This window comes from Candidatus Melainabacteria bacterium, assembly GCA_003963305.1.
Taxonomy (GTDB): Bacteria; Cyanobacteriota; Vampirovibrionia; order Obscuribacterales; family Obscuribacteraceae; genus PALSA-1081.
Map to the genome: position 1 here is coordinate 57,672 of RXJR01000012.1, position 50,027 is coordinate 107,698.

The 50,027-nt window shown below is 49.6% G+C and carries 31 protein-coding genes (1 of these 31 only partly in view); 15 read left to right on the top strand and 16 right to left on the bottom strand.

Features of this window, described 5'->3' with window-relative positions:
* The 3 genes from EKK48_14630 to EKK48_14640 all read right to left on the bottom strand — a co-directional run.
* Nucleotides 1-1,165 carry the 5' portion of a thioredoxin gene (locus EKK48_14630; protein RTL41170.1) on the bottom strand. The gene continues 761 nt to the left of window position 1, outside the view, so 1,165 of the gene's 1,926 nt are visible here — the first part of the coding sequence; the start codon lies at nucleotides 1,163-1,165; its stop codon lies off the left edge, out of view.
* A gap of 206 nt (nucleotides 1,166-1,371) precedes the next feature.
* Nucleotides 1,372-3,270: a hypothetical protein gene (locus tag EKK48_14635; GenBank protein RTL41171.1), complete on the bottom strand. Its 1,899-nt coding sequence runs from the start codon at nucleotides 3,268-3,270 to the stop codon at nucleotides 1,372-1,374.
* A gap of 123 nt (nucleotides 3,271-3,393) precedes the next feature.
* Nucleotides 3,394-4,236, bottom strand: a complete 843-nt coding sequence (locus EKK48_14640; GenBank protein RTL41172.1) for a ComF family protein — start codon at nucleotides 4,234-4,236, stop codon at nucleotides 3,394-3,396.
* A 157-nt stretch (nucleotides 4,237-4,393) separates the two neighbouring features.
* Between EKK48_14640 and EKK48_14645 the strand changes: the two genes are divergently transcribed.
* The 4 genes from EKK48_14645 (at nucleotide 4,394) to EKK48_14660 (ending at nucleotide 9,925) form a co-directional block, all read left to right on the top strand.
* Entirely contained in the window at nucleotides 4,394-5,662 is a 1,269-nt protein-coding gene (locus EKK48_14645; protein ID RTL41173.1) for an aluminum resistance family protein, read from the top strand.
* Between the two features lie 92 nt (nucleotides 5,663-5,754).
* Nucleotides 5,755-6,729, top strand: coding sequence for a ribose-phosphate pyrophosphokinase (locus tag EKK48_14650; protein ID RTL41202.1), 975 nt, complete (start codon nucleotides 5,755-5,757; stop codon nucleotides 6,727-6,729).
* Between the two features lie 17 nt (nucleotides 6,730-6,746).
* A complete protein-coding gene (locus EKK48_14655) occupies nucleotides 6,747-7,376 on the top strand; it encodes an MBL fold metallo-hydrolase (protein RTL41174.1) in 630 nt (209 codons plus the stop codon).
* A 161-nt stretch (nucleotides 7,377-7,537) separates the two neighbouring features.
* Nucleotides 7,538-9,925 carry a PAS domain-containing hybrid sensor histidine kinase/response regulator gene (locus tag EKK48_14660; protein RTL41175.1) on the top strand — a complete coding sequence of 796 codons (2,388 nt, stop codon included), beginning with the start codon at nucleotides 7,538-7,540 and terminating at the stop codon, nucleotides 9,923-9,925.
* 118 nt (nucleotides 9,926-10,043) lie between these two features.
* Here EKK48_14660 and EKK48_14665 read toward each other — a convergent pair whose 3' ends face one another.
* From EKK48_14665 to EKK48_14675, 3 genes are all read right to left on the bottom strand, one after another.
* Nucleotides 10,044-10,682: a hypothetical protein gene (locus tag EKK48_14665; protein ID RTL41176.1), complete on the bottom strand. Its 639-nt coding sequence runs from the start codon at nucleotides 10,680-10,682 to the stop codon at nucleotides 10,044-10,046.
* 75 nt (nucleotides 10,683-10,757) lie between these two features.
* Nucleotides 10,758-11,168, bottom strand: a complete 411-nt coding sequence (locus EKK48_14670) for a nuclear transport factor 2 family protein (protein ID RTL41177.1) — start codon at nucleotides 11,166-11,168, stop codon at nucleotides 10,758-10,760.
* A 131-nt stretch (nucleotides 11,169-11,299) separates the two neighbouring features.
* Nucleotides 11,300-12,883, bottom strand: a complete 1,584-nt coding sequence (locus tag EKK48_14675; GenBank protein ID RTL41178.1) for a CPBP family intramembrane metalloprotease — start codon at nucleotides 12,881-12,883, stop codon at nucleotides 11,300-11,302.
* Nucleotides 12,884-13,237: 354 nt separating this feature from the next.
* On the opposite strand from EKK48_14675, the gene EKK48_14680 reads away from it, so the two are divergent.
* From EKK48_14680 to EKK48_14695, 4 genes are all read left to right on the top strand, one after another.
* The gene (locus tag EKK48_14680) at nucleotides 13,238-19,612 is read left to right on the top strand and encodes a response regulator (protein RTL41179.1); all 6,375 of its coding nucleotides are present in this window, start codon (nucleotides 13,238-13,240) and stop codon (nucleotides 19,610-19,612) included.
* A 230-nt stretch (nucleotides 19,613-19,842) separates the two neighbouring features.
* On the top strand, nucleotides 19,843-20,697 hold the full coding sequence (locus tag EKK48_14685) for a protein-glutamate O-methyltransferase CheR (protein ID RTL41180.1): 855 nt from the start codon (nucleotides 19,843-19,845) through the stop codon (nucleotides 20,695-20,697).
* On the top strand, nucleotides 20,697-21,305 hold the full coding sequence (locus EKK48_14690; GenBank protein RTL41181.1) for a chemotaxis protein CheB: 609 nt from the start codon (nucleotides 20,697-20,699) through the stop codon (nucleotides 21,303-21,305). Before EKK48_14685 ends, EKK48_14690 begins: the two co-directional genes overlap by 1 nt.
* Entirely contained in the window at nucleotides 21,232-23,766 is a 2,535-nt protein-coding gene (locus EKK48_14695) for a response regulator (GenBank protein RTL41182.1), read from the top strand. Before EKK48_14690 ends, EKK48_14695 begins: the two co-directional genes overlap by 74 nt.
* Here the strand turns inward: EKK48_14695 and EKK48_14700 are convergent.
* The 4 genes from EKK48_14700 to mfd form a co-directional block, all read right to left on the bottom strand.
* Complete coding sequence (locus EKK48_14700) at nucleotides 23,763-24,140, bottom strand: hypothetical protein (GenBank protein RTL41183.1); 378 nt, start codon at nucleotides 24,138-24,140, stop codon at nucleotides 23,763-23,765. The genes EKK48_14695 and EKK48_14700 overlap by 4 nt on opposite strands.
* Nucleotides 24,141-24,183: 43 nt before the next feature.
* On the bottom strand, nucleotides 24,184-25,080 hold the full coding sequence (locus tag EKK48_14705) for a tetratricopeptide repeat protein (protein RTL41184.1): 897 nt from the start codon (nucleotides 25,078-25,080) through the stop codon (nucleotides 24,184-24,186).
* Nucleotides 25,081-25,161: 81 nt separating this feature from the next.
* On the bottom strand, nucleotides 25,162-26,619 hold the full coding sequence (locus tag EKK48_14710) for a hypothetical protein (protein ID RTL41185.1): 1,458 nt from the start codon (nucleotides 26,617-26,619) through the stop codon (nucleotides 25,162-25,164).
* A 37-nt stretch (nucleotides 26,620-26,656) separates the two neighbouring features.
* Nucleotides 26,657-30,322 carry a transcription-repair coupling factor gene (gene mfd / locus EKK48_14715; GenBank protein RTL41186.1) on the bottom strand — a complete coding sequence of 1,222 codons (3,666 nt, stop codon included), beginning with the start codon at nucleotides 30,320-30,322 and terminating at the stop codon, nucleotides 26,657-26,659.
* Between the two features lie 243 nt (nucleotides 30,323-30,565).
* Here mfd and EKK48_14720 point away from each other — a divergent pair, with 243 nt between their 5' ends.
* The 4 genes from EKK48_14720 to EKK48_14735 all read left to right on the top strand — a co-directional run bounded on the left by EKK48_14720 (nucleotide 30,566) and on the right by EKK48_14735 (nucleotide 36,799).
* Complete coding sequence (locus EKK48_14720) at nucleotides 30,566-32,089, top strand: tetratricopeptide repeat protein (GenBank protein ID RTL41187.1); 1,524 nt, start codon at nucleotides 30,566-30,568, stop codon at nucleotides 32,087-32,089.
* Between the two features lie 168 nt (nucleotides 32,090-32,257).
* Nucleotides 32,258-33,442 carry a tRNA 2-thiouridine(34) synthase MnmA gene (gene mnmA, locus EKK48_14725; GenBank protein RTL41188.1) on the top strand — a complete coding sequence of 395 codons (1,185 nt, stop codon included), beginning with the start codon at nucleotides 32,258-32,260 and terminating at the stop codon, nucleotides 33,440-33,442.
* A 289-nt stretch (nucleotides 33,443-33,731) separates the two neighbouring features.
* A complete protein-coding gene (locus EKK48_14730) occupies nucleotides 33,732-35,504 on the top strand; it encodes a hypothetical protein (protein ID RTL41189.1) in 1,773 nt (590 codons plus the stop codon).
* Between the two features lie 197 nt (nucleotides 35,505-35,701).
* Entirely contained in the window at nucleotides 35,702-36,799 is a 1,098-nt protein-coding gene (locus tag EKK48_14735) for a hypothetical protein (GenBank protein RTL41190.1), read from the top strand.
* Nucleotides 36,800-36,940: 141 nt separating this feature from the next.
* Here EKK48_14735 and EKK48_14740 read toward each other — a convergent pair whose 3' ends face one another.
* From EKK48_14740 to EKK48_14765, 6 genes are all read right to left on the bottom strand, one after another.
* On the bottom strand, nucleotides 36,941-37,255 hold the full coding sequence (locus EKK48_14740; protein RTL41191.1) for a hypothetical protein: 315 nt from the start codon (nucleotides 37,253-37,255) through the stop codon (nucleotides 36,941-36,943).
* A 499-nt stretch (nucleotides 37,256-37,754) separates the two neighbouring features.
* The gene (locus tag EKK48_14745) at nucleotides 37,755-38,204 is read right to left on the bottom strand and encodes a response regulator (protein ID RTL41192.1); all 450 of its coding nucleotides are present in this window, start codon (nucleotides 38,202-38,204) and stop codon (nucleotides 37,755-37,757) included.
* Nucleotides 38,205-38,331: 127 nt separating this feature from the next.
* Complete coding sequence (thpR, locus tag EKK48_14750; GenBank protein ID RTL41193.1) at nucleotides 38,332-38,970, bottom strand: RNA 2',3'-cyclic phosphodiesterase; 639 nt, start codon at nucleotides 38,968-38,970, stop codon at nucleotides 38,332-38,334.
* Between the two features lie 3 nt (nucleotides 38,971-38,973).
* Nucleotides 38,974-40,983: a hypothetical protein gene (locus EKK48_14755; GenBank protein ID RTL41194.1), complete on the bottom strand. Its 2,010-nt coding sequence runs from the start codon at nucleotides 40,981-40,983 to the stop codon at nucleotides 38,974-38,976.
* Nucleotides 40,980-41,540, bottom strand: a complete 561-nt coding sequence (locus EKK48_14760) for a hypothetical protein (GenBank protein ID RTL41195.1) — start codon at nucleotides 41,538-41,540, stop codon at nucleotides 40,980-40,982. Before EKK48_14760 ends, EKK48_14755 begins: the two co-directional genes overlap by 4 nt.
* 38 nt (nucleotides 41,541-41,578) lie before the next feature.
* Nucleotides 41,579-43,279 carry an NAD+ synthase gene (locus EKK48_14765; GenBank protein RTL41196.1) on the bottom strand — a complete coding sequence of 567 codons (1,701 nt, stop codon included), beginning with the start codon at nucleotides 43,277-43,279 and terminating at the stop codon, nucleotides 41,579-41,581.
* 214 nt (nucleotides 43,280-43,493) lie between these two features.
* Here EKK48_14765 and EKK48_14770 point away from each other — a divergent pair, with 214 nt between their 5' ends.
* From EKK48_14770 to EKK48_14780, 3 genes are all read left to right on the top strand, one after another.
* The gene (locus tag EKK48_14770) at nucleotides 43,494-44,855 is read left to right on the top strand and encodes a hypothetical protein (GenBank protein ID RTL41197.1); all 1,362 of its coding nucleotides are present in this window, start codon (nucleotides 43,494-43,496) and stop codon (nucleotides 44,853-44,855) included.
* Between the two features lie 414 nt (nucleotides 44,856-45,269).
* Entirely contained in the window at nucleotides 45,270-45,869 is a 600-nt protein-coding gene (gene raiA, locus EKK48_14775; protein RTL41203.1) for a ribosome-associated translation inhibitor RaiA, read from the top strand.
* A gap of 216 nt (nucleotides 45,870-46,085) precedes the next feature.
* Entirely contained in the window at nucleotides 46,086-49,790 is a 3,705-nt protein-coding gene (locus tag EKK48_14780) for a tetratricopeptide repeat protein (GenBank protein ID RTL41198.1), read from the top strand.
* The last annotated feature ends 237 nt before the right edge of the window (nucleotides 49,791-50,027 follow it).

Consider the following 50,027-nt stretch of genomic DNA (forward strand, 5'->3'; position numbering starts at 1 on the left):
CACCACCGTACTGGAAGAGATCTCGTGGAGGTTTGGCTTGACCGAGTTTGGGCAACAAGCTCTCTATCTGATCTGCTGGAATTCCGGTTGCTTCGATCCTCTTTATCAATGCTGGATTTTGATAGAGTGATGGGTCTCTCAACGCCGCTGAATCGATCCAGCGACTGCCGATCTCGCGGAATTTCTGTTGGCGCTCGGGGTTCGTCTCGGTTTGTCCCCATTCTAAGCATGCAACACCGAGAGCGGCTCTTGATGCTGCTTTGGCGTTCTTCACGAAGGTCAGATTAGCCTGATCTTGTGCTAGTTTCTGGAACTCGGGTGAATCCTGCGGTGTTGTCGCCAGCGCCTTTGCAATGCGGTCCTGCTCGGCCTGAATAACCTTTGGAGTAAATCTGTCGGCGGCATCTATAGCTCCGTGGAAATGCCGTTCCGCATCGTGCCAGTCTTTCGATTCGCTTGCTGCTTTCAGTTCTTTCGCGATGGTCGCACGTGCACTTTCGAACGTCGGAAGCTTTTTGTCGGTGCCGTCTCCCGTTTCCGATTTCTCCGCTTTCTCGACCAGGGCTTCGGGATTGAATTTCCCTGTGTACGATTCTTGCTTGCCCTTTGCTTCTGATATAGCCTGGTTGAACGATGCGATCATGGAACGATCGGCGCCTTGCCACCGGAAATTAGGTGACTCGGGCTGGATAGAACCGTCTGCTCCAGGCTTGACAGAGAACACAAGCGACACTGCAGCGTTGTGACCACCGGCAAGTTGGCCGTCGGCGAATTTGGCCAGCGCTGGATCTTTCGTTTTAGCTCGGTCGATGTAGACGTATACAGCATCTTTCGCTGCGCCATTCTTGGCGTCGGGCAAAGAATTTTCTATTAACTGTCTTGAGTTGTTATTCTCGAATCCACCAAAGATTGCCACAACTGGTTTACCAGTACGAGCGGCTTCTTTGTAGGCTTCCTGGTAATTGTCCTGAGTGTATTTGAAGTTACTTTTGATCATGCGATCGTAGTCAGCACGAGATTGCCCGTCGACTGCGATCACCGTTCCCTGGGAACCGTCGGCAATGCTGAAGCCATCGTTGAGCGGCTGATAGTTGCGCCTGTTGTTGAAAAAGGCTTGCTGTCTCTGCTGCTCTTGAAAGTCTTGATGATAAATATTTGGACGCACAAACTGTGAGTCAGGTCTATCGTACCGGGGTTGAACCCGGACTGGATAGCATACTTCGCCGCCTCAAGCCATGTCTAATCACCTGTTGTCCACACTGCTACGAGTTTGAGCCTAAAGCAACTTTGTTGCTAAATTGTGCCTTTTTGTGGAATCTGTGCCTGGGCGATTGGCTCAGCTATTTTGCTTACTGCTGTGGGCGGTTTGAGTCAGGCGTTCGGATACCTTTCTTTTAACTGTTGACTTTCCTCTTCTGTCTTTTCGGATTCTTTATTTCTGCCCATGGCTTTTAGCAAGGCTGCATAATCTGATTTCATCTGCCAACTTTCCAATGGCACGTCGTCTTTTGCAAAGCCCTTGTTCTTATATTGCTGAATCAGTTCAGCATGCTTGACCATCCCTTGCTTTAAGTGCTCTTCTGCTTCTTCGTATCGACCGTTGTCTCTGAGAAAGCAGCCGTATTTGTGATGAATTCGACTCATTGAGCTAACTTCAGATTTTGCTTCTTCCAGATCTCTTGCGTCAGTTAAAGCGCGGAGGAAAGTTCTTTCAGCGACTTTCGCATCGCCTTTCATGGAGTGTGCTTCTGCCAGGCTTACCAGTAAATCGCAGCGACGATTGATATCGTGCAGTTCATTCCCGAGCAGCCGGAGGGCTTTCTCAAACTCTTCGCAGGCGCTGACCGGGTCGGATTTTTTGAGCGCCGCTTGTGCTTTGAGCGAGTGCCTGGCAATTTCAGCTGATTTGTTCGCCGCTGTGTTGATGCTTTTAAAAGCTTCTCCAAAGCCTGGGATTAGTTTATTCATCCGATCCATTCTTTCGGCTTGCGATTTTTGTATTTCCTCAAGCTTTTCGTCTAGTGCCTTTAACCTCTCTTCCGGTGAGGCATTTCTATCTATCATTGGTGTTTGCCTGGCAGCTTCCCTTTCACTCTGCAAGAGATCGCGGTAGCCTTCTGGAAGAGCGTCGTAGAGAAGCTTTTCTGACTCCGCTGTGTATCTGTTGTAGTTCTCGTTGTCTTTCATGCTCAAGTAAACTTGGGCTTTGGAACTGAGCAGGATATAGTGCTCTCTTTTAAAATATTGATTGTCTTGCCATCGTCCCAGTGCATGGTCGATAACAATCATTGCTTCTTCCGAGTTCGCATGTTTGGTTACGGTACGCATGAAAGACGGTGTTAACGCTCTGGCCAGCGCTGCTATATCTTGCAGGCAAAAGTAATCAAAATCACAATCAAACGCCATGGACAGGTCATCTTGATTGTAGGCCGGAATAATTCCTAATTGCACCATCCGCTCTCGCCATCTTGAAATCGGCACCATCTTCGGATTTTGTTTTAGTTTCAGTACTTGTTGCTCAATGTCACTATCTGTAATGGCATATTTTGTTCTGTGTTTTTCCGGCAGGGGCTCTTCATCATTGATGCGCCTGGCAGCAATTTCCCAGACTAATATGTTTCGCAACAATGATGCGTCGAATCGAGTCGTGTCCGGCACCGGATCTTCTTCGCTGGGTTCCGGCACTTCCGTCGCCGTACCGGTGCAGAAGCGGCAGCGTTCGTCATCATCTTTGATTACTGGCTCTGCACAGTGGCTGCATTTTTTACCCTTCTGAATTTCATTGACTCGCATCTCGTACTCGGCGATAATTTCGCCCACTGTAAGTTCCAGAAGTTGCAAGCGCTCGTCAGCGCAAATTTTTGCCAGTGGTATCTGCTCTCCATGTAGACTCAATAAAACATCCCATACCAACCCGAGTTCAGCCATGGTCGGAGGATTAGGTTGACAGTTGCTACTGCTCCTGTCGTTCCTGCGAAATTCGTCAGGGGTTACGTCTGGTTTAAGTCCGATGTGTGGTGCTGGGGTGTCTTCATCGGCGAACTGTATACGCTTTCGGAATGGTTCCGGCATCTGGTCGAGAATGGCATAGAAATTCGGCAGCCAGTGAGCTGCGTTTGTAATCAAGACGCTGACGTTTCTAGGACGTTTTGCTGCCAGGAGCTTGCTGCCGACAGGTTTTCGGCAATATTTGCAATAGTACGCATCCTTACGGATGTTTCCGTTGCATTCCGGGCACCATTTGTATTCATGGTCTGAGAACGTAAACATTGATCAGTTACTCTCCGGTTGCATTCGAAACCGTGCTGCCGATTAACTGTTTTTCTACCCATATTTCGACCTGGTACCGCTCCTGGACGGTTGGATTTTGTTAGCTCTACAACAAATTGTCCATTAACTTTTCGATTCGCTGCCCTGAGATCTATCGTTGCCATTTATCTGTTTTGTACGCAACATCGCTCGTGCCACCGTGAGTGCTACCACGTTGACTGCACCACATCGAAGTGCTTCGCGAGCACATTCAGAGAGCGTGGCTCCTGAGGTGCATACGTCGTCTATTAAGACGACTGAACGTCCAATCAGTTTGGACGGATTGCCGACAAAGGCATTTTCAAGATTTTTGAATCGCTCAGCTTTTTCCAGGCTTTGTTGTGGCGTGGTAGCTCGTCGTCTTTTAAGAGCACCGCGCAGAACCGGCAGGTCGAGAACGCTGGATACTTCTTTAGCCAGTAAATCTGCCTGGTTGAATCCCCGCTCGAATTCTTTTCGCCAGTGCAGCGGAACTGCTACCAGCACTGCATTTTCTCGCTTCAGTAGTATTGATGCCATGCGCCAGCCGCTCAGCATGACGGCGGCTAGATCAGGCGCAATCAATCGATCGCCTTCATACTTAAGTGCGTGAATCAAGCTGCGGATTTCACCGACGTAAGGCGCACCACTGACGATGGCGAACGATTTGTCGCCTTCGTGTTCGTAAAAACCCATCAAAGGTGTTTCGCTTGAAATGCCTTGCCAGCATTCTGCACATAGGGCGCGTGAATACTTTGGAATATTGTCGATCCATCGATGAAGAGTGGCGGGTCGAGCTTCATTGCGGAAGTCTTGCAAATCTTGCAGAAGTTGCCCTCTGGCCAGCATTACGCGTTCGCAGATGCGGCAGTTCTCTTCACTGAGGAATGAATAGAAGAAATCCACAAATTGGTCAATCACTGATGTTATAAGAAATTTTGTTGTCACGGCATGCCTCCTTTGAACGCGCTACTTCCTTTCGAACTCTCTACTTTATGTACGTTTGAAAGGCAAAATTAGTTCAATTTGGCTGCAAAAAAGTGAACCTGCTAGACTCGTGTCTCCACCCCTTCCCTAACTGTGAAATACGCGATAGTAATAACCAATGCTTAAACAACTAGATGCTCCTGGGTTAATTAAGAACGCCGAAAGGAAATTGCGTGATCTCTTCGATTCTGTCGATGAAGTTGCCACGATCAATCAAAAAAGAGTGCTCAACGCATTTCGTGAGCATCGGTTGACTGAAGAATATTTTGCTGAGCGCACGGGGTACGGTCGTAATGATCCTGGTCGCGAGACGATAGACAAGATATTTGCATCGATTTTTGAGTGCGATTCTGCCGCAGTGCGCATGCAGTTCGTCTCCGGAACCCATGCTATCGCCTGCGCATTGCTAGGTAATTTGCACGCAGGCGACACGATTCTCTCTTTGACCGGGCAGCCGTATGACACGTTGAAAGAAGTAATTGGTTTGGAGGGGGATGAGCCGGGCAACTTGCTCTCTCTGGGAGTCAAATACTCTGAGATCGACCTTGACCCCGCCGACGAAAGCGATGCCGGCTTGACTGAGAAGATTCGTCAGGCGGCGCCTGCTGGCAGATGCATGTTCTACATCCAGAAGTCTTGCGGCTACAGCATTGCCAGGCGCAGTTTCAATAATGAAGATATTGCCAGATTGAGCAAAGCCGCAAAGTCTATCCATCAGGACTGTATCGTCTTTGTCGACAATTGCTACGGGGAGTTTGTCGAAGCCAGTGAGCCTACGGCAGTCGGTGCGAATCTTCTAGCCGGGTCCTTAATCAAGAATCCAGGTGGCGGGCTGGCCATCACGGGTGGTTATGTGGCAGGCGACGCAGTTTTAGTTGAGAGAGCATTAAACCGGCTGACTTCACCTGGCATCGGCGGACATCTGGGCTTGACTTACAACCAGAACCGGCTTGTCCTGCAGGGGTTGTTTATGGCTCCGGCAGTGGTTTCAAACGCGGTCAAGGGAGCCATGCTCTTTGCTTCGGTATTGGCCGAATTAGGTTGCGAAGTGAAGCCAGACGCGCTGACCAGGCGGTCAGACATAATCCAGGCGATAAAGTTTGCCAATCCGGACCAGCTTGTCAATTTCTGCCGTGCCATACAGAAAGGCTCACCAGTTAACTCACACGTGGTTCCTGAGCCATCGCTTATGCCTGGATATCAGGACCCTGTGATCATGGCCGCCGGCACTTTCGTGGAGGGCGCCACAATCGAGCTGTCTGCAGATGGGCCACTTCGCCCTCCTTTTGCCGTGTTTGTGCAAGGTGGCCTTACATATCTGCATGTTAAGTGTGTGCTCGAAGAGGCTATAACCCTGAGTGCTAGGGGCGAAATGCCGTTTTTCTAGAACTAAAGCTTTGCTCATTGGCTTTAAGCGGCGCCAGTTCTTCTTTACAATAGTGGGGCACCACTGTGGGGGATACGCTCTTGGTAGCCGAGATGCCAGCCGCCAGGCAAATAGTAATTCCGGGCTCGAAATCGAATTTGTTGATTTTGTCCGGTACTTCAAATCCAGAACTAGCGAAGGAAGTTGCTGATTATCTGGAGTTGACCGTTGCACCGGTCAAAATTTCACCGTTTTCAGACGGCGAAATCTATGTGCAAGTTCAAGAGAGTGTCAGGGGGCAAGACTGTTTTGTAGTGCAGCCCACATGCACGCCGGTCAATGAGAACCTGATGGAATTGCTGATTCTGCTTGATGCCTTAAAAAGAGCATCGGCTGGTCGAATCACAGTAGTGATGCCTTATTACGGCTACGGAAGACAAGACAGAAAAGCTGCCGGTCGTGAAGCGATTACAGCCAAATTGATCGCTGACTTGTTAACCACTGCTGGTGCGCAAAGGGTAGTCACCCTCGACCTGCATGCACCGCAAATCATGGGCTTCTTCAATATTCTCGTCGACCATCTCTATGCCAGCCCGGTGCTGCTCGAATATGTTCGTTCTCTTAATCAGACCGACCTCGTCCTCGTCAGCCCTGACGTCGGCGGCGTGTCGCGCGCCCGAGCCTTTGCGAAGAAGCTCGACGACGCTCCAATCGCTATCATCGACAAGCGCCGCAGCGCTCATAACGTGGCAGAAGTCTACAACGTCATCGGCGACGTGAAGAACAAAGTTGTTCTCATGGTCGACGACATGGTCGACACCGCCGGAACACTCGTGAAAGGTGCGGAACTCCTCAAGAGAGAAGGGGCACGTGCTATTTACGCATGCGCGACACACGCTGTTTTGTCGGGACCAGCAAACAAAAGAATTGATGATTCGCCAATCGAAAAATTGATTGTCACCAATTCAATTCCGCACGAAGCGAAGAACATCTCCAAGAAGATCGTCATGCTCAGCGTCGCCAAGCTGCTTGGTGAAGCGATTGCTCGTATTCACGACGACACTTCTGTCAGTGAGTTGTTCCTTTAATTCGAGTGCGCATCTAAATGATTATCGAGAGTTTTCCAGTTGGTCAGCTGCAGTGCAACTGTTCGATCATTGGTTGTCCGGAAACTGGTGAAGCTGCCGTTATCGATCCAGGCGGCGACCCGGAGAAAATTCTGGCGTTTGCCAGAGACAACAACTTGAAGATCAAGTATTTGTTGCACACGCATGCGCACTTCGATCACATCATGGGCTCTCGCGCGGTGAAAGAAGCAACGGGTGCCAAGATTTACATCAACAAAGGCGACCAGTGGTTGTACGACAATCTGCAAAAACAAGTGCAGCTGTTTGGTTTTAAAGCAACGGATCCGCTACCTGTCGATGAATATCTGGAGCACGAAGACCACGTTAAAGTGGGCAATATCAAAGCTTCTGTAATTCACACTCCCGGCCACACGCCTGGAAGCACCTGCTTTTGCGTGCAGGGAAAAGACAGCATTCTATTTTCTGGTGATACTCTTTTTCAGCATTCCATCGGTCGCACAGATCTATGGGGCGGTTCGTTTGACGAAATAATCAAGTCTATTACCGAGCGTTTGATGAAGCTGGATGACAGCACCAGAGTTGTGCCGGGTCATGGCGGTGACACATCAATCTGGGCTGAGAGAAAAGGCAATCCATTTTTGAATTGATTGACTAAATTGGCCATCCGTTTAGATGTCATCAGTTTGGTTGAAACTGAACAGAATTATTTTCTCGTTTTGTCAGACCGTTACTACAATACCGTTGTCATTCTCTGACTCTGTCGCTTCCAATCAGGTATCCTTGGCATTCGCATTACTCGAGGAAAGTTATGCTTGATAGAGGAAAGTTAGATCCCGCTGCCGACGATGTCGTGATTTTTCGGCAACTCTTCGATCTTATGCCTCAACTGGGATGGACCGCTCAACCGGATGGCTGGATAGATTATTACAATAAAGGCTGGTACGACTACACCGGCAGTAACTTTGAAGACATGCAGGGTTGGGGGTGGACATCGGTTCATCATCCTGATTGGCTGCCTGTCTGCATGGCTGCCTGGACTGAGGCAATAAGTACCGGGAAACCCTGCCAGGTAGAGTTCCCATTACGGCGTCATGACGGGGTATTCCGCTGGTTCTTGACCCGTATTAATCCGCTTATAAATGATCAAGGTCGGCTAATTCGCTGGGTTGGCATCAATACAGACATACAAGATCAAAAGGACAAGGAAGAAGAAGAGCGCAGTCGTGTCCGCGCGCTGGCCGAGTTGGATCGTGCCAAAACCATTTTCGTAAACAACATAAGTCATGAGTTTAGAACGCCATTGACCTTAATGATTGGTCCCATTCAGGCACTTTTAGACGAGTGTACTAATACGCAGCGTGTGGAACTGGAGTCGCTTCATCGCAATGCAAAACGACTCCTTAAACTCGTAAATGCATTACTTGATTTTTCGAGTATCGAAGCAGGTCGTTACGATGCAAGATTTGTGGCAACTGATTTGTGCTCGTTCACGAGAGAAATCTGCAGCCTCTTTCGCTCTGCTATTGAAAAGGAGGGGCTCGCATTTGAGGTTCAATGCGAGAACATCTCTGAGCCTGCTTTTGTCGACCGCGATATGTGGGAGAAGGTAGTTCTCAATTTAGTATCAAATGCATTTAAATTTACTCTGTCAGGGAAGATTACTGTTCTGGTCAGGCAAAGTGATCGAAACTTCCTACTCTCTGTCGCCGACACGGGAGCCGGTATCCCATCTGCGGAACAGGGCGAGTTGTTTCAGCGATTCAAACGATTGAAGTCACAAAGCGCTCGCACGCACGAAGGCACGGGCATTGGACTGGCAATGGTTCTGGAACTTGTGAAGTTGCACGGTGGTGAAATTTCCGTCAAAAGCACTGAAGGCGCTGGATCTGAGTTTACAGTGCAAATTCCCCGAGGCAATGCACACTTGCCTCAAGAGTCGCTGGTAAGCGAAGAGATTGTTTTCGAATCGAATTATGCTCAAGCTTTTTTGGAAGAAGCGAATTCATGGGGCAGCGCAAAATCGGCTGACCCTGAGGTTGTCGCTAGTTCAGAGCAGTTGAACCAACACATACTGATCGTTGATGATAACGCGGATATGAGAGCTTATTTGCTACGATTGCTCTCGCCATTATGGTCTGCTGAAGCTGCTCCAAACGGGAAAGCAGCCCTCTCTGCAGCTGAAAGGCGGCTGCCTGATTTGATTGTTGCAGATATTATGATGCCTGATATGGACGGGTTTGAACTGCTTCGGCAGATTCGTGCCGATGATACGTTGAAGACGGTGCCGGTCGTATTTCTTTCGGCGCGCGCAGGCGATGAGGCTCGCGCTGAGGGGTTGGAAGCTGGAGCGAATGACTATCTCGTTAAACCTTTCACGGCAAGAGAACTGTATGCACGCGTTATTTCATTGCTTCAACAGCGATTATTCTCACTCAATTTAGAAAGAGAAGTCGACGAGCGAACCAGAGCGTTGGAGTTGGCTCTGCAAGCCAAGTCTCGTTTCCTAACTACTGTCAGTCACGAAGTTCGAACTCCTATGGCAGGCGTGATCGGTCTTGTTGAACTGATTAAACACACGACCGCAGAAGACGAGACCCGTAATATGGCAGAAGCTGCATTTGAGTCGTCAAAGCGTCTCCTGCAAATACTCAACGATTTGCTCGAAGCTTCGAAGCTTCAGGCTGCCAGAATAACTCTAGAAATGAGAAATTTTGCAATGCGACCTCTTTTAGCCGAACTGGTGCAGCTGGTTAAGCCTGAAGTAGAAAAGAAGCAGCTCAAGATTGATTTTCTGGTAGCGCCGGAGTTGCCTGAGATGGTTTGTGGCGATGAATTGAGAGTGAGACAGATTCTTTTGAATCTGCTTTTTAATGCCGTCAAATTCACAGACAGTGGTGAAATCAGGATCGCGGCTGAACTTGTTAGCTGGGAGGATGGCATTCTCAGGTTGAAGCTTTCGGTCGCAGACACTGGTATCGGTATTAGCGAAGAGCAGCAAAAGCAACTTTTTCAACCCTTTGTGCAGGCAAACGATTCGATTGCTCGCAACTACGGTGGCACGGGGCTCGGATTGAGCATCTGTCGTGATCTGGTTGAGCTCATGGGTGGGCAAATCGGGGTCACCAGTGTTGTTGATCGAGGTTCAACATTCTGGTGTGAGCTTCCGTTTCAAGAAGCGGTGCCAGCCACGGTCTAGTCCACTGCCTTTGAGTGCACTGTCGAATCCACTGCCGTCGGTTCAAGTGACAGCATAATGTCGGCGATCAATCGAAAGAGCTTGGCCTCATTTGCGACTGCCCTTGCTCAGCAGAGGGCTACTTGAGATTGCAAGTAATCGGTTCGAGTAGCAGCGAGACGGGTGTTATTCCGTAAAAGACGCTTTCGACATATTGTTCGACTCGTGAGTTTTTCTTGTTGCAGGAAAACAAGAATGAGTATTTGGCAACAATGTCATCTGGTTTCAACGTTGAATTGGCGCCCAGCAAATTTGAGACTTGTACAGATATTTGGCGATCTGTAGGCGAGCCCTGCACAGGTTCCGAAGGAATATTCGGCAAAGTATTTGGGTCGCCGATGGCAAATTGCTGAACCTTTCCACCTTTAGTTTTTATGCGTAATACGAATGTGGAAGTACCCGCGGCCGGCGGTTCGAACACTAGTGACAGATTTTTCAACGCATCTACTCTCTGCCCTTCCACGCCGTCGATGACGATGCCGGCATAGCCATCTGGCTGAAAGGAAATTAGCCTGCTTCTGACATGCCTGCGATTACCTTCGAATTGTGCATCAGCAAGCCCGCAAACTCCGAGCAATTGCACGACGCGGTCAACGGCTAGCACCGGCTGCACCGATGCACCAATCAACATGGAGAGGGCGAGCGCTACTAAGGTGGCATTTCGGCGTGTTTGCTTGAGCCCGGCGAAGTGAGATTTAGGCTCCGTCTGCTTTGTCATATGGTCTCCTTCACTGTCGACAGGTGGCTACTGCAGCTTGAACGAGAATGTTAGCATGGTTGTTGCCAATATCTATCAGCTGAATAATGTAGAAGGCTGGTCAATTTCAACCTTGCGGTGAACAAACAACCATTGATTGTTCGTTTTGAGCAGCTTGTCCACGTACACTGCTGTACCTGGCAAGATGGTCTTATTTCTATCGATGATAAGCAGATAACAGGTTTGGGTGGCCTGGTCTCCTCTCACATCGATGACAAAGTTCGTCATGATGTGCCGTTTTCCGATCACCCGAGCACCTAGATCGGGCAGAAGATTTGCCAGTTTTTCCTTCCCTTCGTACTTGCCAATGCCGCCTTCCCAGATGCCGCACTCGTGCCAGGTTTGCAGCCACGCCTGAATGTCGCCGCTATCCATTGCATTTGCGTATATTGCCGACAGTTCCTGGATGGCCAATTTGTCTTCTGACATTGATTTCTTGCTCCGCATTGCGCCAACGCAGGTTATTGTATGCTGAAAAGAGAAAAACGCCACCGGTCAGACGCGTGGTGTTGTTTCTAATGTGTTTGAGCAGAACCATACGCCTTTCGAACATTGTCATGTCAGGCAAAACATCGCTCTTATTTGTAGCTGGTCACCCAATATACGGTCGATACTACCCAGCAGTTCCAGAGTGCGTGAATCAGTATGGAAATCCATAGATTACGAGTGCGATTGTACACAGCCGAAAGCACCAGCCCGAGTGCGAAGTATTGAACGAAGCCGTTCAAGTCGAAGTGCCATGCTGCAAACAGGATTGAGCTGATTATCATTGCCGGCGTCGAACCAAGTTTTTTTCGAAGCCATCCGAAGAGAAGTCCTCTGAACATGATCTCCTCGGTGAATGGTGCCAGAAGGCAGGCGAAGATAACAGACTTGATAATTTGCTCAACGTCGCCGGCAACAAATGCCTTGACCATTTGGAGATGTGCGGGATTTGTAGGGCGTCCTGCCCCCGGCAGCAAGTGATATATCAATCGCCCAATGAGATTGAGCACGTTTGCTGCACAGAAGCCACCCAGCACAAAGAAGAAAAAATTTGGCAGAGCGAGCTTCTCTGCTGAGCGCGTAAAGGCTTGATTGAGTGATAGTTTTTGTGGACGGAGCACTAACAAATACAGCAGTAAGAGACAAAAACTAACACCGGCGATCACCAGTGTCATGTTCATCAAGCTTTCGTAATCACCTATGTCGGCTGATGTATGTGAGGCGACAGATGAAAAACCGATCCATAGACCGATGATACCACCCGCGATGACCTGAGCGAATATGGTGCTAATCAGGCACACGTACATTCTTCTGAAGCTGGTAGTGAGCGGAATAACTTCAACAGACTCTTGTTTTTTCAGCTTTGTAAACCAGGTCAGGCTAATCAGACCAAGCAGCAAAATTATCGCGTCCAAAACCAGGAACGACTGTACTCTAGAGCCCCACGCCGTAGCGTTTTCACTTCTTCTGGCGAGTACTTCTCTTAATTTGATCGGGTCGATAATTTTGTACAGATCGATCAATGCACTCGCCTGATACCACCCCTTTGGTAATTCACTCTTTATAATTTCCTCTGCTTGTGTTTCATTGAGCTTTGTGCCGTTGGACACCCCAGGCTCTGACTTTTGGTAAAGCTGTTGCAGAGTCGAGAGCAAACGGCTTGAAGGCACTTCTTCACCATATTCAATGTCGTCGTCGCGAAAAGGTTTGAAAATGTGCGCCGTGTCTTTGCCTTCCGCGTGCATGATGATTGCCAGTCTTGCCGCAATGGATGGACCTCTGGGATGCTCATCCGCCTGTTGCTGAACGATGGTTTCGGCGTCTCTCAGAAGCTTGTCGGCTCTGGTAGCGGAAATCGAAGCGATGATCGTGCGAGTTGGTTGAGCAAGGTCGTCGATGTATGCGGCTTCCTCAATGTTTTGTACAGCCCCGTCGCAAACTTTCACAGCCTTCTGATATTTCTTGTGGGTTGCAAGTTTGGTCGCATCTTTTACTAACAGGTTGGCGCTCAGGAAAACTGCGCACAGCAGTGTGGCTGAAACTAAAAACGTATCTACAGCATGTAATTGCTTCTTTTCTTTCAGGCAAAGGGCGAGAATCGCGCTTACAAAAGTGAGCAGCAAAAAGAAGAGGACCGCCACCGACCACAGTATCAATGCTATTGAAATGCCTGCCATACCACTCCGCCTGAAAACGCTTTCTTCATTTTATTGGATACTGTTGAGTTCGTTCGAAATATTGTATTCTCTCGCAGAAATTAATGTAGAGTCGGCCCGAGCAATAAATCCTAGATGCTTATCTTATGGGGCTCCACGTTGGTCCTCTCTATGTTCGTTGCAGTAAGAGAGTGGACACAGCATGTGTGTCCGTGGGTACATGTAATGAAGACTTATAGTGACATAATTATTTAGAGAATGACTTAGATCGGATGTAAACAGCGGAAGAACTCAACCGTTCCAGAGCCGGCGTTTTGCTGCCGCTCGGTGACGCAGTTACGACGCATGAAGTCGAGTCGATAGGAGAGACAACACATGGCACGCACCGCGCAAGCAACAATCACCCCTGATTCCGTCGACGGACGCCAGCTTCTTAAGGCATTGAGAGCGATGGCGCGGGGCGATTTCAGCGTCAGAATGCCCCTCGATCAAACCGGTCTGGCTGGGGAAATAGCCCTGGCGTTCAATGACTGCGTCGAGTTGAACCAGCGCATGCAAACTGAGTTGCAGCGAATCAATACTGTTGTCGGTAAGGAAGGAAAAATCACTCAGCGAGCGTCATTAGGTGAGGCAACTGGTGGTTGGAACGAGTGTATTCAGTCCGTCAACGGTCTGGTTGGTGACCTGGTGAGACCCACCACCGAGGTAGCGCGCGTTATCGGTGCAGTGGCGAAAGGTGATTTGACTCAGACGATGGCGCTTGAAATTGAAGGCGGTCCACTGAAGGGTGAATTCTTGCGCACGGCACGCACAATCAACACGATGGTTGAGCAACTCAGTTCTTTCACCTCTGAAGTCACTCGAGTAGCAAGAGAAGTAGGAACGGAAGGAAAGCTTGGTGGACAGGCACAGGTCAAAGGCGTTTCCGGTACATGGAAAGACCTGACGGACTCCGTAAACTCGATGGCATCCAACTTGACAGGTCAGGTGCGAAACATCGCAGACGTGACGACTGCCGTAGCTAAAGGTGATCTTTCGAAGAAAATTACTGTTGACGTTAAGGGTGAAATTCTGGAGCTGAAGAATACGATCAACACCATGGTTGACCAGCTTTCATCGTTCGCATCAGAAGTGACACGTGTAGCAAGAGAAGTAGGAACAGAAGGAAAACTCGGTGGACAGGCGCAAGTAAAGGGCGTTTCTGGTACATGGAAGGATTTGACGGATAACGTAAATTCGATGGCAAGCAACCTGACAGCTCAGGTGCGAAACATTGCTGACGTAACGACTGCGGTGGCAAACGGTGACCTTTCAAGAAAAATTACAGTAGACGTAAAAGGCGAAATTCTAGAACTGAAGAAAACGATCAACACGATGGTCGATCAGTTGTCATCGTTCGCCTCGGAAGTAACACGTGTAGCAAGAGAAGTAGGAACGGAAGGAAAACTCGGTGGACAAGCGCAAGTAAAGGGAGTTGCCGGTACCTGGAAAGACTTGACTGATTCAGTAAATTACATGGCGGGCAACTTGACTGCGCAGGTGAGAAACATCGCCGAGGTGACGACTGCCGTAGCAAAAGGTGACCTGTCCAAAAAGATCACGGTAGACGTAAAAGGAGAAATTCTCGAGCTGAAGAACACGATTAATACGATGGTGGATCAGCTTTCATCATTCGCAGCGGAGGTAACTCGTGTAGCGAGAGAAGTAGGCTCGGAAGGAAAGCTCGGTGGACAGGCTGATGTAAAAGGCGTCTCCGGCACGTGGAAAGACTTGACAGACTCTGTGAATTACATGGCGTCGAACCTTACATCTCAAGTTCGAAATATTGCAGACGTTACAACTGCGGTGGCGAACGGGGACCTCTCCAGGAAGATCACTGTAGATGTAAAAGGCGAAATCTTAGAGCTGAAAAATACAATCAATACGATGGTGGATCAACTGTCGTCGTTTGCTGCGGAGGTAACTCGTGTAGCGAGAGAAGTCGGAACGGAAGGTCGACTCGGAGGGCAAGCGGATGTAAAAGGGGTCTCGGGAACCTGGCGAGACTTGACCGACTCTGTGAATTTCATGGCGTCGAACCTGACAGCTCAGGTGCGTAACATCGCGGAGGTGACCACAGCGGTGGCGACGGGCGACCTGTCGAAGAAGATCACAGTAGACGTAAAGGGCGAAATCTTAGAGCTGAAGAACACAATCAATATCATGGTGGACCAGCTGTCATCATTCGCCGCGGAGGTAACGCGTGTTGCGCGTGAAGTCGGTTCAGAAGGAAAGCTCGGTGGACAAGCCGATGTACAGGGGGTTACCGGAGCATGGAAGGGACTCACTGATAACGTCAACATGATGGCAGGAAACCTGACTGCACAGGTGCGAAACATCGCGGAGGTAACGACGGCTGTAGCCAAAGGTGACCTGTCCAAGAAAATTACAGTAGACGTAAAAGGCGAAATCTTAGAGCTGAAAAACACAATCAATACGATGGTGGATCAGCTGTCATCATTCGCGTCTGAAGTCACTCGTGTAGCAAGAGAAGTAGGTACTGAAGGCAAGCTGGGTGGACAAGCCGATGTACGCGGTGTGTCGGGTACATGGAAAGACCTGACTGACTCTGTGAATTACATGGCATCGAACCTCACAGGTCAGGTGCGAAACATCGCGGAGGTGACCACAGCGGTTGCCAACGGTGACCTGACTAGAAAAATTACGGTGCAAGTAAAAGGAGAAATCCTAGAGCTGAAGAACACAATCAACACGATGGTGGACCAGCTCTCCTCATTCGCGTCTGAGGTAACGCGCGTTGCAAAAGAAGTAGGAACGGAAGGAAGACTGGGCGGACAAGCCGATGTTAAGGGCGTTTCCGGTACATGGAAAGACCTTACAGACTCGGTAAATTACATGGCATCCAACCTCACGGGTCAGGTGCGAAACATCGCAGACGTAACGACTGCCGTAGCTAATGGAGACCTTTCCAGAAAGATTACGGTAGACGTAAAAGGTGAAATTCTGGAGCTGAAGAACACAATCAACACGATGGTGGACCAGCTCTCATCGTTCGCGTCAGAAGTAACTCGTGTAGCAAGAGAAGTAGGTACGGAAGGAAAATTGGGAGGGCAAGCCGAAGTAAAAGGTGTGGGCGGAACGTGGAAGGATTTGACTGATAACGTCAATTCGATGGCGTCGAACCTGACAGCGCAGGTGCGAAATATCGCAGACGTGACCACCGCCGTAGCCAACGGTGACCTGACGAAAAAAATCACGGTAGACGTAAAGGGCGAAATTCTCGAGCTGAAAAACACAATCAATACGATGGTGGACCAGCTGTCATCATTCGCATCAGAAGTAACACGTGTAGCGCGTGAAGTAGGAACGGAAGGGAAACTCGGTGGACAAGCCGTTGTGCAAGGTGTATCTGGTACATGGAAGGACCTCACAGACAACGTAAATTCCATGGCAGGCAATCTGACCGAGCAAGTGCGTGGTATCGCCGGGGTTGTAACTGCTGTAGCAAACGGTAACTTGAAACGAAAACTGGTGCTGCAAGCGAAGGGTGAAATCGGTTCGTTGTCAGACACAATCAACGAGATGATCGATACGCTGGCAACGTTCGCAGATCAAGTTACATCGGTAGCGCGTGAAGTAGGAACGGAAGGAATCCTCGGCGGGCAAGCTCTCGTGCCAGGTGCCGCTGGTACGTGGAGAGACCTGACAGATAACGTGAACGTACTCGCTGCGAACTTGACCACGCAGGTGAGAGCTATCGCTGAGGTGGCAACTGCTGTAACCAAGGGTGACCTGACACGATCGGTATCAGTTGAGGCGAGAGGCGAAGTTGCATCTCTCAAAGACAATATCAACGAGATGATTCGTAACCTCAAAGATACAACTCAGAAGAATACTGAGCAAGACTGGCTCAAGACCAACCTTGCCAAGTTTACGAGTATGTTGCAAGGGCAAAGAGACCTGCTCACTGTAGCTAACCTGATCCTGTCCGAAGTGGCACCACTGGTGCGAGCGCAACACGGTGTCTTCTACATTAATGAGAATGAGGAAGGCGAAGGTTCGCTCAAGTTGATGGGAAGCTACGCCTATCAGAAGCGGAAACATTTGTCGGATCGCTTCAAGATGCGAGAAGGTTTGATCGGTCAAACGGCGGTTGAGAAACAGCGAATTCTTGTCACCAATGCGCCTGATGACTACGTCAAGATTAGCTCTGGTCTGGGCGAAGCAACGCCTATCAACATCGTTGCCCTGCCCGTTATCTTTGAAGGCGACGTGCGAGCCGTGATCGAACTGGCTTCGTTCCAGCCATTTAGCGATATTCACCTGGCCTTCCTGGATCAGCTCACAGAAAGTATCGGTATCGTGCTCAATACAATTGAGGCCAACATGAGAACCGAGAACTTGCTCAAGCAGTCTCAGTCTCTGGCACAAGAGTTGCAAGCGCAGCAACAGGAGCTGACGGAAACGAACAAGCGCCTCGAACAGCAAGCGAAGACATTGCAAGCTTCAGAAGACTTGCTCACCCAGCAACAAGAAGAACTGCAACAAACCAACGAAGAGCTGGAAGAAAAGGCGAGATTGTTGGCTGCGCAGAATTCAGAAGTGGAGCGCAAGAACAGAGAAATCGAGCAGGCGAGAATGTCGTTGGAAGAGAAAGCCGAGCAGCTCGCCCTTACATCCAAGTACAAATCTGAGTTTCTTGCAAATATGTCCCATGAGTTGAGGACTCCGCTCAACAGCCTGCTTATACTCTCCAAGTTGCTTTCTGACAACGGAGAAGCCAACCTCACGCCTAAACAGGTCGAGTTTGCAAAAACAATTCACGCTTCAGGTTCAGACTTGCTTGAACTGATTAACGACATTCTCGATCTGTCCAAGATTGAATCGGGAACAATCACGCTCGACATCGGCGAAATCGGCTTCAAAGATCTGCATGAGGCGATTGAGCGAAACTTCAGGCAGGTTGCCGAAACCAAGAAGCTCGATTTCCATCTGGACTTTGGCGAGAACTTACCGCGCACGTTGAGCACTGACTCTAAGCGCTTGCAACAGGTGCTGAAGAATCTGCTATCTAACGCGTTCAAGTTTACTGAAGATGGCGGTGTCACTCTCAAAGTTGCGGCGGTCACCGAAGGTTGGAGCCCGGACAAGATGGTGCTGAACCATTCCCCGAACGTGGTGGCATTCTCAGTCACCGATAGCGGTATCGGCATTCCCCTGGATAAGCAGAAGATTATCTTCGAGGCCTTCCAGCAAGCCGACGGTAGTACGAGCCGGAAGTATGGTGGTACAGGTCTTGGTTTGCCAATCAGCCGCGAGATAGCAAGTTTACTTGGTGGCGAGATCAAGGTGACCAGCGCTCCTGGCGAGGGCAGCACGTTCACTCTCTATTTGCCGGTTAATTACACTGCTCCCACTCAGTCGTCCAGACCTCGCAGTACAACGGTCAGCAGCTATTCGGCTCCATTGGAACGGAACTACGACCAGCTTGCACCAGATGCGCCTGAAATTCCAAATGACTCTACGATTTTGCTGGAAAGCATAGTTGCAGATGATCGTGGAAGTATTCAGGACGACGACCGCGTCTTGCTCATTGTTGAAGATGACGTGACCTTTGCCCGACTGTTGCTTGATGAGGCTCGCGAAAGTGGCTTCAAAGGGTTGGTTGCTGTAAATGGTGCTGCCGCTATAGCGCTGGCGCGCCGGTTCAGTCCTGATGCCATAACACTGGATATAGTGCTACCTGATATGGATGGTTGGACAGTGCTTGACCGTCTCAAGCATGATCCGAAAACCAGACACATTCCGGTCAATGTTATCTCCGCCTCCGGGCAAAAACAGCGTGGTTTCAAACAAGGCGCGATAGGCTATTTCGAAAAACCAGTAACCAAAGAAGCCATTAATGAGGCGATGGCTGCTATCAAAGCGTTTATCGAGCGCCCGGCCAAAAACTTGCTCGTTGTTGAGGACGATGAGATTCAGCGCAACAGTATTGTTGAATTGATCGGAAACGGCGACGTTGAAACTACGGCCGTTGCATCCGGTCAAGAGGCAATCGAATTGCTCAAGACCACTCACTTCGACTGCATGGTTATCGATCTCGGTTTGCCTGATATGACTGGTTACGAGTTGATCAGAAAGGTCCAGGACGAGCTTGGTTTGCAGAATCTGCCAATCGTTGTGTACACGGGTAAGGATCTGACACCGAAAGAAGAGATGGAGTTGCGGCAAATGACCGAAGCCGTGATCGTCAAGGAAGCCAAGTCACCAGATCGTTTGCTTGATGAAACTGCACTCTTCCTGCACCGTGTCGAGAACAATCTGCCTGAGTCGAAACGCCGCATGCTGCAGCAAGCGCATAATCGCGACCCGATTCTGTCAGAACGCAAGATTCTCATTGTTGATGACGATGTGAGAAACATATTTGCTTTGACCAGTATCTTAGAGGGTCAGCACATGAATGTTATTTACGCAGAAAACGGACTGGAGGCGATCAAGCTGATTCAAGAGAATCCTGATGTCGAGGTCGTTTTGATGGACGTCATGATGCCTGAAATTGATGGTTACGAAACAACCAGACGCATCCGCGACATGGATCAATTCAAGAACCTGCCCATTATCGCTCTCACCGCTAAGGCCATGAAAGGTGACCGCGAGAAGTGCATCGAGGCCGGAGCCTCAGATTACATCGCCAAGCCGGTCGACACCGATCAGCTGATGTCCCTGTTACGGGTCTGGCTATACCAATAAGGAGAACTCACGGAGCGCACCCGTCCCGGGTGCATAGAGAAAACATGGAGCGCACCCGTCTCGGGTGCATAGAGAAAACATGGAGCGCACCCGTCTCGGGTGCATAGAGAAAACATGGAGCGCACCCGTCTCGGGTGCACCAAAAAACGGAGGCACCAAAGAGCGGAGGAATTATGGAGCGCACCCGTCCCGGGTGCATAAGGCCACGGACACCAACAAATACCAAAGCAATGAAAGATTTGGATTCCAACAATACTTTAGAAGTAAAAGACGAGATCGAATCGATCGAAATCGATTTACTGCTTGACGGAATTTACCGTCGATACGGTTACGATTTCCGCAGTTATGCGTCGGCGTCAATACGTCGGCGCATTTTGAAGTTCGCCGAGCAGGAAGGTCTGTCAACAATCTCAGCGGTGCAGGAAGCTGTTTTGCATCAGTCAAGCATGATGGACAAATTCGTTTTGTCGCTCACTGTCAATGTAACTACGATGTTCAGAGATCCTGCATTTTTTCTGGCCATTCGCAAGTCAGTGGTGCCTATTCTGAAAACGTATCCAATGATTCGCATCTGGGATGCCGGCTGTGCGACCGGAGAAGAGGCGTATTCCATGGCGATTGTTCTCAAGGAGGAAGGAATATACGATCGCTGCAGAATCTATGCGACTGATATGAATGAAGATGTTTTGCGCAAGGCTAAGACTGGAATTTTCCCTCTATCTCATATGAAGGAATTCACCGATAACTATATTCAGTCTGGTGGCAAAACTTCTTTTTCCGACTATTACACAGCAAAATACGATTATGCAATCATCAACCAGGATTTGCGTCAGAACATCATTTTTGCGCAACACAACCTGGTTACGGACAAATCGTTTAACGAGTTCAACCTCGTTTTGATCCGCAACGTACTCATCTATTTCAATGAAGAGCTTCGTGCGAAAGTGCTCGATTTGTTGCACGAAAGTATGGCTTCGTTCGGAATTCTAGCTTTAGGCAAAAGAGAGTCGCTAAAATTTAGTAAGTTGGAATCCTCATATGAAGAGCTTGATTCCGCTATGAAACTGTACAAGAGGTGCGCGTGATGAGCTACAAACTCATCATTATAGGTAGTTCGCTGGGCGGATTGTCTGCCACCAAAACGTTGCTTGCCGGACTCGACGATAACTGTGTAATACCCATCGTTCTGGTTCAGCACCGCGAGCAAAAGGCTGAAAGCAGTATGGACAACTTGCTCACTAATATGATTCAGCGCTATACCAGGCGTCGTATAGAAGAGGCAGAAGACAAAACTCCTTTGAAGTTCAATTGCATTTACCTGGCGCCGGCTGACTATCACTTGTTGATTGAGCGTGAGTGCATAGCACTTTCTGCCGACGAGCCTGTCACTTATGCTCGTCCTTCCATTGACGTCGCATTTGACTCAGCTGCTCGAACTTACGGTAGCAGTGTCATATGCGTGGTTTTGACCGGGGCAAGTCGTGATGGCGCAGACGGTGCTGCCAGCGTCGAGGCAAGGGGCGGTCTGGTGATTATTCAAGACCCACTCACTGCTGAGAAAGACACCCTGCCCAGGTCTGCCGTATCCGCGACAAAGCATGCTCGCGTAATGCATCTTGATGAGATTGGTCCGTTCGTCTCCAATATCGTGCGCGAAGGAGGGGCGAGCAATGCTACAAGAGCAACCGGTTAACATATTGGTCGTTGATGATCAGCCGGAAAATCTGATCGCTCTCGAGGCTGTTCTTGAGGCGCTCGGGCAGAACGTGGTTAAAGCGCATTCTGGAAAAGATGCTTTGAAAGCGCTCTTGCATGATGATTTTGCGATTGTAATTTTAGACGTAAATATGCCTGGTATGAACGGGTTCGAGACCGCATCGCTCTTCAGGCAGCGCGAAAACTCCAAGCATACGCCGATTATTTTTCTTACCGCTATGTATACGGAAGACGCCGACAGGGCGCTTGGATATTCGCTCGGTGCAGTCGATTTCATCGTTAAACCATTCAATGCAGATGTGTTGAAATCTAAGGTCAGCGTCTTTGTCGACTTGTTCAAGAAAACGCAGGAGATCAAGCGACAAGCTGAACTGATAGCCGAGATTGAGAAGCAACGGGCGCAAGAGGAGAAAGATCGGTTAGAAACCGAAAAGCAATTGATTCATCAAGAGTTACTCAGGCAAGAAATGGAGACTGAGCTATTGGAAGAGCGCAGTCGTCAGCTGCAGAAAGCCGATCGCTTGAAGACGGAGTTCCTGGCTAATATGAGTCATGAAATTCGCACACCGATGAATGGTGTGATTGGTATGGCCGAACTGCTCTTGCATACCTCGCTCACAACAGAGCAACGCGAATTCGCGCGAATTATCAGGGAGTCCGCGCAGGCTCTTCTGATTATCATCAACGACATTCTAGACCTCTCCAAGATTGAGGCGGGAAAGCTGGATCTGGAGATGATCGATTTTGAGCTGGTACCACTTGTCGAGGGTACTGCAGAATTGCTGAGCGAGCAGGCTCGATATAAGAATATTGCTGTAATGACTTTTATCGATCCCGAATTGCCCCGAGTGTTGAAAGGCGATTCAGGGCGTCTCAGGCAGGTGTTGCTTAATCTCATAGGCAATGCCATGAAGTTCACCGACAAGGGTGAGGTTGTAATTCGCGCCACCAAATCTGATGCATCAAATGGTGATGGAAAAGTCTTGATTAGCTTTGCTGTCAAAGACACTGGCATCGGCTTGTCGGCTGATGCAATAGACCGCCTGTTTCGCCCGTTCTCTCAGGCCGACGGCTCGACTACTCGCAAGTTTGGTGGAACTGGGCTTGGTCTGTCGATCTCAAAGCGACTGGTTGAATTGATGGGCGGACGGATTGGTGTTACGAGCACCGTGGGAGAAGGCTCCTTATTCTGGTTTGAAGTGCCCTTTGCGGTCGGACCAGCTACCAGAAGTACTACGTTGGACCCTGAAAAGTTGGAGAGTACACGCGTTCTTGTCGTCGATGACCAGGACAGCGCGCGCACTATCATTCAGGCTTATGTCAAATCCTGGGGTATGAGTTGTGATTCTGCGAGCAGCGTCGATGAAGCATTGAAGATCTTGAAAGAGCGAGCTAAGTCCAAAAATCCCTTTGATATCGTCATAACTGATCTTGCTATGCCGGAGCATGATGGATTCAATTTGTTGAAACGTATCAAGCAAGAAAAGTCTCTGAAGAATACGAAAGTTTTTCTCTGCACCGGATACGATATCAAGAATCAAGGTGAAAAAGCTCTCGAATCGGGCTTCTCTGCCTACTTGACCAAGCCTGTGCAGCAGTCGCGATTGTTCAACTCGATTGCGAAGGTAATGATTACCGATGATGTAAGCAAAGAGTTGCTCAAGCATGAGATGTCCGAAGGCTCTGATGCAACGCCAGAAAAAGCGATGGTGTTGATTGCCGAAGACAATCCGGTAAATCAGAAAGTGGCAATGTTGCAACTGAAGAAATTGGGCTATGGCTCTTTTGCGGTGGGAAGCGGCAGAAAGGCGATCGAAGAGCTAAAGAAGCGGAATTATGCGCTTGTGTTGATGGATTGCCAGATGCCTGATATGGATGGATTCGAGACGACCGGCGTAATTCGCAAGTCAGAAACGATGACTGGAAAGCACATCCCCATTATCGGGTTGACGGCACACGCCATGGAGGGCGACCGGGAGAAGTGCATAGCGGCGGGCATGGATGATTATTTGAGCAAGCCGACTTCGCTCGAGAAGATGTCTAAGATGCTTTCGAAGTGGACCGAAGAGAGCGATGGTAAGAACCAGAAAGACACAGACGAGCGCCTGCAAGACCTGGAGAAGGTGCTTCCAGAAGAATTGTTGGCGGAATTGATGCCGCTTTTCCTTGTTTCGACACAAAGGTCGTTGGATGAGATACGTGCTGCACTTGTGGACAAGAATCTTGAGAAGATAATTGATAAAGCCCATGAGATCAAAGGGGCGGCTGCCGGCATGGGCGCCACAAAAGTGTCAGCAATCAGTAAGGAATTGGAATGTGCCGGGAAAGCTAGTGACTGGCAAACCATCCCCCTGCACTTCAATCGCCTGGAGAGGTCGTTTGAAGTACTGAAGAAAATAGTCGATGAACTACCTGTTCCGATTGTCGAATCAGGCTAACCGCCTGGGTTCGAACCCCAGTGGTAGTTTTTGGTGTACGGGTTGTCGACTGCGTTCCTGATTGTGAATCCAGAATCGCTTTCGGCCCCGTTGTTTCTCGGTCCGCCTGACTCCGATTCTGCGCCTGTGTTAGCGATACCACCGGACTCTGATTCTGCGCCTGAATTCATCACACCGCCAGATTCAGAGAAGCCGCCGTTGTTACGAGCGCCGGCACTTGTTTCGGCGCCTGAGTTGTATACGCCGCCGCTTTCTGAGTCGCCGCCACCAAATATGAAGCCGCCTGATTCAGACTCGGCCAATACAGGTGCGACTGATGCGAATGCAATTGCTGTGGCAACTAAAAATGATTTTTTGAAGTTGGAAATCGACATAATGACTGCTCCGTTTATCGATAGTCTGCGCCAAGTAATATGACTACTTTTTCTTTTTGAATTCCTTGATGTCGTTGTTAGTCACCCCGAGATCCGCGGCTTTCTTCATGTCGTCTTTGCAGGGATCTTTCTTGCCCAGCTTGTCGTAAGCGTAGGCTCGGTTCCAATAAGCTATTCCCAGGTTTGGATTTAGTTCGATGGCCTTGTTGCAATCCTCGATGACAGCCTGCCATTCACCTTTGTGCATTTTTGCATGGGCGCGATTGCTCCAGGCTAGAGCCTTCTTCGGGGCAATTTCTACAGCTTTGTTGGCGTCTTCGAGTGATTTGGAATGTTCCCCGATGGCGCTGTAAGCATGTGATCTGTTAATCAGAGCCGGTGGCAGATTGGGTGAGATTTCGAGCGCTTTATTTGACGCCTCGATTGCTTCTTTCTGTCGTCCAAGCTTATTGAGCGCATGTGCTCTGTTGACGTATGCCATCGCATCGTCTTTGTCTAATTCGATGGCTTTTTCGGCATCTTTTAATGCTTTGGAAAATTCGCCCAATTTGTTTTCAGCCCAGGAGCGATTCAAATATGCATGTCCCATGTTGGGTCTAATGCTGATTGCTTTGGACGCATCTTTCTCGGCTTGTTTGAAATTACCAAGGCCAGCGTAGGCTGCGGCGCGATTGGAATAGGCTCGACCATATTTCGGGCTTAGTTTGATAGCCTCATCGAACTTCGCAATTGCTTCTTTAAAATTACCTTTTACAACCAGAGCCGTGCCGGCTTTGTTGGCTTCGAAAGCATCCGTAGAGGCTTTGCTCGCAGCAGCCTCACCACTTTTCGGCTTGTCATTGGATTTTTTGCTTTCGTCTGCTGCAAAGCTCTGAACGCCGCAGTTCAGAAGAAAAAGAGTTGCAAGGAGACTTATTGAAGCTGACTTTGGTCTGATCATATTAACCTCGGCAAGTTACGCACATCTCGCCGAATTATAGTTCATTACGGACGATGTTGCGCTGCCGAGAGCCTATAATCCTTACTGAGCTTTGCTTTTGCCTTTATCGGCGGCATCGACGAGTGTCTGGAACTCTGGCGACAACTTGATGTCGGTCGATTTTCGGTGTTCCAGCAACCAATCTTGTAATGCCTTTTGCTCTGCAACCTGCTGCAGATAGGCTTTCAAGTTGTCTTTTACCGCCGACAGAGGTTGAACGCCGCCCGGCTTGCGGTCGGTCATTTTGATGATGTGGTAGCCAAATTCACTCGTAATCAAGTTTGGATAGACTTGCCCGACTTTCATAGAGTCCACTTTGGCGGCAAATTCTTTGAGCATATGGTCCTTTTCGAGAAAGTCCATATCGCCGCCAATCTTTGCCGCTCGGGTGGCGATGTCATCGGTGAATTCGTTGGCGAGTTTGGCGAAATCGGCGCCTTTTAAAGCTTTATCAAGAAGCTCCTGAGCTTTCTGCTTTTGTTGTTGTTCGACGATTTTTACTTTCTTGTCGAGGTCTGCAGCAGAAATTTTTGGATCCTGCTGTTTTATCTGGGTCCTCATGCTTGGCTGTTGAGGCGAGTCTTTCGTCGGTGCTGCAATAATGATTTGGCTCAATCTGACCAGATCACCGTGCTTGAATTTGTCTTTGTTCTTATCGTAAAGAGCTTGAACTTCGGCGTCTGAGACGGTCGCTGATTTGCGGATTGTCTCGAGCATTTTTCTGACTAGTTCACCTTGCACGATGTCGTCACGAATCTGGTCTTTGTTATAACCAGCGGCAATCATTTTGTCGTAGACTTTGTTTTTCTTCGCGTCGATGTATACGTTGTACGCAGCTGGACCGTAGCCTTTGGTTCTCGCCGCTCCGCATAGAATCTCACGATCGACTAGTTGATGAAGAAGAATTTTTTCCACGCGTGCACTGGCCATTTTGAATGCGAGTCCCAGATCCAGAACGTATTGGTTGAAGTGATCTGTCGTTTCATGCACTGAATCGAGGTGTTTTTTCACGATGCCGCCGCTGACATTTTCTGCTTTGATTGCGGTTTCCAGCAGCCGTTTGCGCTCATCTGCAGTGAGGGTGACTCCTTCATTTTTCGCTTCAGCAAGCAGTGCTTGTTGTGCCTGTTGATCAGCGCTTAGAGAAGTTTGGATTTGTTCCTCTTCTTGTAGCAAAGTTCTACGGTATTGCCCGATGGTAATTGGCGTTCCCGCTACCATGCAGATGACATCGGAGTCGGGCATTTTACCGAGTTTGATCTGTTTTCTAGCGGCCTCGATTTGGGGCAGCAACCCGTCTTGAAGTTCAGCATTTTTCGAGCCGTTTGTTTTTTCGGTGCCGGAAGTTGTCGTCGTCGTGCTGGTTGTCGTAGCCGTCGTTGTTTTAGTGGCATCGACTTTTTCGTCTGTTTTACTGCAGCTGGAAAGCAACATGATGCTAAAAGACAGTGCTATCACCGCGCGTGATGCACCACTACTTTTCACTGTTCTCGTTTTCAAGACGCTCACCCTTCACTTTTGAGGATAGCCAAGATTCTCAACTCGCTTTTTCTTGGCTATTAGAAACCATAGCACTTAGCAATTCTTGGAGCAAATCAAGCTGTTCTGGCGGCGAAATGCCTTGAGATCTGACCAGAATATATGGCGTAGGTCCTGCACCACCTGCTGCTCCCGGTTTGTATGTGGTGCGCGTTCCCAGATGCTTCGGCAAGCGCGCTTGAATTGGCAACCATTGTTGCAATCGGAAGTTTACTGATAAACGAATTCCCTGCGCTTCCGGCTTGATTGCGGTGACACCGGCCCTGGCTGAAAGCAAGCGTAAGCGCACCACCGCAGTCAGTTGCAATGCTTCTTGCGGCGGGTTGCCAAATCGGTCTTGCCATTCTTCCAATAGCATGTCGAGCTGCCGCTCTGACTTTACATCTGCCAGTCGTTTGTATTCGATCAAACGTTGTTCGTTGTCCGATACATATGATTCTGGAATGAATGCCGTGACGTTGATGTCGACTTGAGTATCTGCATCCATTGCCACAGCCTCGCCTTTCAGCTCGGCGACTGATTCTTCAAGCAGTTTGCAGTACAGATCGAATCCGACCGACACCATGTGCCCGTGCTGTTCTGCGCCCAGAATATTTCCGACGCCGCGAATTTCCATGTCACGGAGAGCAATTTGATAGCCTGAACCCAGCGATGTAAATTCTCGAATTGCCTTCAATCTGTTTTGTGCAGTTTCACTCAGCACCTTTTGCGGGCGATACAGGCAGTAGGCATAAGCCTGCACGTCGCTTCTGCCGACACGTCCTCTGAGCTGATACAACTGTGCCAGACCGAGTTTGTCGGCTTCGTTGACAATGATTGTGTTGACGTTAGGAATGTCCAGTCCTGATTCAATAATTGTTGTACAAACGAGAATGTCGTATGAATGCGCTGCGAAATCGAGCATTACATTCTCCAGCTCTCGTTCGTTCATCTGACCATGTCCGACGATGACACGTGCTTCCGGTACCAGTGTCTTGATTTCGAAAGCGATTGCCTCAATGCTTTCCACACGATTGTGCACGACGTAAATCTGACCACCACGTTCCATCTCGTGAAGAATGGCGGTGCGCACCAGAGGCAATTTGTATTCACCGACAAAGGTCTTGATCGGTGCGCGATTAGTCGGAGGCGTGTTAATCAGCGACATGTCGCGTGCGCCGGTCAATGCCATGTGCAGCGTTCTCGGAATCGGAGTCGCTGACATCGTCAACACATCAACCATGACCCGCAACTGCTTCAGTTTTTCTTTGTGACCAACGCCGAATCTTTGCTCTTCGTCGATGACAATCAGACCCAGGTCTTTGAATTGAATGTCTTTCTGCAACATACGATGTGTGCCGACTACAACATCACATTCGCCGGAGGCCAGTTTGACGACTACCTCGCGCTGCTCTTTTGCGCTCTTGAAGCGGCTGAGCAAGCCGACCTTGATCGGGTAAGGCGCAAAGCGCTCTGCCATCGTATTGTAATGCTGCTGCGCAAGGATAGTGGTAGGCACCAGGATCGCCGCCTGCTTTCCAGACATGACGGCTTTGAAAATTCCCCGTACAGCCACTTCTGTTTTTCCGAAACCGACGTCTCCGCAGATCAATCGGTCCATGGGTTTCGTTGATTCCAGATCGCGCTTGGTATCTACGATTGCCTGCCATTGATCCGGTGTTTCTTCGAAGCGGAAGGCTTCTTCCATTTCGTATTGCCACGGTGTGTCTGGAAGAGCGGCGAAACCTTCTTGTTTAGCTCGCATCGCGTACAGATTGACCAGGTCTTCGGCAACTGCCTTGACAGACTTCTTGACGCGTTTCTTGACGTTTTCCCACTCGGCACCACCGAGTCTGGAGAGACGAGGAGCGTTTTCTCCGGCGCCGCGATAACGCGAAAGCAAGTTGATCTGGTCGACCGGTACGTAGAGCCTATCTTCACCTGAATACTGAACCGTGAGATATTCTCTCTGTTGTCCGTCAACGCTTATTCGTTGAACGCCAACGAACTGTCCGATCCCCTGTTTGATGTGCACGACATAGTCGCCAATCTTCAGGTCGGCAACCGACGTAAATCGATCGTAAGTTTTCTCTGCCGTGGGTCGGCGATACACCGCAGGTTTGCGCTTCAGCCCGAACATCTCGGCATCTGTGACTGATACCAGCTGCACGTCTTCCAGTCTGAAACCGCCCAGGAATCCGTGTCTCGTCACCCAAACTTCTTGCGCACCGCCTGCGGCACCAGGTCGCCCGGGAGTATTCAGCAACTCTCCAAGCGAAGCCGGTGATTCTGCGGCAGTGGCGCCGTGTTCGGCTATGTCTTTGGCTACTGAGCCTTCTTTTGGTCCGGGAATATAAGTGGCGGCGATGTCCCACTCTTTCATCAAGCCCAGAATGCGCTGTGGCTGTTCCGTTGAGATAAGAACTCGATGTCCTTCTTTGCGCCATTGTCGAATCTTTTCTACAAGCGCTTGCATCTGATTGCCGAAGCGTTCAATCGAATGGCAGTCGAATTTGACCAGCCCGGTCTGCATCTCATTATCGAAAATCGGCAAGCTGGAAAGAAAAACGCGCTGGCGTTCTTTCATTTTCGTCGTAACGTCTTCCACCGACATATGCAGCAATGACGGTAATGGCAGCAATCTGCCCGTGGAAAGTCCTTCCTCATAGGAGGCGTTCAACTTTTCTTCGTAAGAAGTCAACGACATTATCAACGTATCCCACTCGTCAAAGAGAAGGAGTGCGTTGGGCGGCAGGTAGTCGACCAGCGTGGTCAGATTCTTGTGGACAAAGGGCGCGTAGTACTCAGTCGATTCGGGATATGATCCAGACTCGAAGCCTGTCAGATCGTTTTCCATGACGGCGCGCAGAGTTTCGGCTGCGGCACTGTCTCCCAGTGCCTCGATGGTGCGATCGGCGACAGCGCGCAGTTCATTTACGAGTGCTTGAAACTCTTCTTTCTTCTTCGTATCCAAAATCACCCAATATCTGGGTGGTATCAGAACCGTCTTCGCTTCTTCGACTGACCTTTGATTTTCGATGTTGAATAGTCGAATAGACTCAATTTCGTCTCCGAAGAGTTCGATACGAAATGGCGGTCCAGAAGATGGATAGATATCGATGATATCGCCCCTGATACTAAATTCTCCTCGCAGAGAAACGAGAGTCTCCCGTGAATAGCCAAGGCGAACCAGTCGGGCAGAGAGTTCTTTAGGATCGAGCGTTTCGCCTACAGAGAGCGTGAAATTGTTGGCTGCCAGCGTTTCTCTGTCGAGCACTCGTTGCATCAAAGCGCGTGCCGGAACGAGCACGAACATCGGTTCATCTGGTGCGGTGATGATTTTTTGCAGCACTTCCATCTGCGCCGAGACATTATCTGGGCTGCTCAGAACTTGCTCATAAGGCGAGACTTCCGAAAGTGGATAGAAATAGACCGGGTAGCGCGTCAGATTTGTCAGCTCCTGCTGAAACCTCGCCCCCGCATGATTGTCAGGCACAATCAGAAAAAACGGTCGTTTAACTTCGTGCATTAAGACTGACAAAATCAGTGACTTGGCCGAGTCGGCAAGCCCTGCAATGTTCAGTTCACCGACGGCTGCTCGTGCGGTACGAGCAAGAAGACGAGCATACTGTGGGCAATCCAGAAACCTCTGGTGCAATGCAGTTGCAAGAACGTTCTCGCGCATATTTTAAATTTGCCCCGAATTGAAGGACACCGATTGTTTATTTCAAGGCATCATCAGCCTTAAAACCCCATCCCACCATGAGCTCGGAAATTTGGGGAATATATGATCGTAGCACACAGCCATCAAGGATGTTCTTTCTGTAACCCGCTATTATGTTGAAAGGTTCTTGAGCATTTTTAGTTAGATATCGAGTTGAATTCAGAAAGCAGAAATTTTGTAGCGAGATCCCTGGTGGCGCTAAGCGTGGGTACCATGTCGGCGACTTTGTGGATCTGTCCTCAAGTCCAGGTCCAGGCGCAGCCGCAGCCTCAGATGCAGGCACAATCGTGGGCTCAATCGCTGGCTCAGGCACAGGCAGCGGCTCAGGCACCAGCTCAGGCGCAGCAGCTACTGATTGCGCAGTCCACTGATCAGCCGTCCGCGTCCGAAGATGACAATAACCAGCAAGAAGATCGTGGCAACATAAAAGAGGTCAACGACAGGCTGATTGCCGGAAATCGTTTGATCGACAAAGGTCAGTATGTCGAGGCTCGTAAGCAATTCAATGAGGCTCTGAAACTGGCGCCTAACTGCGCGGGCGCCTACAACGGCATCGGTGCCACTTATCTCAGGCAAAACGACTTTAAACGAGCTGAAGCGGAGCTGACCAAAGGCTTGAATATCGACCCGCTTAATGTGCACATCCTTAACAATCTTGGTTCTGCTACATATCACCAGGAAAAGTTCGACCAGTGCATTTTGTATTACAAGCAGGCTCTTCAATTGGCCAAGTCTGATGACGCCAAGGTCGAGCCGATGGTCAACTTAGCTAATGCTCTGGCCGACCAGCGCCGTAATGACGAAGCTATTGATTATTTCAATCAGGCTCTGCGCATTCGACCTGACTTTGCCATGGCGTACAACTGCCTGGCTCGCATGTATTACAACACTAAGAAGTATGAGCTGGCGGCAGAAAACGCCAGGCGTGCTGTAAAGTTCAAGCCCGAATACGCCATGGCCTATTACCACCTTGGTCTGGCTGAAGCTGCTTTGAACAACAAGGGCGAGGCTGAGAAAGCACTTGAAATGTCCCTTCGTTATGAAAAGGATCCCAGTTACGCAGCCGATACCCGCCGATTTCTGGAACACGTCAGGGGATCCAGCTCTACAGCCTTGCCGAGTGATGTCAACGATATGGCCGGTGTCGAGAAATTGATCAAGGCAAGAGCCTGGAAGCCTGCTGAATCAGCCATACACACTCTTCTGGAAAATAACGGCGACGACCCTGTTCTCTACAACAATCTGGGCTACGTCGTTGCGCACCAGCGCGGAGCTACCCCACACGGTAACTACGAGCGGGCGGTTCTATATTACAAACAAGCAATCAAGCTCAAGAAGGGTCCCTTCCCCTCTGCCCACTACAATCTCGGGCAGACTTACCGCTTGCTGGATGATGACAAAAACGCTGAAGCTGAGTTCAGGCAAGCAATAGAGGATTCAAAAGCGACACGAACGCCGTTGCCCGTGGCACATAACGCCCTGGCAATGCTGCTTAAGAAGCGAAACAAATTTGCCGATGCCGATAACGAATATAAATCTGCCATTGCCCAAGCGGGTCTTGAGCTGCCCGTTATTCACTACAATCGCGCCTTGTTGCTTGAAAAGATGGAAAAGACGCGCGATGCCGTCAGAGAATATGAGCTGTATTTGAAGGTAGCTCCGCACGGCTTGAACGTCGAAACGGCCAGGGCTCGACTGCGTCGGTTAGGTATCGAACCGAAGGGTTAGGTAGGGAACTGAACGGTTACGTATCTAAGCGAAGGGCTACGTAGCGAACCGAAGGGTTGCGTATCGAATCGAAGGGTTGCGTATCGAATCGAAGGGTTACGTATCGAACCGAACGGCTGGCTGTCAGTAGGGCGGGATTCTGTAGTACAATCGAGACTCCGGGCTCCTGTGAGCCCTTTATTGTTTCGGATGTGCATCATGAGTACGGCAGAAGTTAGACCAGAAACAGAAATCAGCCCGGCAATGGTCGAAGAAGCTTGCGCCGTCGCTTCTGCTCGCCCTGTTAGTGCCGTTCCAGAAAACAAGACTCGAGTTGCTGTGGCGATGAGTGGTGGCGTGGACAGTAGCACCACCGCTTTGATTTTGCAGCAGCAGGGGTACGATGTTGTTGGTGTCACCGGCTGGTTGATTAAGTCAGGGAGCCGCTGCTGTGACACGGGGATGGTTGATGCTGCCAGAGTGTGCGAACAACTGGGCATCGAACATCACGCTGTTGATTTGCGAGAACTATTCAAAAGTCAAATTATCGACCAGTTTCACGAATCATATGCGCGGGCGAGAACGCCGCTGCCGTGCAGTCTTTGTAATACGTTGATCAAATGGGGCGCTCTTCTCAACTATGGGAAGAAGCTTTTGCATGCAAAATATATGGCGACCGGGCATTATGCTCGCGTCATCGAAACTGAAAATGGACCGCGCTTGGGTCGGGCTCTCGATCGTACAAAAGATCAGGCTTATGTTCTCTGGGGCATCACCATGGAGCAGCTGCGTTCGACCCTGCTTCCTCTGGGCGATTACACGAAAGAACAGATTCGGGCAATTGCCGTAGAGAATGGTCTGGCTTCTGCCAATCGCCCTGACAGTCAGGATCTTTGTTTCATTCCAAAGGGAACGACGACACAGACTTACCTGTCAAACTTTCTCGTGGAAGCGCCGGGCGCAATTATCCACACCGTAACTGGTGAAGTTCTAGGCGAGCACAAAGGCACGCATAATTACACAATTGGGCAGCGTAAAGGTCTCGGAATTGCTTATCCTGAACCACTTTATGTCACTTCGCTCGATCCGGAATTGCGCGTCGTCTTTGCTGGTCCTAAATCAGCGCTGTATCGCACTGAATTGACTGCATCTGACATGAACTGGTTGATGGATCAGATTCCTGATGGACCATTTGATGCCCTTGTAAAAATTCGCTACAACAGCGAAGCTGTTCCCGGACGTGTGATTCCGCTTGAAGGAAAGCGCGTGCGTGTCACTTTTGATGATGCGCAACCGGCTATCACACCGGGTCAGGTACTCGGAATTTTTGATCTCGACGACACGTATATCCTTGGTGGCGGCTGGATCGATTGATCCGATTCACCGAGCCGCTCAGAGAATGCTTTTGTGTCAGCGTTTAATGGCTGAGCGTAAATCGTCGTTACATGTTTAACTGAGTATGTGTGCAGCCGCGGAGAAATGTAATTTTATCTGCGCAATATACGGTCGCTAACATACATCTTCAATATGTTCCCGTGTGTACCCAAATGATCCGTTTTGTATAGATCGAGTTTTAATGCGGTTTTGCGATGAACTTTGTCATTATTTTTCATTGCCCATGGAGTCATTTCTTCTTATAATGTAGCTTTCACGGTGGGGTGGCATGTTGCGTAAGTCTTTTGTCGAACGAAGTGTAAGTCAGGAGCGTTTGTTTCAGTCAACGCGAGGCATTAATCTAATAGCCGCGCTTTTGACGATAACAATTTTGCAAGCTCCTGCCGGCGCCAAGACTCATTCGAAGAAGACCGCTGCGTCAGCCCCTTCGCACCACACGGCTGCGTCCACTCACGTAAGTCATCATGCTTCTTCCTCTTCTTCCGGTCGTCACAGTGCGACCGGTCACCATGCAGTAACCGCTACAATTCATCATGGATCTCGCAGCACCGTTGTAACTGCGAGCAGCCGACATTCTCATACCGTTATAACGGGTTCTCGGCATCACAAAGAAGAACCTGCGACCCATCTGGTTGCGCACGTAAAGCGTGGCAAGAATGGACGAAAGATTGTTGTGTATGAGAAGGTCAAAGATGTGGAAGCTCCATCGCACCATGGGCGCCACCAACAGGCTGTTATCGTTACTCACGAAACGGTGCACACTCCGGCCCCACCAAAAACGAGATATGCCTATCCGCTCAGCTTTTTCATGATGCACCCGCCTGAGTTTGAGCGCAGTGCGTTGCCTTATGAGGTGTCGGATAAAATCGCGCGGTCCTTTCACAACGGTTACGCTGATTCATACACCGCGCGCAGCCTTGTGCGTGCAGGACTTGTCAGTTATCACCCACTGCGTGGTGGCATCTTCTGGCGACGCGAACCTGTCAAATACATCATCATGCATTCGACCGAAACGGGAATTCCTCTCAGTGCAGAGCGTGTGATCGAGTCCTGGAGCTCGTCTGGTTTGCGACATGCCGGTGCACAATATGTAGTTGAGCGCGATGGAACGATTTTCCAGGCTGTTGACCCAGACCTGGGCACCGTTCATATCAACATATTTAAGACCTTGCCCGGCATTAACAACGACAACAGTATCGGCATCGAGATGTGTCATACAGGCAAGCAAGATTATCCGCCTGCGCAACTTCAGTCTGTTATCAAGCTTGTGGCGTATTTACAGGAGCGCTATAAAGTTTCGGACGAGAATGTTATTACCCATCGCTATGCTCAGCAGGGTGACCATACCGACCCCGTAAATTTTGACTGGGACGGTTTCATCGCCAGCAAGAACAACTTTAGAAATCGCGCCATTGCATATAAAGTGCGCAAAATCAAAGACGACGTCAAGGACTGGAGTGATACCACTACTACCACTACCGTTACGACTACTACGATAACACCGACCACAACTGTGCCTTCATCCGTGGTGACAAGGTCGCCGGTCGTTCCTCCTGGTGGTTCATCTTCCGCTCCTCCGGTAGTTTCGCCTTCGGCGCTTGTGCCCGCCTCTGTAGCTCCGGTGACCGTAGGACCGACTGGACCGACCACCACTGTGGTTCCAACTATCGTCAGACCGGGAAGTCCGACCTCCTCGCAGGTAAAAGAGTATACCTATACGAAGAAGCCAGACGTAAGCGTACCCGAGGCGTCCACTTACCTTCAGCCGCATCGATTGATGCCCGCGCTTCCCGTCTACAAGACAACGACAACTACAACTGTAACGACTACACCAAATGCGGTGCCCGAACCAAAAATGATTCTGATTCCACCGTCGGGTGAGCCTGTCAGTGCGCCCACAGTTCCTTCCGTTGCACCTGCAGTTGCACCTTCAGTGGCGCCCATGGTGCTGCCGAAAAATATGCCGACTTTGCGTGGACCAATCGAGATGGCGCCGCAGGCTGCACCGAGCCTGAATGCTGTACCGGTGCCTGGCAGATAGGTTCGCACCGAAGCGGTGAGCGGCAGGGGTAGTTGGAGCTAGAAGCAAATACTGATTTTGTCGCGTTCGCACTCTTTGTTTTCTGCACCTGTAAGGTGAATCACCGGAATTTCTCACATTCTCCAATTAGTCTTGTCGCAAGTCGAGAATGTGAGGGCTCAAAAAACATGAAGTGCAGTTTTAGTAGCCAGGTCTTTATGCGTCTGTTATCAATTATTCTCTGCCTCTCTAGCACTCTTACTTCAACAATGGCCGCTACCAGCAAGAGTGCGAGATGGCATCCGGGAAATTACATACTTTTAGGCTTTGGTAGTTCTGACGAAAACGTAAAGTACTGGCTCAATTACTCACCGCTTTTTCGTGGTGTGCAGGTCACGTATAAGTGGAAAGACCTTGAGCCCAGCAAAAATCAGTACGATTTTAGTAGTATCAAAAGACACATGCAGCTGGCAAAGAATGCCCACAAATATCTTTGGGTTCAAATTCAATACAAAGGTTTCAGCGCAAATCCCTATGAGGTGTGTCCAACATACCTGGTCGGGTCGCCCAAACCTGGTGGCGGCAACTACAGCGCGTTCTTTACTTTTCCAAAACAATCCGGTCAGCTGGCCAAGCAACCGGCGCTGTGGGATCCTGCAGTTGAGGCTCGGGTGGAAGCTTTGCTATCTCGCATGGGTGAAGCTTTAAGCGCCGATCCAAATATTTCTGCCCTTGAAGGGGTGAACACACCAGAATCGACGAATCCGGGTAAACCTGAAGTTGTTGCGCAGCAACCAAATGTGATGCCAGTGGATAAAGATCGCTCTAACCAACATATCATCGACCGAGCTAAGGCCTTCAATAAATCGTTTCCGCACACTCAGGTCATCTGTTTCATGAACGGAATAATGCCCACTGCCTCAGTCCCAGATAACAGAGCTATGGTTACGAAACTAATTCCTGAAGGCATCGGTTTTGGTGGACCAGACCTGAGACGGTGGGACTCCAATCTGGTTGGTAAGGTCTATTCGCAGTGCCCATTTCTGGCAGGAAAAGTTTCGATGGGGTTTGCAGTCCAGTGGACTGACACAATGCATCCCTCAAAAGGAGGTGCACTCGTTAATGACACCATCGAAAATGTTCGAGACACCTACGCACTTGCAAAGGAACTTGGGCTCAACTACGTGTTCTGGCAGAATAGACCGGGTTACATCAATTTGGTGCAGCAACACCTGAACTCGCCGGAGATAAAAGTTGATCCTGCAGGCGGTCTTGTCAAGAAATATCCGGCTTCGCTTACACCCTACTTGAACTAAAAGCTTTGCGCTAGCTGACACTTTTCGGTGAAGGACGACGAAAGGGAGTGTACTTCGGTACACTCTCTTTCCGGTTGATCGGCCGCTGCAGCGCTCAACTGAGGCTCAGCCCGGAACAGATTAACAGAGCGCTGGTAATCTCTAAGCGACGTCGTCGTCGCGTTGTTCCTGTCTCAGTTGTTCGAGATAGTCACGATCATTCTGTTCCTCTAGTTGAACCAGTAGAAGGTCTAGTGCTGATAATGTTTCGAAGGAGGCGAAATACTTGCCTTGCGATTCCAGCGTCTTAGCTAAGTGGTAGAGCACGACGGCAAGCTCAGCATTATTGCCTGAGATTGTTAGAACCTGTGCCATTTCGCGATATAACGACTCTGCTTCAGCCCACTGCTGATTTATTCGGGCTTCAGCAGCTTTCTGCATCAATGATTGGGGATTGTCGTGGCGATTTGGGGACATAACGGCTACAGTAATTAGACGATTGGCTATAAAAGAAGTATGCGTAGCATATATGTTCCTCCGGCTATAAAAATGAAACGCAAGGACAATGGCATCACTTGACCTGAGCCAATATGCGTTGCTGATCGCTTTATTGGACACTCGGACCGCACCGCGGAACTGGCTGGTCTGGACGGAGCTTGCCGTGCACGGTGATGCCGAGCAGCCAGTTACTGAAGTGGATCTGGAGGTTATGGTGAAGTGTGTGGCGGAGATCTTCAATGAATTTGAGTTGTACAAGATCGAATTCAATAAGAAGCCGCTGGAAGTGCCTTGCTTCTTCGGTGACTTGATTAAAGTGGGCATATTTCCGAGGAAGAATTCTTCAGTAACGCACCATATGAGGTGGCAGAGGCTGGTCCAAATGAGGCGGAAATTGAAACTACCGATCGGTCTTACGACGTCGACAGGGATGATTCGATCTTGCCAGGTCCTGATGGCGGGCGCTCCATCACGTAGTTCAAGCGCGGTGTTTCATCCACTTCCCTACAACGCCGCGAAGGTGCTCAAGCAAAAACGGTTTATTCATGAAGTCGTCCATGCCCGACTGCAAGCATGTGTCGCGATCTGATATCCCTGTTACTGCAATAATCGGCACGCGTGGTCGCTTTTTCGCCTTTTCGTTTTCGCGAATTAGTTTGGTTGCTTCCAACCCGTCCATGACCGGCATGCTGACATCCATTAGAATCAATCCGTACTCACCCTTGGAGACGGCTTCAACTGCTTCTTTTCCGTTGGTTGCTTCATGTCCTACCAGACCGATTACTTTCAGTTGGGACAGGAACAGTCGTCTCAAAACTTCGTTGTCTTCGACAATCAGCACCAATTCCGGTCCTGACTTGTCTGACCCGGATTTTTTTTGATCAGTCTTTTTTACGAGGGAAAGGGCTCGTTTAGGCTTCTGAGGCATGGCACCGCTTCAATGTCAAAATGCGAACTTCGTCTCAGTTAATTTACACTATTGCGCCGCTTGATTAGTCAATCTGAGCGAGTGAGCGTATCAAAATTTTGAAAAAACTTGATGCCTTGTCAGGCGGCTACCCGCTCAATTTGACACTGTCCAGTATCCTGTAATCGCCGCCCTTGCCATCGCTTTCGACCAGGCAGACGTTTTCTACAGTCAGTTCGATCGGCAGGACCTCGTCAAGGGAGTTTATTTCATTCGGGTTGACTCTCATTTCGACCCTGTGGAACGAAAGTTTCTCAGCCGGTGTCTCGACGCGCCTGTCCAGCCGAATCAGGGTAACGTGCGGGCGGAACTCCTGATTGTGCTCTTTCTCTGTGACTTCGCTATAAAAGGGTATGAGCCCCGTTCGAATAGAGCGTGCCAGTTGTTCGACTTTGGATGTGACCGGCTGGCTCTCTACGACAAGCACTCGCGCTTTTCTTGAGTCGGGCCAGACGCTGGGTTTGGCAAAACTCATCGTTACATCGCCACGGTCTTCGACAATCTTGTTTCGTTCGTAGATGACCTTCTGCAGTGTCGAACTCACCTTGGAAACAAGAGAACGGTCGACATCGCCCAGATAAAGCCAGGTTATATGTAAGTTGACGGGTTTGACCCAGCGAATTTTCCGGGCCCAGACAGTCTCGAGGTGTTCGTTCAAGCCCGGCAGTTTGGCCAGTCTCTGCTGGTCTGCCTCTTTCAGAAACGTTCCAATAAATAGCTTCGGCATGCCCTAGTCCGTTGCTCGCGAGTAAAAACCTCGCTTTTCCCTCTCTAGCTTCATAAGGTAATCGCTAATGGGACTGATTGGGGACGTTTCTTGATAAATTTCATTTATTTCTGCAATAAGTTCTTTTATGCCGAACCAGTCGGCGTATTTCAGCAGTCCGCCGCGGAACGCCGGAAAACCAATACCAAGCACTAGACATAAGTCAATCTCGCGCGGTCGTTGAACAATTCTTTCTTCAAGGCAACGGGCTGCTTCATCCACCATAGGCAGTATCACTCGATGTGCAATTTTTTCTGCATGCTCTGGTGTGACTTGCTCCTCTGAAATTTTCAGATTCAGTTTGATTTGTAAGTCGGGATTGAGGTGCTGGCGCTCGTCATTTTGCCAGAGATAAGTTCCACAGCCCGCTTTTCGCCCTTGCATGCCGAGTTCAAGAGCTTTGAAAATAGTCGAGTTGACGAAAAAGCGTTCACCCAATTTATTGCGGAGGTTTGTGACGATTGCGGCTGCGCGTGAGAGTCCAATTTCATCAATCATCGCAAACGGGCCGATTGGCATACCGAAATCAGTCAGTGATTTCTCAATCCAGTTGACTGGAGTTCCGCTGAGAGCCAGCCTTTCAGCGTGTTGTAGATAGACTGCGACAATTCTATTCAGCAAAAATCCAGGACTGTCCGACACAATCACAGGAAGTTTTTTCGATTTCAAAACACTTTTTACAGCAAGTGCCCGAGCATAAGAGCAAGTGGTTTTGTGTGGTATCAATTCCACTAGTTTGATTTGTTCGACCGGATGGAAATACTGCAAGCCGACAATGTTCTCTTTGTTGGGAAGAGTTTCCACCAGATCGTTTATCGAATCAGTTGAAGTTAATACGGCAAGCACTTCATCTGTCTGTAACTCGCTTGCTAATTGGAATAGCTTCTCACCTGACGCGGTTTTGATATCGCCTGTGATAGCTGGGATGTCTTCATAGTCAAACACCTTAAAGTCGGATAGTTTTGCCGAACTTACCTGCCGAGCTTCCTTGAAAGCCAGTTGCTTGGCTAATTCCTTTGTGAAAAATAGGAAGATCAAATTTCGGGCGACTTCGCCAATTGCCAGTTCTGCGAATGTTGAAATTTCTCTGGTAATGCCCCTATCAAAGCCGTTTAGCAAGCCCTCTTCTATTGCATCTAAAACTTTGAGTTTTGCCGGGTACCTGTTCTTTGTTTTCAATCTAACTGAGCGTCGCCAGAGAGCGAAAAGCTTTTTCAGTTGATCCACTGAGGGCTGTGACGCTTCTTGCTTGAGCGATGTTTCGTGCTTGAGCGATGTGTCTCCCTTGAACAATCCGTGTGGACGAAGGGATGCGTCCCCAGTCACGGACGTGTCGTGTTGCACCAACTCCAGAGCCAGGTGCTCCGCTCGTTTGAGCAAGTCGTCCGGCGTCACGACTTCATCCACAATTTTGAGGTCGTAAGCTCGTTGCGCATCGAAAAGGTCACTGCCGACTGTCAGTTCAATTGCAGCTGCAGCTCCTATTAGTCTGGGCAGCCTTTGCGTGCCACCGAGTCCGGGTATTAGTCCGTGACTGACTTCAGGTAAACCCAGCACCGTAATCGGTGCATTGGTCGCTATGCGCCTGTCGCAGCACAAAGCCAGTTCGAGACCGCCGCCAACGCACAAACCGTTGATGGCAGCTACTGTGGGTTTGGTCAGGTTGGCCAGCATCGCAAAAACTCGATTACCGAATTCAGACAATCGAGTTGCATCTTCTGCTGTTTGGTATTTCAAAATTTCATGCAAATCGGCACCAGCAACGAATGTGTTGCCTTTGCCGGAAATCAATACAACTGCTGATATGGCGTTGTCAGAAATTATTTGCTCGATCGCTCGTTCGAGTTCGGAAATAACCGCGTGGGTCAAAAAGTTCTGTGTGCCGGGTGAATCGAAAAACAGAAACGCAACGCCTGACTTTTTGGTGCGAAGTAAAAAGTGGTGTTCTGCGTCGTTCGAATTCTGGTCGGTCACTCGGACTTTTTGATCTTCTGCTCGATGCCTTTAGGTCCGCCCATTCCTTTCAGGAGCAGGGCGCCGCCGGCAGCGAACGGCAACAGCATCATAATCAGCCCCAGGAAACTCAGGGTTGGGAACTGCATCGTGATGCTGCTAAGAACGGAGAAGATGGCTATGGCGCAGCTCGCCGCCGTTAAAATCCACGCGATTTTGTTCTTGGAGTCGTAGATAAGCCAGCCTATTCCGACCATAAGCGGCAAAAATAGAAGTCCGATCCCTGCTCCGCCACCACCCCAACCGCCCAGCATTCCCAGAAGCGGGCTGCCGACTTTGACATGATTGAAGAACATGAAAAGTCCGGTCAGTATCAAGGCGATGCCGCTAAAGTACATCAAATCATTTTGCACCGGTTGCGTGGGCAAGTTTTTTTTCTGGGTCAGAGAAATCAAATCGGTCGGCGACGTTTGATTCGGTGCAGTCAAATGTTGTTGCGATTGTGTCGTGGATTCCTTCAAAACAGCAGATTCCAGCTCTTGTAACTTACGCTGGATTTCGTCATCCTTCTTGCTCATAAAACCTCGACGGTGCAGACTCGCCGGTAACTAGCATATCACTTAGATACGACCTGATAAGTTTCCTGCCCCACCGTCTCTTTGAAACGTTGCGCTATTGGCATTCTCCAGCCAAAACCGAAGGCTCTGGTCGTCACTTTCAGACCCGGCGCAGCCTGATGACGCTTGTATTCGCTTCTATCGGTCTTGTTGATAACATCCATAATTACTTCAGGTTTGTAGCCCAGGCGAACAATTTCGTCAGGTTTGCGCCGTTGTTCGACGTAAGCCTGGAGGACCCCGTCCAGCACCACATACGGAGGCAGTGAGTCCTGATCGGTCTGGTTGGGGCGTAGTTCTGCCGATGGGGGTTTTTCCATGGTCGAGCGGGGAATTATCTCTCGCCCGGCTTCTTCATTAATGTATTTAGCCAGGTCATAGACAGTGGTTTTGAGCAGATCCGAAATAACCGCCAGCCCGCCGCACATGTCACCATATAAAGTGCAATAGCCTACAGCTAGCTCAGATTTGTTTCCGGTGGTCAAAACCAGGTAGTTGAATTTGTTGGAAATCGCCATCAGTATCCCGCCGCGAATACGCGCCTGGATGTTCTCTTCAGCGACATCGCGATTGGTGCCTTCGAATATTGGAGCGAGCATGTCGTTATAAGCAATCATCGCCGGTTCAATTGGAACAACCCTGTACTCCATGCCTAAGTTTTTGGCCAGGGCTTCGGCGTCGTCCAGAGACCCTTGCGACGAAAAAGGCGAAGGCATGGCTACGCCGACTACGTTTTCCTTGCCCAGAGCTTTGACCGCAATAGCTGCCGTCACCGCCGAGTCGATGCCGCCGGATAGACCGATAATGGTTTTACTGAATCCACACTTGCGAACATAATCTTTGGTGCCCATGACCACGGCTTTGTAGCTGTTGACGGTGCGGTCGTCTGATGAACTTCTGACGATGCCGTTATGCACATGCAGTGTTCCATCTGGGTTGGCGTCGATGTCAACGTAAATGAGGTCTTCGGCAAACTCATTGCCTCTGGCTATCAGCTCACCATCGCTGTTAACGACAATCGAGCGACCGTCGAAAATCAGTTCGTCGTTACCGCCTACTTGATTTACATAGATGACTGGAACTTTGTGCTTACGGGCCTGGTTGCGCACCAGATCGTGCCGGATGTGCTCCTTGCCGATTGAGAATGGAGAGGCCGAAATGTTGATCAGCAGTTGCGGATGCTGCTCGACCATACGCTCGATTGGGTCAATCAAATATCGAGGTTTGGTATTGATCTGCTTGGCATTCCATATGTCTTCGCAAATGGACAGACCGATGTTGATACCATCAACGGTGATCGGCGTGTATTCATGAGCTGGCTCGAAATAACGGTCTTCGTCGAAGACGTCGTATGAAGGCAGAAGAGTTTTGTACTGGCGGGAGACGATCTCGCCACCGTCTATGAAGGCGCAGGCGTTGAAGAGCGGTCGTCCGTCACCGGGGTTCATATCGACGAAACCCGTTAACACGGCGATTCCGCTTACGCTCTGTCGTAACTTTTCCAAGCCGCTTAAGTTGGCGGCGATGAAGCTGTCTTTGAGCAGAAGGTCCATAGGAGGGTAGCCACAGACCGCTAACTCCGGAAATATGACCAGCCGAGCGCCGCCCTGTTTGGCGTTTATTGCGAAGGCAATCATCTTATCGACGTTTCCATCGATATCTCCGATGGTCGTATTAATCTGACCGAGCGCAACTTTCATTCAAGACACCTATGCAATTTGTATATGTCTGGGGTACCAAACGTCTTGTAATTATCGCACTTCACGAGACATCCACGAGAGTTTAATCTTCGCATTTTTCTCAAGCCGTTAGCTGAAAGTCCCATGTGCTGGGATTCTACAAGAATCGCACTGCTGCTGGTTATTGGCAGCATATACCCCAAATGAGGTATCAATCTAATGAGGCATGGGTATAATGTCAGTAATTCGGGTTTTGCTTACTAGAAGTTGGGTGCAGATGAGGTTTTACAAGAGACTTGTCGGTTTAGCAGTGGCATTGACTGCTAGTTTGACACCGTATTTGATGTGTCAGGCATCGTCATCTGCGGAAGGTCTCGCCGATGGCTCCGGCGTCTGGATGAATATGTGGAACTACCCTGCCGGGGACTATGACACCTTCTGTCAGGGGCTCCACGCAAAGGGTGTGCGCAACCTTTTTATTCAGACATCGCGCAGTAACACCCCGGCTGTGGCCAACCCAGAAAAATTGGGACCCTTGATCGACGCCTGCCACAAGTACAAAATCCACGTCATCGCCTGGTCCTTTGCCGAGTTGTGGAATCCCACCGCAGATGCAGATAAATTGATTGAAGCGGCGCACTTTAGCAGCCCGACCGGTCAGCACATCGATGCCGTTGCTGCAGACCTGGAGAAGAATCTGGCACCTGCGAAGGTTGAAGCTTATAGTAAGCATTTGCGCCAGGCTCTTGGTCCAAATTACTCGATTATTGCCGTCGTCTACAGTCCACTTAATCTTGCTCCCCAGGTTGCCCAGATTCCCTGGAAGATGCTGGACCGCTACTACGATGTGATCGCCCCAATGAACTATTGGAATTCTAAATATAAGAAGCTGGACGCCTACGAATACACGAAAGCGACGATTCAGAAAGTGCGTCAGTTGGTCGGTCGCCCCGATGTCGAGATCCACATAATCGGCGACGCTATGGGCACCAATTCATCGACCATCACGCCGTTTTTCAAAGCTTGCCAGGAAGGGCAGGTTACCTCAGCGAGCCTATATCCGAACTTCAAAATGACTGCTGAGCAAATGGAGTGCATCGGGCGCTATTCCGAGTTTTTCCCGGTTAATTCGCGTTTCCGCCTTGCTGCTCTGCGCGAGATGATCAGAAATGGCACGATCGAATCGCCGATGAATCTCGACCCATCCACTCCGATGACCCGCGGCGATTTCTATAAACTGCTGGTTCGGCACATGTATGCCGGGAAGCCGCAGGCAGTTGAAGCTGGTATGACGGCTGAAACTGCTGCTAACTTCCTCGACCACAACGGTATCTTGCGCGCCGCCAATGCCTCGCCTGAGGCGCTGTCGGGCACTATGCCCCCACCGGAAGCCTTGCGCGTCGTGGCCTCTCTGGTCGATTTCAAGTCGAGCGGAAAGAAACCTCAATCGGCAACGGCTCATCAATCGCATCGACCGAGCGGTCACTGGTTCTCCCAGCCGGCATTTGCAGAAGGTGTCTCGACTCCTAACGTGAAACCGTTGAACTACCTCGACGCCGCTCAAATAGTCCTTCAAGCCTCGTCAGGTTTGCGATAGCTACGATTGGAGCAGGCTTGCAAAGATAGATAAGGATGGCGAAATTTATTCGTCAACTCCTTCTGTCGATAAGAGTTTGACCGGCAACAGGGCGGGTACAAAATTGGTAGGAATTCCTCGGAACGGCTTTCCCTGGCGCTTGACCATTCAAGCGGTAACGCATAATCGGTTGACGTAGTTCCCTGTTGTAGATATATTGTGGCGAAACTTTCAATATGCAACCACGATATGCAGCCGAAAATAAGCCGCTTCCTGGAATTGCATAAATTAGAGTTGGCCAGATCGACGAACAAGAAGAGTTTCGAGCGTTTGAAGAATTTGGGGTTTTACTAGTTTTAGCAGCGTGCGGAATTTGTGACCGCACGCATTCACACTTGCGGTGATTTCACACTAACCGCGGAGGTTTTGCTCATGATGAATGTTCAAGTGACCGGACGCAATATCGATCTCACACCAGCCTTGAAAGAATATCTTCTGGATAAGCTGCAGCGATCGCAAAAGCACTTTGACCACGCTTTGAATGCGGCGGCGGTGCTGAGTGTCGCGAAGAACCCGTCGGTGGCTGACAGTCAGACTGCTGAAGTGACCATCAAGATTAACGGTGCGGTGATTCGGGGCGAGGAATCGACCGAGAACATGTATGCCTCAATCGACCTTGTTGCAGACAAAATCGAACGTCAACTGCGCAAATACAAAACTCGTTATTACACTCGAGCTGGAAAGTCTTCTGAAAGACATCCCGAAAGTCTCAGTGACGAAAGCGCAGACGTGGTTGAAGATGATGAGTTCGAAGTTGTCAGAGAGAAGAAAGAGGTCGCGCTTGACGAAATTAGACCAAAAATCGTGCGTTCCAAGCGTTTCCCGCTCAAGCCGATGATGGCCGACGAGGCTTGCAAGCATATGGACTTGCTGGGGCATGACTTCTTCATGTTCATCAATTCTGAAACCAATCAAGTCAATACCGTTTATCACCGCCGGGACGGCAATTACGGACTTATCGAACCGGAAGTCTAAGCTGGACTGCCAGACAAATTTAAGTCATTCAGGGTAAATACTGTCCTGTTCAAGTTGTCGATCAATTAGAATCGATAATTGGACTAGTGTGCGTGTGTTTTAAAGTGATTTGAGGTTTGTAAGGTGGCTAGCGGCTTTTCAAGACGTTCTGTTTTTGTCCATTCTCTCCTTGCGTTATCCCTGACTCTGCAATCTACCGGTTTCTTCCCAGGCAATATGGCTTGGGCTGATTCCAGTCAGGTGATTGGCTTGAATAATGATGGTGTCAAAGCCCTGAACTCCAACAACTACCAGTTGGCTATTCAGAAGTTCGAAGCTGCTTTGAAACTAGACCCGAACTACAAGCTCGCCAGAGACAATCTGGCAATTGCACACAATAACTATGGTCTGCAGTTGCGGAATAATCCGGCCGAGGCGCTCAAACAATTCCATCAAGCTTTGTACTTGAACCAGACAAATGTCACCACGATGCAGAACGTGGAAGGCATCATTCGCATGATGGGAAAAGATCCCAAGTCGTTTGCCGATCGTGTTGCTCTCGGTGACCAGGCTCGTCTCGCTGCCGATTTCGTTGGCGCCATCATTGAGTATAGTGCCGCGCTGAAGTTGAAGGATGATCCGAAAATCCACGTGAAACTCGGCGACGTCTATCGTGTTCGGGATGAAACGGATAAGGCCATTGCCGAGTATCAAGCCGCGGCTAGAGCCGGTGATAGTGCCGACATCGAAGTCAAACTCGGACAGGCATATCAGGCGAAGAAAGATATTCCCAATGCAATTGCTGCATACACTAAGGCGATTACGTTCAAATCAGATGATGCTGATGTGCAGGACGCTCTTGTGGCCGGGTGGGAAGAAGCTCTCAAGGAAAATCCTTTAGCGCCGGAAAACCATATCGGTCTTGGACAAGCATTTCAATATCGTGGTGACTTCGGTCAAGCTGAGCAAGAATATCAACAGGCGATCCGCTTCAGCCCCGGCAAAACGAACCCTCTGGCGAGCAAGCTTCTGGCTGGACTGGCGGGTGCAAAGGTGCAGGCGAATCTCTCCAAGCACGTCAACAATGGTGTTGACCTGCAGGCTAAGGGACAGTTTGACGCTGCTATTGCCGAATATCAGCAGGCGATTGCCGCTGATCCGCGCAACAAAGATGTCGACGATATTTACGTAAATATCGGTAGTGCTTATCAGGCGAAGAAAGACTATACCAACGCCCTCACCTGGTATCAAAAAGCACTTTCTGTTGATCCAAGCAACGATCAAGCCAAAGCCGGCATAACGGCCGCGACTAACTTGCAGAAAGATACGATCGTCACCGAGAAGTATGCCTCTGGTGGTCAGAAATTCAAAGCCGGCGATTACGATGGTGCGATTGCCGACTTCCAGGCTGTATTAAAGGTAAATCCGAACGACCCCGACACTTTGTTCTCTCTTGGTGCTTCGTATCAAGCGAAGAAAGATTTCGACGACGCCATCAAGTGCTATCAACAAGCTCTTGCCGCCAATCCGAAGAGCCAGCAGTTTAAGGATGCGCTCGATCAAGCTTACATCAAGAAAGCTGAGCCTATTATCGCTGCTGCAGTGAAGTTGCACGAAGCGAAAAATTATGATGGTGCAATTGCCGGTTATACACAGGCACTACAGATAACACCAAACAATGCCAGTCTCTGGTACAACATCGCCTCCGCTGAATACGCGAAGCAGGAATATAATCGCGCGAAAGATGCATATCAAAAGGCTCTCGGGCTCGATCCAAAGGGGCAGGTGGCAGATTGGTACTTGATCGGTGCCATTGATGAAAACTATGGTCGTGTTCCTGAAGCGCTCGGATACTATCAGAAGTATTTGAAAGAAGCTCCGACCGGCACTTATGCTGCCGCTGCCAAAGAACGTTTTGATATTTTGAGCAAGGGCGGCAAGCCGGAAAAGATCAAGTCTGAAACTGAACTTGCAAATGAGAAAGCCGCAGACGAACAGTATCAACAAGCCGTTAAATTGCAGCAGTCCAAGCAGTATGACGCCGCCCTGCCGCTCTATCAGAAAGCATTGCAAATCGCGCCGAACAACGCAGATTACGTTTTTGCTCTGGGTACTTTGTACCAGGCCATGGGCAAGTTGAGTGATGCCGCAGATTGGTATCAAAAGGCAATTACTCTTGCACCGAACAATGCTGATTTGCCGAAATATCTGGCTGAGGTAAAAAATCTGCAGGCTGGACAGATATTCGACCAGGCTTCTGCGAAACAAACTTCAGGCGACAATGCTGGTGCCATCGAACTGTATAAACAGGGATTGGCTGTTTCGTCAAAAAATGCTCGCGTCTGGACAAACCTCGGTATCGCTTATCAGCAGACAGACCAGTGGGGACCAGCTCGTGATGCCTATCAGAAGGCATACGAAATCGATGCAAAAGGAGAAATTGGTGACCTGTACTTGATGGCGCAGCTGGATGAAAACGCCAATCAAGGTGCGAAAGCTCTGGGCGAGTACCAGAACTACTTGCGTCAAGCTCCCACCGGACAGTATGCGAGTGCTGCGAAGGACCGGGTCAAAGTGTTGACCGCGAATCCGACTAACGTTGTTCGTCTGCAGACGCAGGGACAGATCGCTCAAATCAAGACTGCCAACGACGCCTATGATGCAGGCGTGAAGCTGCAAACCGGCGGCGATCTCGATGGTGCCATTGCGAAATATGATGCCGCTATTGCTGCCAATCCAAACGAAGCAGCCTTCTGGTATGCGCGAGGAACTGCGTATCAGGCCAAAAAAGATTTCACAAAAGCGATTCCTGATTATCAAAAGGCGTTGAGCCTTTCGCCCAACAACAAGGACATGCAAGCTGTGTACAACGCGGCACTGGCCGAGCAATCCGGACCGGTTGTGAATGAAGCAATTCAAAAGCAGACGGCGGGCGACTTTGCTGGTGCTATTGAACTTTATAAGAAAGCGATTGCCACCACTCCAAATGATGCGACGCTGTATACAAATATAGCCAGCGCATATCAACAGGCGGAAGATTTCGCCAATGCAAAGACTTCATTCCAGAAGGCATTGCAGCTAGATCCAAAGGGTCAAGCTGATAACAACTACTTCTTAGGAATTCTGGACGAAAACTCAGGACAAGCGCCTGCTGCGATCAGTGACTACACCAAGTATCTTCAAGCTCAGCCTAAAGGACAGTATGCCGTGATCGCTCAAGGTCGTCTGAGCACACTGCGAGCTAACCCTTCTGCGACTCAGAAGATAGTCACTAAGGCTGCAGCCGCGGCTCAAGCAGCCGATGCTGCCAAACTGGGCGAAGCTCAAGCTGCATACGATGCCGCCGTGAAGGCTCAGACCGCCAACAATTTGGATGAGGCATTGGTTCAGTACAAGAAAGCGCTGGCAATAAGCCCTAACGAAGCGACTTACTGGTATGGCGAAGGAACCGCGTATCAAGCCAAAAACGATATGGATAACGCGATCAATGACTACAAGAAAGCCGTCAGTCTGAATCCGCGTGAAAACACCTACAAGCAGACTCTGACCGCAGCACAGGCGGCGGTAAACGCGGCTAAGGCTGCTCCGCTTGTAGATGCCGCTATCAAAAAGCAAACAGCTGCGAAACCAGACTTGCCTGGTGCTATCGCTGACTACGAAGCTGCATTGAAATTGAATGACGATGCCTACACTAATATGAACCTGGGCACGGCTTATCAAGCGGCTAATAACCTGCCGAAAGCTCTAGAGAAATACCGCCGAGCCATAGCATTGGATCCCAAGGGGTCTGCGGATGCAATGTATTATGCAGGTACAGTTTTGGAAGGAATGAAGCAGGGTCCAAATGCTCTGCGTGAATACCAGAACTATGTGAGAACGGCTCCAACCGGGCAATTTGTCAATGATGCGAAAGCACGGATCAAAGCACTCGGTGGAAAATAAAACAAAATTAGTTTGGTCTAAATTGAGCTCAACTACGGGAACTATTCTTTTTTCATCGCTGTCTAAAGAACCATAAGAAGAGCAAAAATCCAAAACATACTAAATGAACTGAAGACCGGCGCTAACTGTGAGAGCGCCGGTTTTTCTTGTGCGCTGGGCATGTTCAACAACTCGGAGGTGAAAGTCTTCTACACAGTTTGATGGCAACGAAGTGTTAGTGAACCGCAAGGGCGTAAC

What these genes read in the sequence shown, in the direction of transcription:
- EKK48_14670 (RTL41177.1), bottom strand. Translation starts at nt 11,168, where the DNA reads ATGCGGAGCAAGAAATCAATGTCAGAAGACAAATTGGCCATCCAGGAA.
- EKK48_14760 (RTL41195.1), bottom strand. Translation starts at nt 41,540, where the DNA reads ATGAGCAAGAAGGATGACGAAATCCAGCGTAAGTTACAAGAGCTGGAA.
- mfd (RTL41186.1), bottom strand. Translation starts at nt 30,322, where the DNA reads ATGCGCGAGAACGTTCTTGCAACTGCATTGCACCAGAGGTTTCTGGAT.
- EKK48_14690 (RTL41181.1), top strand. Translation starts at nt 20,697, where the DNA reads ATGAGCTACAAACTCATCATTATAGGTAGTTCGCTGGGCGGATTGTCT.
- EKK48_14655 (RTL41174.1), top strand. Translation starts at nt 6,747, where the DNA reads ATGATTATCGAGAGTTTTCCAGTTGGTCAGCTGCAGTGCAACTGTTCG.
- EKK48_14695 (RTL41182.1), top strand. Translation starts at nt 21,232, where the DNA reads ATGAGATTGGTCCGTTCGTCTCCAATATCGTGCGCGAAGGAGGGGCGA.
- EKK48_14705 (RTL41184.1), bottom strand. Translation starts at nt 25,080, where the DNA reads ATGATCAGACCAAAGTCAGCTTCAATAAGTCTCCTTGCAACTCTTTTT.
- EKK48_14665 (RTL41176.1), bottom strand. Translation starts at nt 10,682, where the DNA reads ATGACAAAGCAGACGGAGCCTAAATCTCACTTCGCCGGGCTCAAGCAA.
- EKK48_14650 (RTL41202.1), top strand. Translation starts at nt 5,755, where the DNA reads ATGCCAGCCGCCAGGCAAATAGTAATTCCGGGCTCGAAATCGAATTTG.
- EKK48_14645 (RTL41173.1), top strand. Translation starts at nt 4,394, where the DNA reads ATGCTTAAACAACTAGATGCTCCTGGGTTAATTAAGAACGCCGAAAGG.
- EKK48_14675 (RTL41178.1), bottom strand. Translation starts at nt 12,883, where the DNA reads ATGGCAGGCATTTCAATAGCATTGATACTGTGGTCGGTGGCGGTCCTC.
- EKK48_14685 (RTL41180.1), top strand. Translation starts at nt 19,843, where the DNA reads ATGAAAGATTTGGATTCCAACAATACTTTAGAAGTAAAAGACGAGATC.
- EKK48_14770 (RTL41197.1), top strand. Translation starts at nt 43,494, where the DNA reads ATGTCAGTAATTCGGGTTTTGCTTACTAGAAGTTGGGTGCAGATGAGG.
- EKK48_14635 (RTL41171.1), bottom strand. Translation starts at nt 3,270, where the DNA reads ATGTTTACGTTCTCAGACCATGAATACAAATGGTGCCCGGAATGCAAC.
- EKK48_14735 (RTL41190.1), top strand. Translation starts at nt 35,702, where the DNA reads ATGCGTCTGTTATCAATTATTCTCTGCCTCTCTAGCACTCTTACTTCA.
- EKK48_14740 (RTL41191.1), bottom strand. Translation starts at nt 37,255, where the DNA reads ATGTCCCCAAATCGCCACGACAATCCCCAATCATTGATGCAGAAAGCT.
- EKK48_14680 (RTL41179.1), top strand. Translation starts at nt 13,238, where the DNA reads ATGGCACGCACCGCGCAAGCAACAATCACCCCTGATTCCGTCGACGGA.
- EKK48_14660 (RTL41175.1), top strand. Translation starts at nt 7,538, where the DNA reads ATGCTTGATAGAGGAAAGTTAGATCCCGCTGCCGACGATGTCGTGATT.
- raiA (RTL41203.1), top strand. Translation starts at nt 45,270, where the DNA reads ATGAATGTTCAAGTGACCGGACGCAATATCGATCTCACACCAGCCTTG.
- thpR (RTL41193.1), bottom strand. Translation starts at nt 38,970, where the DNA reads ATGCCGAAGCTATTTATTGGAACGTTTCTGAAAGAGGCAGACCAGCAG.
- EKK48_14780 (RTL41198.1), top strand. Translation starts at nt 46,086, where the DNA reads ATGGCTTGGGCTGATTCCAGTCAGGTGATTGGCTTGAATAATGATGGT.
- EKK48_14700 (RTL41183.1), bottom strand. Translation starts at nt 24,140, where the DNA reads ATGTCGATTTCCAACTTCAAAAAATCATTTTTAGTTGCCACAGCAATT.
- EKK48_14765 (RTL41196.1), bottom strand. Translation starts at nt 43,279, where the DNA reads ATGAAAGTTGCGCTCGGTCAGATTAATACGACCATCGGAGATATCGAT.
- EKK48_14730 (RTL41189.1), top strand. Translation starts at nt 33,732, where the DNA reads ATGTTGCGTAAGTCTTTTGTCGAACGAAGTGTAAGTCAGGAGCGTTTG.
- EKK48_14745 (RTL41192.1), bottom strand. Translation starts at nt 38,204, where the DNA reads ATGCCTCAGAAGCCTAAACGAGCCCTTTCCCTCGTAAAAAAGACTGAT.